At 68.3% G+C, this 54,740-nt stretch carries 60 protein-coding genes, 1 tRNA gene and 1 pseudogene (1 of these 62 running past the window's edge); 49 read left to right on the top strand and 13 right to left on the bottom strand.

All coding sequences use genetic code 11. The annotated features are described in order from the left end of the window. The 8 genes from hisH to AWC16_RS07835 all read left to right on the top strand — a co-directional run. Positions 1-126, top strand: the final stretch of a protein-coding gene (gene hisH, locus AWC16_RS07870) for an imidazole glycerol phosphate synthase subunit HisH (protein WP_085264191.1). The gene continues 498 nt to the left of window position 1, outside the view; 126 of the gene's 624 nt are visible here — the last part of the coding sequence; its start codon lies off the left edge, out of view; its stop codon occupies positions 124-126. A gap of 8 nt (positions 127-134) precedes the next feature. Then, positions 135-887: a bifunctional 1-(5-phosphoribosyl)-5-((5-phosphoribosylamino)methylideneamino)imidazole-4-carboxamide isomerase/phosphoribosylanthranilate isomerase PriA gene (gene priA / locus AWC16_RS07865; protein ID WP_085264190.1), complete on the top strand. Its 753-nt coding sequence runs from the start codon at positions 135-137 to the stop codon at positions 885-887. 6 nt (positions 888-893) lie between these two features. Further along, positions 894-1,709, top strand: coding sequence for an inositol monophosphatase family protein (locus AWC16_RS07860; RefSeq protein WP_085264189.1), 816 nt, complete (start codon positions 894-896; stop codon positions 1,707-1,709). A 115-nt stretch (positions 1,710-1,824) separates the two neighbouring features. After that, entirely contained in the window at positions 1,825-2,610 is a 786-nt protein-coding gene (gene hisF / locus AWC16_RS07855) for an imidazole glycerol phosphate synthase subunit HisF (RefSeq protein ID WP_085264188.1), read from the top strand. Between the two features lie 5 nt (positions 2,611-2,615). Next, positions 2,616-2,963 carry a phosphoribosyl-AMP cyclohydrolase gene (gene hisI, locus AWC16_RS07850; RefSeq protein ID WP_085264259.1) on the top strand — a complete coding sequence of 116 codons (348 nt, stop codon included), beginning with the start codon at positions 2,616-2,618 and terminating at the stop codon, positions 2,961-2,963. A 93-nt stretch (positions 2,964-3,056) separates the two neighbouring features. Next, on the top strand, positions 3,057-3,800 hold the full coding sequence (locus AWC16_RS07845; RefSeq protein WP_085264187.1) for an ATP synthase subunit B family protein: 744 nt from the start codon (positions 3,057-3,059) through the stop codon (positions 3,798-3,800). 144 nt (positions 3,801-3,944) lie between these two features. Further along, entirely contained in the window at positions 3,945-4,928 is a 984-nt protein-coding gene (locus AWC16_RS07840; RefSeq protein WP_085264186.1) for a coiled-coil domain-containing protein, read from the top strand. Between the two features lie 208 nt (positions 4,929-5,136). Further along, complete coding sequence (locus AWC16_RS07835; RefSeq protein WP_085264185.1) at positions 5,137-6,168, top strand: coiled-coil domain-containing protein; 1,032 nt, start codon at positions 5,137-5,139, stop codon at positions 6,166-6,168. Positions 6,169-6,170: 2 nt separating this feature from the next. Here the strand turns inward: AWC16_RS07835 and AWC16_RS07830 are convergent, their stop codons facing one another. Beyond that, complete coding sequence (locus AWC16_RS07830) at positions 6,171-6,635, bottom strand: peroxiredoxin (RefSeq protein ID WP_085264258.1); 465 nt, start codon at positions 6,633-6,635, stop codon at positions 6,171-6,173. 64 nt (positions 6,636-6,699) lie between these two features. Here AWC16_RS07830 and AWC16_RS07825 point away from each other — a divergent pair, with 64 nt between their 5' ends. From AWC16_RS07825 to AWC16_RS07785, 9 genes are all read left to right on the top strand, one after another. After that, complete coding sequence (locus AWC16_RS07825; protein WP_409370661.1) at positions 6,700-8,241, top strand: anthranilate synthase component I; 1,542 nt, start codon at positions 6,700-6,702, stop codon at positions 8,239-8,241. After that, the gene (locus AWC16_RS07820) at positions 8,234-8,905 is read left to right on the top strand and encodes a TIGR02234 family membrane protein (protein ID WP_085264184.1); all 672 of its coding nucleotides are present in this window, start codon (positions 8,234-8,236) and stop codon (positions 8,903-8,905) included. The genes AWC16_RS07825 and AWC16_RS07820 overlap by 8 nt, the downstream gene beginning before the upstream one ends. 93 nt (positions 8,906-8,998) lie before the next feature. Continuing rightward, positions 8,999-9,817 (top strand): indole-3-glycerol phosphate synthase TrpC, encoded by an 819-nt coding sequence (trpC, locus tag AWC16_RS07815; protein ID WP_085264256.1) that lies wholly within the window; start codon positions 8,999-9,001, stop codon positions 9,815-9,817. Further along, positions 9,818-11,083, top strand: coding sequence for a tryptophan synthase subunit beta (gene trpB / locus AWC16_RS07810; protein WP_085264183.1), 1,266 nt, complete (start codon positions 9,818-9,820; stop codon positions 11,081-11,083). Beyond that, positions 11,080-11,886 carry a tryptophan synthase subunit alpha gene (trpA, locus tag AWC16_RS07805; RefSeq protein WP_085264182.1) on the top strand — a complete coding sequence of 269 codons (807 nt, stop codon included), beginning with the start codon at positions 11,080-11,082 and terminating at the stop codon, positions 11,884-11,886. The genes trpB and trpA overlap by 4 nt, the downstream gene beginning before the upstream one ends. Further along, the gene (gene lgt / locus AWC16_RS07800) at positions 11,883-13,523 is read left to right on the top strand and encodes a prolipoprotein diacylglyceryl transferase (protein ID WP_085264181.1); all 1,641 of its coding nucleotides are present in this window, start codon (positions 11,883-11,885) and stop codon (positions 13,521-13,523) included. Before trpA ends, lgt begins: the two co-directional genes overlap by 4 nt. A gap of 55 nt (positions 13,524-13,578) precedes the next feature. After that, the gene (locus AWC16_RS07795) at positions 13,579-13,965 is read left to right on the top strand and encodes a TM2 domain-containing protein (RefSeq protein WP_085264180.1); all 387 of its coding nucleotides are present in this window, start codon (positions 13,579-13,581) and stop codon (positions 13,963-13,965) included. Between the two features lie 91 nt (positions 13,966-14,056). Continuing rightward, positions 14,057-15,475 carry a pyruvate kinase gene (pyk, locus tag AWC16_RS07790; protein ID WP_085264179.1) on the top strand — a complete coding sequence of 473 codons (1,419 nt, stop codon included), beginning with the start codon at positions 14,057-14,059 and terminating at the stop codon, positions 15,473-15,475. Then, positions 15,475-16,353, top strand: coding sequence for an acyl-CoA thioesterase II (locus AWC16_RS07785; RefSeq protein WP_085264178.1), 879 nt, complete (start codon positions 15,475-15,477; stop codon positions 16,351-16,353). The genes pyk and AWC16_RS07785 overlap by 1 nt, the downstream gene beginning before the upstream one ends. Here AWC16_RS07785 and AWC16_RS07780 read toward each other — a convergent pair. From AWC16_RS07780 to AWC16_RS07765, 4 genes are all read right to left on the bottom strand, one after another. After that, positions 16,350-16,913: a DUF4190 domain-containing protein gene (locus AWC16_RS07780; RefSeq protein WP_085264177.1), complete on the bottom strand. Its 564-nt coding sequence runs from the start codon at positions 16,911-16,913 to the stop codon at positions 16,350-16,352. The genes AWC16_RS07785 and AWC16_RS07780 overlap by 4 nt on opposite strands. Positions 16,914-17,014: 101 nt before the next feature. Further along, positions 17,015-17,608: an HdeD family acid-resistance protein gene (locus AWC16_RS07775; RefSeq protein ID WP_109561326.1), complete on the bottom strand. Its 594-nt coding sequence runs from the start codon at positions 17,606-17,608 to the stop codon at positions 17,015-17,017. 52 nt (positions 17,609-17,660) lie between these two features. After that, a complete protein-coding gene (locus AWC16_RS07770) occupies positions 17,661-18,914 on the bottom strand; it encodes an alpha/beta hydrolase (protein ID WP_085264176.1) in 1,254 nt (417 codons plus the stop codon). Positions 18,915-18,968: 54 nt separating this feature from the next. Next, positions 18,969-20,279, bottom strand: coding sequence for an adenylate/guanylate cyclase domain-containing protein (locus AWC16_RS07765; protein ID WP_207572276.1), 1,311 nt, complete (start codon positions 20,277-20,279; stop codon positions 18,969-18,971). A 76-nt stretch (positions 20,280-20,355) separates the two neighbouring features. On the opposite strand from AWC16_RS07765, the gene AWC16_RS07760 reads away from it, so the two are divergent. After that, a complete protein-coding gene (locus tag AWC16_RS07760) occupies positions 20,356-20,682 on the top strand; it encodes a YnfA family protein (RefSeq protein ID WP_085264174.1) in 327 nt (108 codons plus the stop codon). 12 nt (positions 20,683-20,694) lie between these two features. Here AWC16_RS07760 and AWC16_RS07755 read toward each other — a convergent pair. Then, positions 20,695-20,771: transfer RNA gene (locus tag AWC16_RS07755), tRNA-Leu, on the bottom strand. An 80-nt stretch (positions 20,772-20,851) separates the two neighbouring features. Between AWC16_RS07755 and AWC16_RS07750 the strand changes: the two genes are divergently transcribed. The 9 genes from AWC16_RS07750 (at position 20,852) to AWC16_RS07710 (ending at position 30,203) form a co-directional block, all read left to right on the top strand. Continuing rightward, positions 20,852-21,475: an ANTAR domain-containing response regulator gene (locus tag AWC16_RS07750; RefSeq protein ID WP_085264173.1), complete on the top strand. Its 624-nt coding sequence runs from the start codon at positions 20,852-20,854 to the stop codon at positions 21,473-21,475. Between the two features lie 61 nt (positions 21,476-21,536). Next, positions 21,537-22,895 (top strand): Pup--protein ligase, encoded by a 1,359-nt coding sequence (pafA, locus tag AWC16_RS07745; RefSeq protein WP_109561325.1) that lies wholly within the window; start codon positions 21,537-21,539, stop codon positions 22,893-22,895. A 19-nt stretch (positions 22,896-22,914) separates the two neighbouring features. Continuing rightward, complete coding sequence (locus tag AWC16_RS07740; protein WP_085264171.1) at positions 22,915-23,406, top strand: hypothetical protein; 492 nt, start codon at positions 22,915-22,917, stop codon at positions 23,404-23,406. Between the two features lie 37 nt (positions 23,407-23,443). Further along, entirely contained in the window at positions 23,444-24,439 is a 996-nt protein-coding gene (locus AWC16_RS07735; RefSeq protein ID WP_085264170.1) for a helix-turn-helix transcriptional regulator, read from the top strand. Next, complete coding sequence (locus AWC16_RS07730; RefSeq protein ID WP_085264169.1) at positions 24,436-25,383, top strand: helix-turn-helix transcriptional regulator; 948 nt, start codon at positions 24,436-24,438, stop codon at positions 25,381-25,383. The genes AWC16_RS07735 and AWC16_RS07730 overlap by 4 nt, the downstream gene beginning before the upstream one ends. A 64-nt stretch (positions 25,384-25,447) precedes the next feature. After that, positions 25,448-25,672, top strand: a complete 225-nt coding sequence (gene tatA / locus AWC16_RS07725) for a Sec-independent protein translocase subunit TatA (RefSeq protein WP_085264168.1) — start codon at positions 25,448-25,450, stop codon at positions 25,670-25,672. 39 nt (positions 25,673-25,711) lie between these two features. After that, on the top strand, positions 25,712-26,620 hold the full coding sequence (gene tatC / locus AWC16_RS07720; protein ID WP_085264167.1) for a twin-arginine translocase subunit TatC: 909 nt from the start codon (positions 25,712-25,714) through the stop codon (positions 26,618-26,620). A gap of 33 nt (positions 26,621-26,653) precedes the next feature. After that, entirely contained in the window at positions 26,654-29,410 is a 2,757-nt protein-coding gene (locus AWC16_RS07715; protein ID WP_085264166.1) for a DEAD/DEAH box helicase, read from the top strand. 73 nt (positions 29,411-29,483) lie between these two features. After that, positions 29,484-30,203 (top strand): DUF4333 domain-containing protein, encoded by a 720-nt coding sequence (locus AWC16_RS07710; protein ID WP_085264165.1) that lies wholly within the window; start codon positions 29,484-29,486, stop codon positions 30,201-30,203. A 15-nt stretch (positions 30,204-30,218) separates the two neighbouring features. Here AWC16_RS07710 and AWC16_RS07705 read toward each other — a convergent pair whose 3' ends face one another. Continuing rightward, the gene (locus AWC16_RS07705) at positions 30,219-31,172 is read right to left on the bottom strand and encodes a 5'-3' exonuclease (RefSeq protein ID WP_085264164.1); all 954 of its coding nucleotides are present in this window, start codon (positions 31,170-31,172) and stop codon (positions 30,219-30,221) included. Positions 31,173-31,204: 32 nt separating this feature from the next. Between AWC16_RS07705 and AWC16_RS07700 the strand changes: the two genes are divergently transcribed. After that, entirely contained in the window at positions 31,205-32,332 is a 1,128-nt protein-coding gene (locus tag AWC16_RS07700) for a M24 family metallopeptidase (RefSeq protein WP_109561324.1), read from the top strand. Here the strand turns inward: AWC16_RS07700 and AWC16_RS07695 are convergent. Continuing rightward, positions 32,329-32,742: a F420-dependent biliverdin reductase gene (locus AWC16_RS07695; protein ID WP_085264163.1), complete on the bottom strand. Its 414-nt coding sequence runs from the start codon at positions 32,740-32,742 to the stop codon at positions 32,329-32,331. The genes AWC16_RS07700 and AWC16_RS07695 overlap by 4 nt on opposite strands. A 35-nt stretch (positions 32,743-32,777) precedes the next feature. Here AWC16_RS07695 and AWC16_RS07690 point away from each other — a divergent pair, with 35 nt between their 5' ends. The 4 genes from AWC16_RS07690 to ric all read left to right on the top strand — a co-directional run bounded on the left by AWC16_RS07690 (position 32,778) and on the right by ric (position 35,181). Next, complete coding sequence (locus AWC16_RS07690) at positions 32,778-33,527, top strand: SDR family NAD(P)-dependent oxidoreductase (protein ID WP_085264162.1); 750 nt, start codon at positions 32,778-32,780, stop codon at positions 33,525-33,527. Positions 33,528-33,658: 131 nt separating this feature from the next. After that, the gene (locus AWC16_RS07685; RefSeq protein ID WP_085264161.1) at positions 33,659-33,976 is read left to right on the top strand and encodes a hypothetical protein; all 318 of its coding nucleotides are present in this window, start codon (positions 33,659-33,661) and stop codon (positions 33,974-33,976) included. Between the two features lie 27 nt (positions 33,977-34,003). After that, the gene (locus tag AWC16_RS07680; RefSeq protein WP_085264160.1) at positions 34,004-34,399 is read left to right on the top strand and encodes a PPOX class F420-dependent oxidoreductase; all 396 of its coding nucleotides are present in this window, start codon (positions 34,004-34,006) and stop codon (positions 34,397-34,399) included. Between the two features lie 83 nt (positions 34,400-34,482). After that, complete coding sequence (gene ric / locus AWC16_RS07675) at positions 34,483-35,181, top strand: iron-sulfur cluster repair di-iron protein (RefSeq protein ID WP_085264159.1); 699 nt, start codon at positions 34,483-34,485, stop codon at positions 35,179-35,181. 4 nt (positions 35,182-35,185) lie between these two features. Here ric and AWC16_RS07670 read toward each other — a convergent pair whose 3' ends face one another. Next, positions 35,186-35,887, bottom strand: a complete 702-nt coding sequence (locus tag AWC16_RS07670; protein ID WP_085264158.1) for a dienelactone hydrolase family protein — start codon at positions 35,885-35,887, stop codon at positions 35,186-35,188. Positions 35,888-35,941: 54 nt separating this feature from the next. Between AWC16_RS07670 and AWC16_RS07665 the strand changes: the two genes are divergently transcribed. The 4 genes from AWC16_RS07665 to AWC16_RS07650 all read left to right on the top strand — a co-directional run bounded on the left by AWC16_RS07665 (position 35,942) and on the right by AWC16_RS07650 (position 40,534). After that, positions 35,942-36,433 carry an FxsA family protein gene (locus AWC16_RS07665; RefSeq protein WP_085264157.1) on the top strand — a complete coding sequence of 164 codons (492 nt, stop codon included), beginning with the start codon at positions 35,942-35,944 and terminating at the stop codon, positions 36,431-36,433. 115 nt (positions 36,434-36,548) lie between these two features. Beyond that, the gene (locus tag AWC16_RS07660) at positions 36,549-38,081 is read left to right on the top strand and encodes an amidohydrolase (RefSeq protein ID WP_085264253.1); all 1,533 of its coding nucleotides are present in this window, start codon (positions 36,549-36,551) and stop codon (positions 38,079-38,081) included. Beyond that, positions 38,074-39,789 (top strand): apolipoprotein N-acyltransferase, encoded by a 1,716-nt coding sequence (lnt, locus tag AWC16_RS07655; RefSeq protein WP_085264156.1) that lies wholly within the window; start codon positions 38,074-38,076, stop codon positions 39,787-39,789. The genes AWC16_RS07660 and lnt overlap by 8 nt, the downstream gene beginning before the upstream one ends. Next, the gene (locus AWC16_RS07650) at positions 39,782-40,534 is read left to right on the top strand and encodes a polyprenol monophosphomannose synthase (RefSeq protein ID WP_085264155.1); all 753 of its coding nucleotides are present in this window, start codon (positions 39,782-39,784) and stop codon (positions 40,532-40,534) included. Before lnt ends, AWC16_RS07650 begins: the two co-directional genes overlap by 8 nt. Here the strand turns inward: AWC16_RS07650 and AWC16_RS07645 are convergent. Then, on the bottom strand, positions 40,531-40,866 hold the full coding sequence (locus tag AWC16_RS07645; protein WP_085264154.1) for an RNA polymerase-binding protein RbpA: 336 nt from the start codon (positions 40,864-40,866) through the stop codon (positions 40,531-40,533). The two genes, AWC16_RS07650 and AWC16_RS07645, sit on opposite strands and share 4 nt — an antisense overlap. Positions 40,867-41,008: 142 nt before the next feature. Between AWC16_RS07645 and AWC16_RS07640 the strand changes: the two genes are divergently transcribed. Beyond that, positions 41,009-41,347, top strand: coding sequence for a hypothetical protein (locus AWC16_RS07640; RefSeq protein WP_109561323.1), 339 nt, complete (start codon positions 41,009-41,011; stop codon positions 41,345-41,347). 2 nt (positions 41,348-41,349) lie between these two features. Here AWC16_RS07640 and AWC16_RS07635 read toward each other — a convergent pair whose 3' ends face one another. Then, positions 41,350-42,057 (bottom strand): hypothetical protein, encoded by a 708-nt coding sequence (locus AWC16_RS07635; RefSeq protein WP_085264152.1) that lies wholly within the window; start codon positions 42,055-42,057, stop codon positions 41,350-41,352. 17 nt (positions 42,058-42,074) lie between these two features. Between AWC16_RS07635 and AWC16_RS07630 the strand changes: the two genes are divergently transcribed. Beyond that, positions 42,075-43,583, top strand: a complete 1,509-nt coding sequence (locus AWC16_RS07630) for a carboxylesterase/lipase family protein (protein ID WP_085264151.1) — start codon at positions 42,075-42,077, stop codon at positions 43,581-43,583. Between the two features lie 21 nt (positions 43,584-43,604). On the opposite strand, the gene AWC16_RS07625 is transcribed toward AWC16_RS07630, so the two are convergent. Continuing rightward, positions 43,605-44,147, bottom strand: coding sequence for an RDD family protein (locus tag AWC16_RS07625; RefSeq protein WP_085264150.1), 543 nt, complete (start codon positions 44,145-44,147; stop codon positions 43,605-43,607). 84 nt (positions 44,148-44,231) lie between these two features. Here AWC16_RS07625 and AWC16_RS25030 point away from each other — a divergent pair. From AWC16_RS25030 to AWC16_RS07610, 4 genes and pseudogenes are all read left to right on the top strand, one after another. Further along, positions 44,232-44,546: pseudogene (locus AWC16_RS25030) on the top strand (DUF2784 domain-containing protein); the annotation flags it as partial. A gap of 54 nt (positions 44,547-44,600) precedes the next feature. Next, positions 44,601-45,170 (top strand): isochorismatase family protein, encoded by a 570-nt coding sequence (locus AWC16_RS25025; protein ID WP_165759189.1) that lies wholly within the window; start codon positions 44,601-44,603, stop codon positions 45,168-45,170. Continuing rightward, positions 45,170-45,970: a nuclear transport factor 2 family protein gene (locus AWC16_RS07615; RefSeq protein WP_085264148.1), complete on the top strand. Its 801-nt coding sequence runs from the start codon at positions 45,170-45,172 to the stop codon at positions 45,968-45,970. The genes AWC16_RS25025 and AWC16_RS07615 overlap by 1 nt, the downstream gene beginning before the upstream one ends. A gap of 31 nt (positions 45,971-46,001) precedes the next feature. Continuing rightward, a complete protein-coding gene (locus AWC16_RS07610) occupies positions 46,002-46,445 on the top strand; it encodes a TOBE domain-containing protein (RefSeq protein ID WP_085264147.1) in 444 nt (147 codons plus the stop codon). Position 46,446: 1 nt separating this feature from the next. On the opposite strand, the gene AWC16_RS07605 is transcribed toward AWC16_RS07610, so the two are convergent. Further along, positions 46,447-46,797: a DoxX family protein gene (locus AWC16_RS07605; protein WP_085264146.1), complete on the bottom strand. Its 351-nt coding sequence runs from the start codon at positions 46,795-46,797 to the stop codon at positions 46,447-46,449. A 72-nt stretch (positions 46,798-46,869) separates the two neighbouring features. Between AWC16_RS07605 and AWC16_RS07600 the strand changes: the two genes are divergently transcribed. The 7 genes from AWC16_RS07600 to AWC16_RS07570 all read left to right on the top strand — a co-directional run bounded on the left by AWC16_RS07600 (position 46,870) and on the right by AWC16_RS07570 (position 54,638). Then, entirely contained in the window at positions 46,870-47,766 is an 897-nt protein-coding gene (locus AWC16_RS07600; protein WP_085264145.1) for a sigma-70 family RNA polymerase sigma factor, read from the top strand. A gap of 114 nt (positions 47,767-47,880) precedes the next feature. Beyond that, on the top strand, positions 47,881-48,570 hold the full coding sequence (locus AWC16_RS07595; protein ID WP_085264252.1) for an ATP-binding cassette domain-containing protein: 690 nt from the start codon (positions 47,881-47,883) through the stop codon (positions 48,568-48,570). A gap of 2 nt (positions 48,571-48,572) precedes the next feature. Next, the gene (locus AWC16_RS07590; RefSeq protein WP_085264144.1) at positions 48,573-50,486 is read left to right on the top strand and encodes a YhgE/Pip domain-containing protein; all 1,914 of its coding nucleotides are present in this window, start codon (positions 48,573-48,575) and stop codon (positions 50,484-50,486) included. Positions 50,487-50,496: 10 nt separating this feature from the next. Then, positions 50,497-51,837 (top strand): ABC transporter substrate-binding protein, encoded by a 1,341-nt coding sequence (locus tag AWC16_RS07585; RefSeq protein ID WP_085264143.1) that lies wholly within the window; start codon positions 50,497-50,499, stop codon positions 51,835-51,837. Next, positions 51,834-52,718 carry a carbohydrate ABC transporter permease gene (locus AWC16_RS07580; protein ID WP_085264142.1) on the top strand — a complete coding sequence of 295 codons (885 nt, stop codon included), beginning with the start codon at positions 51,834-51,836 and terminating at the stop codon, positions 52,716-52,718. The genes AWC16_RS07585 and AWC16_RS07580 overlap by 4 nt, the downstream gene beginning before the upstream one ends. After that, positions 52,715-53,554: a carbohydrate ABC transporter permease gene (locus AWC16_RS07575; protein WP_085264141.1), complete on the top strand. Its 840-nt coding sequence runs from the start codon at positions 52,715-52,717 to the stop codon at positions 53,552-53,554. Before AWC16_RS07580 ends, AWC16_RS07575 begins: the two co-directional genes overlap by 4 nt. A 13-nt stretch (positions 53,555-53,567) precedes the next feature. Beyond that, positions 53,568-54,638 (top strand): ABC transporter ATP-binding protein, encoded by a 1,071-nt coding sequence (locus AWC16_RS07570; RefSeq protein ID WP_085264251.1) that lies wholly within the window; start codon positions 53,568-53,570, stop codon positions 54,636-54,638. Positions 54,639-54,740 lie beyond the last annotated feature (102 nt).

Below are 54,740 nucleotides of genomic sequence, written 5' to 3'. Positions count from 1 at the left end.
GCAACCCATCAGGTACCGTTCCTGGCGGCTGTCGAGGACGGGCCGTTGGCCGCCACCCAGTTTCACCCCGAAAAGAGTGGGGATGCCGGGGCGACACTGTTGAGCAACTGGGTGGAGGCACTGTGAGTACTTCTGTGAACAAGGCACTGGTTCTGTTGCCGGCCGTCGACGTGGTCGACGGACGCGCGGTGCGCCTGGTGCAGGGCAAGGCCGGCAGCGAGACCGAGTACGGCTCGGCGCTGGACGCCGCGTTGGGTTGGCAGCGTGACGGTGCGGAATGGATCCACCTGGTCGACCTGGACGCCGCTTTCGGACGCGGATCGAACCGTGAACTGCTCGCCGATGTGGTTGGGCGCCTGGATGTCAAGGTCGAACTGTCCGGCGGCATCCGCGACGACGAGTCGTTGGCAGCGGCGCTGGCCACCGGCTGCGCCCGGGTGAACCTGGGGACGGCCGCATTGGAGAACCCGCAGTGGTGCGCGCGAGCGATCGCCGAGCACGGCGACAAGGTCGCGGTCGGACTGGATGTCCAGATTGACCACAGCCACCCTGACGGCGCCCACCGGCTGCGGGGTCGCGGTTGGGAGACCGACGGCGGCGACCTCTGGCCGGTACTGGAACGTCTTGACCGCGAAGGGTGTTCACGATACGTCGTCACCGACGTGACCAAGGACGGCACGCTGGGCGGCCCCAACCTGGATCTGCTCGGTGAGGTCGCCGACCGCACCGATGCTCCGGTGATCGCGTCTGGGGGAGTGTCCAGCCTGGACGACCTGCGGGCGATCGCCACACTGGTCGGTCGCGGGGTGGAGGGCGCGATTGTCGGCAAGGCGCTCTACGCGGGCCGGTTCACCCTGCCCGAGGCATTGTCCACGGTGCAGGGGTAGGCCGAAATGGCGTTGGACACCGCGGATCTGGGTGCGCTGATCACAGCGGCGTCGGAGATCCTCGATGTCGCCGCCGAGCCGTTCGTCTCCGGCCACCGCGCTGATTCCGCGGTCCGCAAGGGCGGCAATGACTTTGCCACCGAGGTTGACCTGGCCCTGGAACGGCAGATCACCGACGCCCTGGTGGAGGCCACCGGAATCGGGGTGCACGGTGAGGAGTTCGGCGGGCCACCCATCGATTCACCGCTGGTGTGGGTGCTCGACCCCATCGACGGGACCTTCAATTACGCGGCGGGATCGCCGATGGCCGCCATCCTGCTGGGCCTGCTGCGCGACGGTGAGCCGGTCGCGGGACTGACCTGGCTGCCGTTCGCCGACCAGCGCTACACCGCGGTGGCCGGCGGCCCGCTGATCCGCAACGGGGTGGCGCAGCCGCAGCTGCAGCCCGCCGAACTGTCCGACTCGCTGGTGGGCATCGGCACGTTCAACGTCGAGTGGCGGGGCCGGTTTCCCGGCCGCTACCGGCTGGCGGTGCTGGAAGGCCTGAGCCGGGTGACCTCGCGGCCCCGGATGCACGGCGCCACCGGAATAGATCTGGCCTACGTCGCCGACGGAACCTTGGGCGGTGCAATCAGTTTCGGCCACCACGTCTGGGATCACGCCGCGGGTGTCGCCATGGTGCGTTCCGCTGGTGGCGTCGTCACCGATCTGTCCGGCGCGGACTGGACGGTCCGGTCTGACTCGGCGCTGGTCGCCGCTCCGGGGGTGCACGGTCAGATCCTGCAGATCCTCGAGCAAGTCGGCGCACCGGGAGACTACTGAGATGCATAAGCACAGCGGTTCAGCGAGGCTCGACGCAGGAGAGGCGAAGCTGGGACCGATGCATAAGCACAGCGGTTCAGCGAGGCTCGACGCAGGAGAGGCGAAGCTGGGACCGATGCATAAACACAGTGACGTGGCGGTACGGGTCATTCCGTGCCTGGACGTCGACGGCGGCCGCGTCGTCAAAGGGGTCAACTTCGCCAACCTGCGCGATGCCGGCGACCCGGTCGAACTGGCCGCCGCCTACGACGCTGAGGGCGCCGACGAGCTGACCTTCCTCGACGTCACGGCGTCGTCGTCGGGCCGGGCCACCATGCTCGACGTCGTCGCTCGCACCGCCGATCAGGTGTTCATTCCGCTGACCGTCGGCGGTGGGGTGCGCACCGTCGCCGACGTCGACGTGCTGCTGCGTGCCGGCGCCGACAAGGTGTCGGTCAACACCGCCGCCATCGCCCGCCCGGAGCTGCTGGCCGAGCTGGCTCGCCAGTTCGGCTCCCAGTGCATTGTGCTGTCGGTCGACGCCCGCACCGTGCCGGCCGGATCGGCCCCCACACCGTCGGGTTGGGAGGTCACCACCCACGGTGGGCGGCAGGGCACCGGTATCGACGCGATCGAATGGGCGGTCCGCGGTGTGGAACTCGGGGTCGGGGAGATCCTGCTGAACTCGATGGACGCTGATGGCACCAAGGCAGGATTCGATCTGCCGATGCTGCGTGCGGTGCGAGCGGCGGTGAGCGTGCCGGTGATCGCCAGCGGGGGAGCAGGTGCGGCAGAGCATTTCGCCCCGGCGGTCGGGGCAGGTGCGGACGCAGTGCTGGCGGCCAGCGTGTTTCACTTCGGGGAGCTGACCATCGGCCAGGTCAAAGCGGCGATGGCCGCTGAAGGGATCACAGTGAGATGAGTGCGATGATCCTCGATCCGGCGATCGCGGCCCGGCTCAAGCGCAATGCCGAGGGCCTGATCGCCGCGGTGGCACAGCAGCGGGGCAGCGGCGACGTGTTGATGGTCGCCTGGATGGATGACGCTGCGTTGGCGCGCACGTTGGCAACCCGTGAGGCAACGTACTTTTCGCGATCCCGAAACGAGCAGTGGGTCAAGGGCGCCACTTCCGGCCACACCCAGTACGTGCATTCGGTACGGCTGGACTGTGACGGTGACACGGTGCTGCTGGAGGTCGATCAGACCGGCGGCGCGTGTCATACCGGCGACCACAGCTGCTTCGACGCCGACGTGTTACTGCCTCCCGCAGATTGATTCGCCGGGTTCGTGCGGCGGTTCCAGCTTCACCTCTCCTTCGTCGAGCTTCGCTAAACCGCCGAAGGTGGCCGAGCGGTATGCTGGCCGACTGTGACTTCCGACGAAAAGGACGACTCGTACCCGTTGGACCACACGCACAGTTCGGCGAGCTACGAGGTGGAGCGGGTTTCTCTACAGATCGACGCCCACTACGCCAAGGGCACGGTCAGCGACATCGAGGCGCGTATGCCACGGGATGGTTCGCGGATCATCGCGCTGACAAACCAGTTGAGCGAATCGCAGGCGAACCTGGAGTCGGCGTCTGCGCGTTTCAATGAGTTGGCGTCCGCCATTCCTGGAGACATCGTCGATCTAAGTGAACGGCTGTCCGGAATTCTCAACGGCGCGGTAGCCGAGGCCGACGATATTCGCGCGGAGGCCCAGCGCTTCGCCGACGGTTTGCGCCGCGCTGCCGAGGACGAGGCCGCCGCGATTCTTGACGATGCCGAGGCGCAACGCCGAGAGGCGGCTGAGCTGCGGGCCGAGTTGGAAACCCAGCACAAACAGCTGCGGGCACAGGCCGCGCACCTGCGGCGACAGGCTGTCATGAGCGCCGCCGAGATCATGCGGGAAGCGGAGAGTCACGCCTCGGCGATCCTGACCGAAATGAACCAGGCGATCAATGCCCACGTGGTGGAGGCGCAGCGGCGCTTGACCGAACTGATGGATGTGCGGGCGAAAATTGTCGACCAGATAGAGCGTTCGACGACTCAAGTTAATCGCCCGACTCAAGTTAGTCGCCAATCTCTTCCACCGACCAGAGAGCCCTGGTTTCGCGAGAACCGCCCGCGCTGACTCCATTGTCTGGCCCCCGGAATTCGCCGTGAATTCGTCGGTGACAGGGCCACGAGGGTCTGCTACGCTACGTCGCACGGCGGCTCGATCGCGCTGACCGAGATGCCCTCATTCACAATTTAACTCGGTCGAGGAGTTCAGCTGGTGGTGCTACGAATTCCGGAATTCGAAACGCAGATGCGGGGTTTCGATCGAATTGCGGTATCTGATTATATTGCGCGCCTGCATCATGAGATCGAAATTCTTCAGGAACACGCCAAATCGCTCGATGCGGTGAAGGCTCAGGCACGTTTTGAGCGCGACCGACTGACCGCTGAGGTGGCGCGGCTGCAGAACGATCTCGTGCGGATGACCGCCGATGCCGATTCCCAACGCCAGGAGCTCACCGCTGAACTGATGCGGCTGCGATCCCAGTTCGAGCAGGTCTCCGGTCCGGTGGACTCGGCGGAGGGCATGTCGGATCGCGTCGCGCGGATGATGCGGATCGCCTCCGAGGAGGCCAAGCGCACCAAGGAATTGGCCCGCCAGGAGGCCGAGGCCCTGACCGGCGATCTGCGGGAGCAGCTGGAGGCGGCCAGGCACGACCGGGTTGCCGCCGGTGAAGTGCTGGCCGAGTTGCAGGCCTCCGCCAACGCGCGTCGCGCGAAGATCCTCGACGTCGCGACCGCGGAAGCCGACGAGATCCTGCGGTCCGCGCACGAAGAGCGCAGCCGGATCGCCCGGCAGATCGAAGACGCCGAATGTAGCCGCCGCGAGGTTTACCAGCGTCTGGCCGAGGAGCACGAGCGCAACCGCCGGGAGGCGCAGGAAGCTCTGGACGAGCAGATCAAGCTGGCCTGGGACGAAGACGAGCGCAACCGCCGGGAGGCGCAACGGCGGCTGGACCGGCAGATGAAAGAGGCATGGGAGCAGGCCGAGGCCAACATCGCCACACTCGACACCGAAGCGCGCCTGGAGGCGTCAACCCTGATCGCGACCGCCCAGCGTGAGGCGAGCGCACTCAGCGAACGCGCTCAGTCCACGGTGGACCTGCTGGCACGGGAGCGTGCCGGAATTCTCACGCACCTCAATGCGATCAGGAATTGGATCGACACCGCCGTCGGCAACATCCCGTCCGCCGGAAAATGAGTCCTGGTTTCGCGAAAACTGTCCAGGCGCAGGCGGACATTCGCCCACCATGGGAACGGTGACATGCGCTCGTCAGGTCTGGTACGCTCCGTCGCACGGTAGCTTGAGTGATCATGCCCATTTGGCTTCGCGCACAAGCCAACTCGGTTGAACACTGATTGCCTGCCGAACCGAACACCGAACCTGTCGGGCACTTAGGAGTAAGCCGGTGGCGCTAGAGATTCCGGAATTCGAAACGCAGATGCGGGGTTTCGATCGCAATGAGGTCTCCGACTACATCGCTCGCCTCCATCGCGAAATAAGCACCCTGCAGGAACACAACAAATCCCTCGAAGCGGCCAAGTCGCAAACTCGATTCGACCGCGAACAACTCACCGCTGAGGTCACCCGCCTGCAGAACGACGTGGTGCGGATGACTGCCGAAGCCGAGTCCGAGCGGCAACGTCTCACTGCAGAACTGGCCCAACTCCAATCCCAGTTCGAGCAGGTCACCGGTCCGGTCGATTCGGTGGAAGGCATGTCGGATCGCATCGCGCGGATGATGCGGATCGCCTCCGAGGAAGCACGGCGCACCAAGGAGCTGGCCCGCCAGGACGCCGAGGCGCTGACCAGCGAACTGAGCGAGCAGCTGGAGGCCGCCAGGCACGACCGGGCCGCCGCCAGTGAGGCGCTGGCCGAGTTCCAGGCATCCACCAACGCGCGCCGGGCCAAGATCCTCGACGCCGCGACTCAAGAGGCCGAGGAGATCCTGCGGGTCGCGCACGAAGAGCGCAGCCGGATCGCGCAGGAGATCGAAGACGCCGAGCGCAGCCGTCGTGAGGTCTACCAGCGTTTGGCCGAGGAGGACGAGCGCAACCGCCGGGCGGCGCAGGAAGCTCTGGACGAGCAGATCAAGCTGGCCTGGGACGAAGACGAGCGCAACCGCCGGGAGGCGCAGCACCGGCTGGACCAGAAGATGAAGGCGGCATGGGAGCAGGCCGAGGCCAACATCGCCAAACTCGACAAGGAAGCCCGGTTGGAGGCCTCCGCGCTGATCTCCAGCACCAAACGCGAAGCCAAGGTGCTCACCGAGCGCACTCAGGCCGAAGTGGAGCTGCTGAAGCGGGAACGCACCGGGATCGTCACCCACCTCAGCGAGATCAGGAACTGGATCGATACCGCGGTGGGCGAGTACCGGTCGCCCGACCTGTCCGATGACGCTCCACCGGAAACCGACCGGGACGACGCCGACGACGCCTGAAACTAGGCCGGCCGGCGAGCCTTCAGCACCTCCAGTGCCTTGTCGGCGTGGGCGTCCATGGAGAATTCGCTGGCGATGACATCCAGCACGGTGCGGTCGGTGTCTATGACGAACGTGGTCCGCTTCACCGGCATCAGCTTGCCCAGCAGGCCGCGCTTCACGCCGAACTGGGTGGCCACCGTGCCGTCGGTGTCGGACAGCAGCGGGTAGTCGAAACCCTGTTGGTCGGCGAACTTGGCCTGCTTGGCCACCGCGTCGGCGCTGATACCCACCCGGTTGGCCCCGACCGCGGCGAACTCGCCGGCCAGGTCTCGGAAGTGGCAGGCTTCCTTGGTGCATCCGGGCGTCATGGCCGCCGGATAGAAGAACAACACCACCGGCCCGTCGGCCAGCAGTTCGCTGAGTTTGCGCGGCGCCCCGGTCTGGTCGGGGAGCTCGAAGTCGGCCACGGTGTCACCGGTTTTCATGCCGGCCACGCTACTCCGGGTGCGCGACCCGCTGCCCTCAAGTCTGGTCTGGGAAGATGGGCGCGTGCACACCGCTAGCTTTTCCCAGGCCGGCACCGCATCGCGGGAGGACTTTCGCGCGCTGGCGGCCGAACACCGCGTGGTCCCGGTGACCCGCAAGGTGCTGGCCGACGCCGAGACCCCGCTGTCGGCGTACCGCAAGCTGGCCGCCAACCGTCCCGGCACCTTCCTGTTGGAGTCGGCCGAAAACGGTCGGTCCTGGTCGCGATGGTCGTTCATCGGCGCGAGCACGACCTCGGCGCTGACGGTGCGCGACGGCGAAGCGGTGTGGCTGGGCGCCGCGCCGCAGGGCGCACCCACCGGCGGGGACCCGCTGCAGGCCCTGCGCGAAACGCTGGCGCTGTTGGAGACGGCCGCCATTCCCGGGCTGCCGCCGCTGTCCAGCGGGCTGGTGGGATTCTTCGCCTACGACATGGTGCGCCGTCTGGAGCGCCTGCCCGAGTTGGCCGTCGACGACTTGCAGCTGCCCGACATGCTGCTGTTATTGGCCACCGACATGGCCGCCGTCGACCACCACGAGGGCACCATCACCTTGATCGCCAACGCGGTCAACTGGAATGGCACCGACGAGCGCGTCGACGAGGCCTACGACGATGCGATCGCCCGGCTCGACGTGATGACCGCGGCGCTGAGTCAACCGCTGGAATCCAGCGTCGCCACCTTCGACCGTCCCGAGCCGGTGTATCGGCGCCAGCGCACCCCCGAAGAGTACGGGGTGATCGTCGAGCGACTGGTCGGGGAGATCGAAGCCGGTGAGGCGTTCCAGGTCGTTCCGTCCCAGCGGTTTGAGATGGACACCGACGTGGACCCCATCGACGTCTACCGGATGCTGCGGGTGTCCAATCCGAGCCCGTATATGTATCTGCTTCAGGTGCCCGATAGTGCTGGGGGACTGGCGTTTTCGATCGTGGGTTCCAGCCCCGAGGCGCTGGTGACGGTCCAGGACGGCCGCGCGACCACCCACCCGATCGCCGGAACGCGGTGGCGCGGTGCGACCGAGGAGGAAGACCAGCTGCTGGAGAAGGACCTGCTGCATGACGACAAGGAACGCGCCGAGCATCTGATGCTGGTCGACCTCGGCCGCAACGACTTGGGCCGGGTCTGTGTTCCGGGCACCGTGCGGGTCTCCGACTACAGCCACATCGAGCGCTACAGCCACGTCATGCATCTGGTGTCCACGGTCAGCGGAGAACTCGCCGAGGACCGGACGGCGCTGGACGCGGTGACCGCGTGTTTCCCCGCGGGCACGCTGTCCGGGGCGCCCAAAGTGCGCGCGATGGAACTGATCGAAGAGGTCGAGAAGACCCGGCGCGGCCTCTACGGCGGCGTCGTCGGCTACCTGGACTTCGCCGGCAACGCAGACTTCGCGATCGCGATCCGCACCGCCCTGCTGCGCAATGGCACCGCCTACGTACAGGCCGGTGGGGGCGTGGTGGCCGACTCCAACGGCCCCTACGAATACACCGAAGCCTCGAACAAGGCCCGGGCCGTGCTGGCCGCGATCGCAGCCGCCGCAACGCTGTCGGCGCCCGGGGCCGATGGCTGACAGCCGCGACCGCGGCGGCGCCCGCGCGCTGCGGGCGGCGCAACTGCTGCTGGTGGTAGCCGCAGCCGGGCTGTGGGGAGCATCGCGGCTGCCGTGGGTTCTCGTCCGGTCGTTCGACGGGCTGGGCCAGCCCAAACAGGTCATCGTCACCGGCGCGTCCTGGTCGACGGCGCTGCTGCCACTGGCATTGCTGTGTCTGGCTGCCGCGGTCGCGGCGATGGCGGTGCACGGCTGGCAGCTTCGGGTGCTGGCGGTGGTGCTGGCTGCGGTGAGCCTGGCCGGCGGCTATCTCGCCATCAGCATGTGGGTGGCCCGCGACGTCGCGGTCCGGGCGCTGGACATCGCCGAGATTCCGCTGACCTCCCAATTCGCTACCGATCGCCGATACACCGGCGCGACCCTGAGCCTGGTTGCCGCGGTGTGTGTCCTGGCCGCGGCGGTGCTGTTGATGCGCGCCGCCGCACACAACGCCGGCAGCGTCACCAAATACGCGGCCCCCGCGGTGCGCCGCTCGGCGGCCCGCGACAGCGAGACCGCGGTGGGCACAGGTCCGGATGCCCCGGAGATGTCGGAACGAATGATGTGGGATGCGCTCGACGAGGGTCGTGACCCCACCGGTGATCCGGGCGATGAGGCCTCCGGCCCGGACGGCAGGGGTTCTTGACGGGCCGGTGACACCGAGGATGGCGCGGGTCGTTACCCTTCGATGAAGGTTTTCGACGAAGGTCCACTGGACGCGGGAGAGGAAGCGGCAGGCATGAGTTCGGCATCCGTTCTCGACTCCATCATCGAGGGAGTCTGCGCCGACCTTGCCGCCCGAGAGGCCGTCGTCCCGCTGGCGGAAGTCAAGGCGGCAGCCGAGGCCATGCCCCCGCCGCGAGACGTCATGGCGGCGCTGCGCGAGCCCGGCATCGCGGTCATCGCAGAGGTCAAGCGCGCCAGCCCCTCGAAGGGACAACTGGCCCCCATCGCCGACCCGGCGGAGCTGGCCAGCTCCTACGCCGACGGCGGGGCCCGCGCCATCAGCGTGCTGACCGAACAGCGCCGGTTCAACGGCTCGCTGGCCGACTTGGATGAAGTTCGGGCCGCGGTGTCCATCCCGGTGCTGCGCAAGGATTTCATCGTGCGGCCGTACCAGATTCACGAAGCCCGCGCCCACGGCGCGGACATGCTGTTGCTGATCGTCGCGGCGCTCGAACAGCAGGCCCTGGTCTCCATGCTGGACCGCACCGAGTCACTCGGGATGACCGCCCTGGTCGAGGTGCACACCGAGGAAGAGGCTGACCGGGCCCTGACGGCCGGCGCGAAGGTGATCGGGGTCAACGCGCGCGACCTGACCACGCTGGAGGTCGACCGCGACTGCTTCGCGCGGATCGCGCCGGGGCTGCCGACCGAGGTGGTCAAGATCGCCGAATCCGGGGTTCGCGGCACTGCGGACCTGCTGGCCTACGCCGGCGCCGGTGCGGACGCCGTCCTGGTGGGCGAGGGGTTGGTCACCAGTGGGGACCCGCGGGCGGCCGTTGCCGATTTGGTCAGTGCGGGTAAGCATCCGTCCTGCCCGAAGTCGGCTCGCTAAATGTCAGACACCCCGCACCTGAATCTTCCGCGCGCCAGCGCCGGAGTGTCCGAACCGACCCGTCACGACCCCGACGCCCGTGGGCATTTCGGCGCTTACGGGGGCCGCTACGTCGCCGAGGCGCTGATGGCGGTCATCGAAGAGGTCACCGCCGCCTATGACAAGGTGCGCAACGACCGGGAGTTCCTGGACACCCTCGACGATCTGCAGACCCACTACACCGGCCGGCCGTCACCGCTGTATGAGGCCGAGCGACTGTCGGCGCACGCCGGCGGGGCACGCATCTTCCTGAAGCGGGAGGATCTCAACCACACCGGCTCGCACAAGATCAACAATGTGCTCGGCCAGGCCCTGCTGGCCCGTCACATGGGCAAGACCCGGGTGATCGCCGAGACCGGCGCCGGCCAGCACGGGGTTGCCACCGCGACGGCCTGCGCCCTGCTGGGCCTGGAGTGCGTGATCTACATGGGTGCCGTCGACACCCGGCGCCAGGCGCTCAATGTGGCCCGGATGCGGCTGCTGGGCGCCGAGGTGGTCTCGGTCGAGTCGGGTTCGCAGACCCTCAAGGACGCCATCAACGAGGCGTTCCGGGACTGGGTCACCAACGCCGACCGCACCTACTACTGCTTCGGCACCGCGGCCGGGCCCCACCCGTTCCCGACCATGGTGCGGGACTTCCAGCGGATCGTCGGGTTGGAGACCCGGGTTCAGATTCAGCAGATGGCCGGCCGACTGCCCGACGCCGTGGTGGCGTGCGTGGGCGGCGGGTCGAATGCGATCGGAATCTTCCACGCGTTTCTCGACGATCCCGCGGTCCGGTTGGTCGGCTTCGAAGCCGCCGGCGACGGCGTGGACACCGGCCGGCATGCCGCGACGTTCGCCGGCGGGTCGCCGGGTGCGTTCCAGGGGTCGTTCTCCTACCTGCTGCAGGACGACGACGGCCAGACCATCGAATCGCACTCGATCTCGGCCGGGCTGGATTATCCGGGCGTGGGTCCCGAGCACGCCTGGCTGCGGGAGACCGGCCGAGCCGAATACCGGCCGATCACCGACACCGAGGCGATGGATGCGTTCGGAATCCTCTGCCGCACTGAGGGAATCATTCCGGCGATCGAATCGGCGCACGCGGTGGCGGGAGCACTCAAGCTGGCCGGCGAGTTGGGGCCGGGCAAGGTGATCGTGGTCAACGTGTCCGGTCGGGGCGACAAGGACGTCGAGACCGCGGCCAAGTGGTTCGGTCTGCTCGACGAGGGCGGTCCGGCATGAGCGACCACGCCGGCGACCGGCTGGCCCCGATGTTCACCGCGTGCCGGGCCGAAGACCGCGCCGCGCTGATCGGCTACCTGCCGACCGGATACCCGGATGTGCCGGGGTCCATCGCCGCGATGACCGCCCTGGTCGAATCCGGTTGTGACCTCATCGAAGTCGGTGTCCCGTATTCCGATCCGGGAATGGACGGCCCGACCATCGCACGCGCCACCGAGACCGCCCTGCAGGGCGGTGTGCGGGTTCGCGACACTCTGACCGCCGTCGAGGCGATCGCCGGCGCCGGCGGCCGGGCGGTGGTGATGACCTACTGGAATCCGGTGCTGCGCTACGGCGTCGACGCGTTCGCCCGCGACCTGGCGGCGGCCGGCGGACTCGGGCTGATCACCCCGGACCTGATCGTCGACGAAGCCGACGACTGGATGGCAGCGTCCGAACAGCATGCGCTGGACCGGATCTTCCTGGTCGCACCGTCATCGACGCCGCAGCGACTGGCCGAGACCGTGAAAGCCACCCGCGGATTCGTCTACGCCGCGTCCACGATGGGGGTCACCGGCGCCCGCAACACGGTGTCGAACGCGGCACCGCAACTGGTGCGCAGGGTGCGCGAGGTCTCCGACATTCCCGTCGGCGTCGGTCTGGGGGTGCGGTCGGGCGCGCAGGCCGCCGAGATCGGCGCCTACACCGACGGTGTCATCGTCGGCTCGGCACTGGTCACCGCCCTCACCGATGGCCTGACCGGGCTGCGGTCCTTGACCGAAGAACTTGTTTCCGGTGTCCGTCAAAGGATTTCACAGCGATGACTTTGAATTGGCTCACGTACTTTCCCAGCCCGGCGCGTGGTGTCTGGCATCTGGGACTGGTCCCGATCCGGGCCTACGCGCTGTGCATCATCATCGGGATCGTCGTCGCCCTGCTGATCGGCGATCGCCGGTGGCGCGCCCGCGGCGGTGAACCGGGTGTCATCTACGACATCGCGCTATGGGCGGTGCCGTTCGGTCTGATCGGTGGGCGGCTGTATCACCTGATGACGGACTGGCGGACCTACTTCGGCGAGGGCGGCGTCGGGTGGGAGGCGACTCCGCGGATCTGGGACGGCGGTCTGGGGATCTGGGGTGCGGTGGCACTCGGTGGGGTCGGTGCGTGGATCGGCTGCCGTCGCCGGGGGATCTCGTTGCCCGCCTTCGGTGACGCCGTGGCGCCCGGCATCGTGTTGGCGCAGGCGATCGGGCGGATCGGAAACTACTTCAACCAGGAGCTCTACGGCCGGGAGACGACGCTGCCGTGGGGTCTGGAGATCTTCTGGCGCGAAGACGCCGCCGGGGTGCGCGATCCGCACCTGCTCGACGGCGTGTCGACCGGCGAGCTGTACAAGATCGTCCAGCCGACGTTCTTGTACGAACTGCTGTGGAACCTGGTGGTATTCGTCGTCTTGATCTACGCCGACCGCCGGTTCCGCATGGGGCATGGCCGGCTGTTCGCGCTCTATGTCGCCGGCTATTGCATCGGCCGTTTCGGCATCGAACTGCTCCGCGACGACGCGGCCACTCATATCGCCGGAATCCGGGTCAACTCGTTCACCTCCACGTTCGTGTTCATCGGCGCGGTCGTTTACATCCTGCTCGCGACCAAGGGCCGCGAGGATCCAGAAGCCATCCGTCGCGCCTGGCAACCCGACGAATCAGACGAGCAGGAGGCTGCAGCGGAAGCGGAGCTGGAGCCCGGAGAAGAGCTGGAAGCGCAGGACGAGAAGGAGTTGGTGGCCGCCGGTGTCGCCAACGGTGTCGGCTCGGTGGTTCGGGTGCCGAAAAGGCTTAGCGGCGAGGATGAGTCAGACGACTCGGACGGGTCGGACGAGTCGGACGAGTCGGAAGAAGAGGCTGAGGCTACCGACAGCGCCGAGGAAGCCCCGGAGGCCGAGGAATCCGAGGCGACCGAACCGGAGTCCGGAGAATCCGGGGAAGCCGACGAGACCGAACCGGAGTCTGAGCTCGAGGAGGTTGTCGAGGCCGTCGACGACACGGTCGAAGCCGACGAGGCCGTCGAGGGCGACCAGGCCGATAAGGACACAGACGAGGCCGAAGAGCCCGAGTCGGAGTCTGATGAGCAGGCCGAGGGCATTGAGGACCAAGAGACGGCAGAAGAGCCCGCCGCGGTAGAAGAGCTCGAGAAGGTCGAAGAGCCCGAACCGGAAGCTGAGGCCGACGAGGCGGAAACCGCCGAAGATGCTGAGCTCGAGCCGGCCGGCGAGGACAGCACGGAGCCAGAAGCGGAGCCGGAAGAGGACGCCGACTCGGACTCCGACGACACCACAGAACCCGCGGAGCCCGCCGAGCCCGAGGAGCCCGAAGGAGTCGAAGACTCCGAAGACGACCCCGAGGAGACCGACGGGCGCCGACGATGGCTCCGACCCCGATTCGGACGAAACCGACGACCCTGACCTGCGCGAATAGCAGCCCCGACGGCGCCGGCGACATTTCTGGCATGCTGCAGGCATGACCGATCCGCAGTGGCCTCCGGCAGGGCAGCAGGGCAACTGGGGGCCCTACGAGCAACCGTCGGGCTATCCGCCCCCTTACCCGGACATGTCGGCGCCTCACGGCCGCCATCCGGCTACCGGGCAGCCCTACTCGGAGAAGTCGAAAGTCATCGCAGCTCTGCTGCAGCTGCTCGGCCTGTTCGGGTTCCTCGGGTTCGGCCGCATCTACCTCGGCCAATTTCGGTTGGGGATCACGCAGTTGCTGTTCGGCCTGTTCATCACCGCCGTGACATGGGGGATCGGCGTCGCCGTACCGGTCATCTGGGGAGTCATCGATGCGATTCTGCTGCTGGGCGGACGGGTGCACGACACGCAGGGCCGACCACTGCGCGACGGCATCTGATCGTCCCGTTTCGGCTGCGTGCCACTCGGTTTCCGTTGGCGCCAACCGTTCCTGAGGAGGACGGCTCAGGCGGCCCGACTATGCTTGCGCCGTGAATAGACGCGGCAAGATCGTCTGTACTCTCGGCCCGGCAAGCCACTCCGCGGAGATGGTCCGGGCGTTGGTCGAAGCGGGCATGGACGTGGCCCGCCTGAACTTCAGCCACGGTGACCACAAGGACCACCAGGCCTCCTACGAATGGGTGCGCGCCGCCTCGGACGAGACCGGCCGGGCGGTCGGGGTGCTCGCCGATCTGCAGGGGCCCAAGATCCGGTTGGGACGTTTCGCCGACGGCCCCACGTACTGGGCGAACGGTGAGACGGTGCGGATCACCGTGGAGGACTGCGCCGGCAGCCACGACCGGGTGTCCACCACCTACAAGCAGCTCGCCGCCGACGCGGCGCCGGGCGACCGTGTGCTGATCGACGACGGCAAGGTCGGGCTGGTGGTGGAACACATCGACGGTGACGACGTGGTGTGCGAGGTCACCGAGGGTGGGCCGGTCAGCAACAACAAGGGCATGTCGCTGCCGGGCATGAAGGTCTCCGCTCCGGCATTGTCGGAAAAGGACATCGAAGACCTCGAGTTCGCCCTGAAGCTCGGTGTGGACATGGTGGCGCTGTCGTTCGTGCGCTCGCCGTCGGATGTCGAGCTGGTGCACGAGGTGATGGATCGGGTCGGCCGCCGGGTTCCGGTGATCGCCAAGCTTGAGAAGCCGGAGGCCATCGAGAACCTCGAAGCCGTGGTGCTGGCCTTCGACGCGGTGATGGTGGCCCGCGGCGACCTGGGCGTGGAGCTGGCCCTCGAAGAGGTGCCCCTGGTGCAGAAGCGCGCCATCCAGGTCGCGCGGGAGAACGCCCGTCCGGTGATCGTCGCGACTCAGATGTTGGAGTCGATGATCGACAACTTCCGGCCCACCCGGGCGGAGGCGTCCGACGTCGCCAACGCGGTGCTCGACGGCACCGACGCGGTGATGCTGTCGGGGGAGACCGCGGTCGGCAAGTACGCCTTGGAGGCGGTGCGGACCATGAGCCGGATCATCTGCGCCGTCGAGCAGAACTCCACTGCGGCACCGCCGTTGACGCACGTGCCGCGCACCAAGCGGGGAGTGATCTCGTTCGCGGCACGTGAGATCGGTGAACGCCTCGACGCCAAGGCGTTGGTGGCCTTCACCCAGTCCGGTGACACCGTGCGTCGGCTGGCCCGGCTGCACACTCCGCTGCCATTGCTGGCCTTCACCGCGCTGCCCAAGATCCGCAGCCAGTTGGCGATGACCTGGGGTACCGAGACATTCATCGTCCCGCAGGAGAACTCGACCGACGGAATGATCCGCCAGGTGGACAAGGCGATGCTCGGGCTGGGTCGCTACCAGCGCGGTGATCTGGTGGTCATCGTCGCGGGCGCCCCGCCGGGAACCGAGGGCTCGACCAACATGATCCACGTGCATCGGATCGGTGAGGACGACGTCTAGTGCCGGTCGAGCCGAATACGGATCTCGAGGAGCTGCTGGCCGTACTGGACCTCAAGGTCACTGACGACGACGTATTCGTCGGATCGCACCCCAGTAAGACGCCGTTGCGCACCTTCGGGGGACAGCTGATGGCACAGTCGCTGGTTGCGGCGAGCCGGACGGTGGCCGAGCACCTTCCGCCCGGTGCGCTGTCGGTCCACTTCATCAACGGTGGCGACCCTGCCCGCGACATCGAATTCCGGGTGCACCGGTTGCGCGACGAACGCCGGTTCGCCAACCGCCGGGTCGACGCGTTTCAGGGCGACACCCTGATCGCCACCGCGATGGTCTCCTACCTGTTGGGTGGCAGCGGCATCGAGCACAGCGTCGAAGCGCCCACCGTCGCCGAACCGGAGACATTGCCCGGGCTGCGGGAACGTCTCAACGGCTACGAGGACGTCGTCCCCGGCTTCGTCAAGGCGCCGCACCCGATCGAGTGGCGCTACACCAACGACCCCGCCTGGATCATGCGCGACAAGGGCGGAAGCCTGGACCACAACCGGGTCTGGCTCAAGGCCGACGGGGCGTTGCCCGAGGACCCGGTGCTGCATACCGCGATGATGGTCTATTCGTCGGACACCACTGTGCTGGATTCCATCATCACCAAGCATGGGCTGTCGTGGGGATTCGACCGGATCTTCGCGGCCAGCGCCAACCACACGTTGTGGTTTCACCGGCCGGTACGGTTCGACGACTGGGTGCTGTATGCAACGTCGTCACCGGTGGCTGCGGACTCCCGCGGGTTGGGCACCGGACACTTCTTCGACCGATCCGGCCAGGTGATCGCCACCGTCACGCAGGAAGGCGTGCTGAAGTACTTCCCGAGCGTCAAGCGCTAGGCCGGCATCAGCGCCGAGTCCGATTCCTCCTGCACCATGGGGGCGTCGGCGCCACTGCCGAAGGTGTTCTCGAAGTGCTCACGGAACCGGTCGGTGCACTGCTGCTGCGCACCGGCGTCCGAACCCGCCTTGGTCATGCATTCCACATAGTCACCGGCGCCTGCCGTCCGCCAGATACCGACGTAGACGAAGATGCAGCCGATTCCGGCGACCACCGCCAGGGCACCCAGAACAATGCCGGCGAGCGCGACGCTGCCGTTGTCGGCTTCACCGCGTTTGGCCCGGCCGCGTCCGATCAACCCGAGCACCACCGCGGCGAGACCCAGTCCCACCCCGCCGATCACCGACAGCGCGGTCACGATGCCGGCGATGGCAACCACCAGGGCTGCGATGCCGGCACCGTTGCGGGGTGCGTTGGTCAGGCCGGCCGGCGGGTAACCGGGGTACTGCCCGGGCGCCGGATACGGGTACGGGTAGGCCGGTGGGGGACAACTACCGCCAGGTGGCGGCCAGGATGGTTGAGACTCGGGCGACAGCGAGGGCGTGCCGGACTCGGGCATTGCGGCGGACTCCACATCAGGGCATCAGGAGGTGTCAAACGGGGGCAGAACTCAGGGTACCCGCGTTGGCACGGGCCGCACCCCGAGCCGAGGTACGCCGCCTATCCGCCCGACAGCGCCGTCGCGACCTTGCCGGACTCACGCCGGACGTTGAACGCCGTGACGATCTCGACAACGCCGATGACAATGAGCCACCACCCGACGACCAGCGCCAGCGTCAACAGCGAGGTGAACGGCCACGCCAGCGTCACCAGCCCGGCCAGCAGGCTGACCACACCCATGAAGATCTGCCAGCCGCGGCCCGGCAGCGCGGGGTCGCTGATGGCCGCGACGGTGGCGGACACACCGCGGAAGATGAAGCCGACCGCAATCCAGATGGCCAGCAGCAGGACCGCGATGGCTTCCTCGTCGGAGTTGAAATGCCGGAAACAGAGCACGGCCAGAATCACCGATGCGGTGCCGCTGAGGAACAGCATCACCCGCCCGCCGGCGGACATCAAGGGCAGGCCGAAGGCGGAGATCAGTTGCGCGACGCCGGTTACCGCCAGGTAGACACCGAAGAGCACAGCGGCTACCAGGATCGTCTTACCGGGCCAATACAGGATCGCCGCGCCGAGTACCACGGCCAAGACACCGGAGACCAGTGTCGACTTCCACAGACTGGACAGCAGAGCCGAAGAAGAGGTTGTTTCCATGGCCGCAGTCTGGCACAGATGCCGCGTTCCAGGGCGTGGAATCAGGGCCGAATTAGTGTCGTGCCGTCCTTCTGGAGTAGACCTCGGCGAGAAACTGCTCGACGGCCACCGCCGTGTGCCCTGCCCGGGGTGAGCCGAAGATGTCGAAGGCGTGCTGAGCCAACGGCAACTCGGCATAGGCGACGGGGCTGGTGCTCACGTCACGCAACCGGGCGGTGAACGCACGGGCCTGCTCGACCGGCACCAACGTGTCGTTGGTGCCGTGCAGGACGAAAAAGGGTGGGGCGTCGGCAGATACGTACGTCATCGGTGACGCATCACGATAGGTGTCGGGGAATCGGCGCCGACTCTGCTTGAACACGTAGGCCCCCAACGTCGCAGGCAGCATCGGGTGCAGATCGATGTCGCCCGTCATGTCATAGATGCCGTAGAAGGGGACGGCCGCCTGCACGCTGGTGTCGGCGTCGGCGAAACCCGGCTGAAATCGCGGATCGTTGGGTGTCAGCGCGGTCAGCGCGCACAGGTGGCCGCCGGCCGAGCCGCCGGTCACCGCGACCCAGTCCGGGTCGCCGCCGTAGTCGGCGATGTGCGCTTTGATCCAGGCCAGGGCCCGCTTGACGTCGACGATGTGGTCGGGCCAGGTGGAACGCGGACTGAGCCGGTAGTTGATCGACACACACACCCAGCCCCGTTCGACCAGGTGGGCCATCAGCGGATGTGCTTGGCCGCGTTTGCTTCCCACCATCCAGGCGCCACCGGGAATCTGGAGCAGGACCGGAGCGCGGCCGTCTCGGGGGAGGTCGCGGTGACGCCACACGTCGAGGGTGTTGCGGCCGCCGTACTCGCCGTAGGGGATGTCGGAGTCGGTGGCGTAGTCGCGGTAGACCCGCATCATGCGCACGACACCGGGCGCCTTCGCGATCTCGCCTGCCGGACCCGGCGACTGCCAGAGGTCACGGCCGTCGGTGCGGCGCCTCGAACCGAGTCCGGCGTCCAACGCCGCGGTGAGCGGCCGATTCGCGGTGCGCCCGGCATGGTTCAGCCCGAGCAGGCCCAGCCAGGACAGCGCCGACACCAGCCAGCCGAACCGTCGTGCCTGCGGCGACAACCATCGCGACACCGCTGCCAACACCGCCGACTGACCGGCGATGAGCTGCAGCGGCAACTCCGAGGCGAACAGGCCGAAGCCGAACACATACAGCGACGGGTAGCCGCGCTTGGTCAGCGGGCGGTAACCGTTGACGGTGTTAGCCAGTCCGGTCAGCGAGCCGAGCACGGCCAAAAGCCTGGTCATTGCGCTCCTCAGCGTTGTGGGACAACCCTTTCCGGCACCCTACCGAAGCGGGTTGAGTCACTGGCGTCAGTGTGCCGGGGTGACCGACAGGGATCGGGCCGCCGGACCGTGCGAGGCGGTGGGACGAGCATCAACCAGAAACCAGGTGTGCAGGACGCCCTTGCCCTTGACGTCGACGTCGCCGCGTTCCTCGAACACGAAGTCGCCGCTCAGCCGCTCTTGGACCTCCTGCGGCACCTGGATGCGGTTCGCCACGCCGGTGGACTCCATCCGGGAGGCGAGGTTCACCGCGTCGCCCCACACGTCGTAGAAGAACCGGCGGTTGCCGACCACGCCGGCGACCACCGGCCCGGTGGCCAGCCCGATCCGCAACGACACCGGGCGCCCCAGTGGATCGCGCAGTTCGGCGATGGTGGCGGCGATGTCGAGTGCCAGCCGCGCCAGCGCGTGCAGGTGATCCGGTCTGGGGTCGGGAACCCCGCTGACCACCATGTAAGAGTCGCCGCTGGTCTTGATCTTCTCCAGGCCGTGCTGCTCGACGAGCCGGTCCAGGTCGCTGTAGAGCTCGTTGAGGAACTCGACAAGCTGGCCGGGGTCCGTCTGGCTCGCCCGCCGGGTGAAGTCGGCGATGTCGGCGAACAGCACCGATGCGTCGGTATAGCTGTCGGCGATCACATCCACCGCCGGGTTCTTCAGCCGGTCGGCCACGGCCGTGGGCAGGATGTTGGCCAGCAGCGCTTCGGAACGTTCGTACTCGGCTTCCATCGCCGCTTCGGCGCGGGAGATCTCACGCAGCGCGTACCAGACGGTGGCAACCACCATGAAGCACGCCGAGACGACCACCAGCACGAACGACAGGTCGCGCAGCCAGGCCGGCTGATCGAGTTTTTCGGCTGGGACCATGAACTGGAGGACTATCGTCAGCGCCGCGCCGACCCCGGCCACCACAGCGGCCAGTTTGATCCGATCCACCCCCAGGATGAGCACGCTGATCGATGCCGAGGCCAGGAAGTAGAACTGGATGCCCGACCCGGTTCCCACCACCCAGCAGACGACGAAGGTCGTCAGGTAGGCGATACCGGTAAACGCCAACGGCGCGATGACCTCGCCGTAGCGGTAGAGCATCGGGGTGAGGGCCAACCCGCAGGCAGCGACCAGATTGAGCGCACCGATCCACCAGTAGGTGGGGTCCGCCCACATCTCGAACGTCCCGAAGCCGGCGCTGATGGTCGCGGCTATCCCGGCGGACACCTTGAGGATGCGCACCCGCTGCGGCAGCCGCGCCGCGTAATGCCGGGTGCGGGCCGGAATGCAGTGCGAGCGCCGGTAGGGGGTCTGGGCCTCGGCCGGCACCGCGAGGAACCGCTTAACGGTCACAAGGGACAGCCTAATGCGGTGAACTGGGCGGTTGGTGGTTTCACCGGGGGACCGCGGCCGTCTAGGGTCACCGGGCATGGTGATGCGTTCCGTCGCGCTGTTCGTGCTGGCCGCCGTCGCGGAGATCGGCGGGGCCTGGCTGGTGTGGCAGGGGGTGCGTGAACATCGCGGCCTGCTGTGGGCCGGAGCCGGGGTGATCGCCCTGGGGTTGTACGGCTTCGTTGCCACCCTGCAGCCCGACGCGCAGTTCGGCCGGATCCTGGCCGCCTACGGCGGGGTGTTCGTCGCGGGCTCACTGGCCTGGGGGATGGTGTTCGACGGATTCCGGCCCGACCGCGCCGACATCCTCGGCGCGCTGATCTGTCTGATCGGGGTGGGCGTGATCATGTATTCGCCGCGCTGAGCGGTGTTTTCCTGGTGCCCTCGGTGAGATTCGAACTCACACTGTACGGGTTTTGAATCCGTTTCCTCTGCCAGTTGGGATACGAGGGCCCGGCGCTGACGCGCGGGTTCCCACCTTAGACGATGCCCCTCACTGTTGCCCCAGCCGGCAGCCGCGACAGAATGGGGGGATGACCGAGCCCACAGCCGACAGCAGCACCCGCCCGGCCCGGCGGGTCCTGATCGCCGAGGATGAGGCGCTGATCCGGCTGGATCTCGCCGAGATGCTGCGTGAAGAGGGCTACGAGGTGGTCGGCGAGGCCGGCGACGGCCAGGAAGCGGTCGAGTTGGCCGAGCTGTTGCGGCCGGACCTGGTGATCCTCGACGTGAAGATGCCGCGCCGCGACGGCATCGACGCGGCCTCCGAGATCGCCGCCAAGCGCATCGCACCCATCGTCATCCTCACCGCGTTCAGCCAACGCGACCTGGTGGAACGAGCCCGCGATGCCGGGGCGATGGCCTACCTGGTCAAACCGTTCTCCGCCGGTGATCTGGTCCCGGCCATCGAGCTGGCGGTCAGCCGGTCTGATGAGATCAAGGCCCTGGAGCGCGAGGTCAGCACCCTGGCGGAGCAACTGGAAACCCGCAAGCTCGTCGAGCGGGCGAAGGGCGTGCTGCAGTCCACCCAGGGTCTCAGCGAACCCGAGGCGTTCAAGTGGATCCAGCGAGCGGCGATGGACAAGCGGACCACCATGCGCCAGGTGGCCGAAGTCGTGCTGGAGAACCTCGACCCCGCGCCCAACCCGCCGGCCTGACCAACCGCGCCGGTGCGAGCCTGACCACCCTTGCGGTGGTTCAACCAGTACGCTCAATGACGTGCAGCGCAGAATCATGGGCATCGAGACCGAGTTCGGTGTCACCTGCACCTTCCACGGTCATCGGAGGCTGTCGCCCGACGAGGTGGCGCGGTATCTGTTCCGCCGGGTGGTGTCATGGGGCCGAAGCTCGAATGTGTTCCTGCGCAACGGGGCTCGGTTGTACCTCGATGTGGGCAGCCATCCGGAGTACGCCACCGCCGAATGCGACAACCTGATTCAGCTGGTCACCCACGACCGGGCCGGCGAACGGGTGCTCGAGGACCTGCTGATCGACGCCGAGCAGCGGCTGGCCGACGAGGGCATCGGCGGCGACATCTATCTGTTCAAGAACAACACCGACTCGGCCGGCAACTCCTACGGCTGCCACGAGAACTACCTGATCGTGCGGGCCGGGGAGTTCTCCCGGATCTCCGATGTGCTGCTGCCGTTCCTGGTGACCCGCCAGCTGATCTGCGGGGCCGGCAAGGTGCTGCAGACCCCCAAGGCGGCCACCTTCTGCTTGTCGCAGCGCGCCGAGCACATCTGGGAGGGTGTCTCCAGCGCAACGACCCGATCACGCCCCATTATCAATACCCGCGACGAGCCGCACGCCGACGCCGAGAAGTACCGGCGCCTGCACGTCATCGTCGGAGACTCCAACATGTCGGAGACCTCCACCCTGCTCAAGGTCGGCAGCGCGGCACTGGTGCTGGAGATGATCGAGGCCGGGGTGTCTTTCCGGGACTTCTCACTGGACAACCCGATCCGGGCGATCCGCGAGGTCAGTCACGACGTCACCGGCCGGCGGCCGGTGCGCCTGGCCGGCGGACGTCAGGCCGGTGCCCTGGACATCCAGCGCGAGTACTACGGGCGAGCCGTGGACTACGTGCAGACCCGGGCCAGCAACCCGCAGCTCGAGCAGGTCATCGACCTGTGGGGCCGCCAGCTCGACGCCGTCGAGACCCAGGACTTCGCCAAGGTGGACACCGAGATCGACTGGGTGATCAAGCGAAAGCTGTTCCAGCGCTACCAGGATCGCTACAACATGGAGCTGTCTGATCCGAAGATCGCCCAGTTGGACCTGGCCTATCACGACATCAAGCGGGGCCGCGGGGTGTTCGATCTGCTGCAGCGCAAGGGTCTGGCCACCCGGATCACCACCGACGAAGACGTCGACGAAGCCGTCGACACCCCGCCGCAGACCACGCGCGCCAAGCTGCGCGGCGAGTTCATCAGTGCCGCCCAGGCCGCGGGCCGCGACTTCACCGTCGACTGGGTGCACCTCAAGCTCAACGACCAGGCCCAGCGCACCGTGCTGTGCAAGGACCCGTTCCGGTCGGTCGATGAGCGGGTCAAGCGCCTGATCGCGAGCATGTAGGCGCCGGGGTACCCCAGCGATGTTTCGGATCAGCGGCCTCGCCGCGCTCATCATGCTGAGTGCCACGCCGGCAGTCGCACCGGCCGCGCATGCGGACGGTTTCGTCGAGTGCCAGTTCAGCGTCGCCAAGCCGTTCGTCTATTCGGTCGAGGGTGTCGACTACATGGGCAGCAGGGTTGACGTCAGCGATTGCCGGACCGATCTGCCCAGCGCGCCGCTGGACTTTCAGATGCATCTGACCTCTTCGGGGTCTCCGATCGAAGTGGCCGGTCCGGAGCACACCATGAGCTACTCCGAGACCCGCGAGGTGCACAACGGCGACAACTTCTCGGTGTCATTCCCCAACGATGATCGGTTGATGCCGCTGTATCCGGGCGTCTACGGCGCCAAAGTGACGGTGCGCAGCGATCTTCCGTGGTATTTGAGCGACCAGGATCCCCAGTTCGCTGATTATCAGTGCAGCACCTGGGACTTCCATGGGATGACATGCTCGCCGGCTGGCCGTATCTGAGCTGTCGGGCGACCGGCAACGCATATCCTCTCTTGTCATGGCTACCGCCAAAGTCGAACGACTACTGAATCTCGTCATCGCGCTGCTGTCCACTCGCAGCTACCTCACCGCGGACAAGATCCGCGCCAGCGTGAAGGGCTACGACGACAGCCCCAGCGACGCCGCGTTCTCCCGGATGTTCGAGCGCGACAAGAACGAGCTGCGTGATCTGGGCATTCCCTTGGAGACCGGCAGGACCTCGGTGTTCGACACGGTGGACGGGTACCGCATCAACCCCGACGCTTACGCGCTGCCGGCCATCGAGCTCAGCAGCGAGGAGGCCGCCGCGGTCGCGGTGGCGGTTGAGTTGTGGCAGTCGCCGGAGTTGCGGGCCAATGCCGAAGGCGCGGTGGCCAAACTGCACGCCGCCGGCGTCGAAGTGGACCCGGATCGAGCCGACGTGCTGGTGGCGGCACCCGCGGCGCTCCCGGGGATCCATCAGGCCGAGCCGGCACTGGGTGCCCTGATGGACGCCGTGCAGGCGGGACAGGCGGTGCAGTTCGATCACCGCCCGTCACCGGTGGAGCCCTACGTCACCCGCACGGTCGAGCCGTGGGGAGTGGTCACCCACGGCGGTCGCTGGTACCTGGTCGGTCATGACCGCGACCGCGATGCGGTGCGCACCTTCCGGATGTCGCGGATCGCGCCCGAGGTGCGGTCGATCGGACCAACCGGCGCCGTCACCCGCCCCGAGACCGCTGATCTGCGCCAGATCGTCGCCGACGCCGTCGGCGACAAGCCCAGTGGTCTGCAGGCGCGCATCTGGGTTGCCGACGGGCGTGCGGTGGCGCTGCGCCGGGCCGGCACGGTACTGGCACGCCAGAACCTGGCGGGCCGCGACGGTGACGTCGTCGGCGTGGACATCGGCACCTACGACCGGCTGGCTCGGGAGATCGCCGGGTACGGGGCCGACGCCGTCGTGCTGGAGCCGTCCTCGCTGCGCGACGACGTCATGGCCCGGCTGAGCGCCCGGGTCGGGGAGGTGTCCGCGTGAGCCAACTGTCGAAACGCCTGGTGCGGATGCTGAACATGGTGCCATATCTGCAGGCTCGTCCCGGGATCAGCAAGAAGCAGGCCGCCGCGGAGCTCGGCGTGAGCCTGCCCCAGCTGCAGACGGATCTGGGGCATTTGGTGATGTGCGGGTTGCCCGGATATGGGCCTGGCGATCTGATCGACGTGACGTTCTACGAGGACCGCCTGGATGTGTACGAGTCCGCGGGGGTGGATCGGCCGCTGCGACTGACGTCACGGGAGGCGGCGGCCATGCTGATGGCGCTGCGGGCCCTGGTCGAGATGCCCGGCATCGTCGACCCGCGCGCCGCGCGCAGCGCGATCGCCAAGATCGAAGAAGCCGCCGGCGCTGCGGCGCCTTCGGCACCCGCGTCCGTCGGGCACGACGAGTCCGCGGCCGATGTGGTCCGTGAGGGTGTGCACCGCGGTCGTGCGCTGGGCATCGACTACTACGCCGCGTCCCGCGACAGCATGTCGCATCGGGTCGTCGATCCGATCCGGGTGGCGCTGATCGGCGTGCACAGCTACCTGGAGGCCTGGTGCCGCCAGTCCGAGGGGGTGCGGTTGTTCCGATTCGACCGCATCGACGACGCGCAGCTGCTCGACGAGCCGTCGGCACCGCCGGAACCGGCGCGGCAGGCCGAAACCGACACCTCGCTGTTCGACGCCGACCCGTCGCTGCCGGTCGCCACCGTGCGGGTGGCACCCTCGGCGGCCTGGATGTTCGAGTACTACCCGATGCAGGTGGTCCGCGAGTTGCCCGACGGTTGGTGCGAGGCGGAGATGACCTATGCCTCCGATGAATGGCTGACGCGGCTGTTGCTGGGAATGGGCGACGAGGTGCAGGTGCTGGCGCCGGAGTCGCTGGTCGCCGGGGTGCGCGAGGCCGCGGTGGCAGCGGTGGCGGCCTACACCGCGGCCACCTAGCCGCGTTGCGCGTCCGCCTTCCTGAGCTGCGGTAGCATCGTGGCGACGTCTGGAGGTAACCAAAGTGAACGCTTTAGGACCGTCGCACCTGGCGATCCTCGCCGTCGCCGTGATCATCTTGTTCGGCGCCAAGCGACTGCCCGACGCTGCGCGCTCGCTCGGTAAGTCGCTGCGCATCTTCAAGTCCGAGGTTCGCGAGCTGCAGAACGACGGCAAGCCGGATTCGACCGCTACCACCGTCCAGTCCGAGCGGATCGATCCGCCGGCGGCCGGCGGCCAGTCGGCGTAGCCCGGTCCCGCCGTCGCGGCGACCGCGTCCCATTCGACTGTGCGCACGCTCGGAGCTCTGCGGCGGCTGGATCCGCGTCTGCGGCGCAGCCGCACCAACCCCGACGGGACGATGTCCCTCGTCGATCACCTGCGTGAGCTGCGGACCCGGCTGCTGATCTCGCTGGCCGCGATCGTGCTCACCACGATCATCGGGTTCATCTGGTACACCCGGCCGTTCTTCGGGCTGGAGAGCCTCGGCGAGTGGCTGCGCCACCCGTACTGCGAGCTGCCGGCCTCATCGCGCGCGGCGATCGGCCCCGACGGGCAGTGCAGGTTGCTGGCCACCGCACCGTTCGACCAGTTCATGTTGCGGCTCAAGGTGGGTTTGGCCGCCGGAATCGTGCTGGCCTGTCCGGTCTGGTTCTACCAACTGTGGGCGTTCATCACGCCGGGGCTGTACCGCAAGGAGCGCCGCTTTGCGGTGGCGTTCGTGGTGTCGGCAGCCGTTCTGTTCGTCACCGGCGCGATCCTGGCCTACCTGGTGCTGTCCAAGGCGCTGGGATTTCTGCTGACGGTCGGCAGCGACGTCCAGGTGACCGCCCTGTCCGGTGACCGCTATTTCGGGTTCCTGCTGAATCTGTTGGTGGTGTTCGGGATCAGCTTCGAGTTCCCACTGCTGATCGTCATGCTCAATATGGTCGGTGTGCTCAGCTACGAGCGGCTCAAGGAGTGGCGTCGCGGGCTGATCTTCGCGATGTTCGTGTTCGCGGCGTTCTTCACCCCCGGATCGGACCCGTTCTCGATGATCGTGCTCGGCTGCACGCTGACTCTGCTGCAGGAGTTCGCCATCCAGATCGCCCGGCTGCACGACAAGCGCAAGGCCAAGCGCGCGGCCGCCACACAGCTTCGTGACGACGAAGCCTCGCCGATCGAGGCGCCCGAACCCGTCACGGCACCGCATGAGTAACCCCTGGCCCGTGCGCGGGGACAACGTGCCGGCATGACCGAGCTGAACCGGTTCGCCGCGGAACTGCCTTTCGGTCTGGACGACTTCCAGCGCCGGGCATGCCAGGCCCTGCAGGACGGCCGGGGCGTGCTGGTGTGCGCGCCCACCGGTGCGGGCAAGACCGTCGTGGGCGAGTTCGCGGTGCACCTGGCCCTGGCCGGCGGCGGAAAGTGCTTCTACACCACGCCGATCAAGGCGCTGAGCAACCAGAAGCACACCGACCTGGTCGCCCGCTACGGCAAGGGCCGGGTCGGCCTTTTGACCGGCGACCTGTCGATCAACGCCGGCGCACCCGTGGTGGTGATGACCACCGAGGTGCTGCGCAATATGCTCTACGCGGATTCGCCTGCACTGCAAGGGCTTTCCCATGTGGTGATGGACGAGGTGCACTTCCTGGCCGACCGGATGCGCGGCGCGGTCTGGGAGGAGGTCATCCTGCACCTGCCCGACGAGGTGCGGCTGGTCAGCCTGTCGGCAACGGTGAGCAATGCCGAGGAGTTCGGCGGCTGGATCCAGACGGTGCGTGGTGACACCACCGTGGTGGTCGACGAACACCGTCCGGTTCCGCTGTGGCAGCACATGATGGTGGGCAAGCGGCTCTTCGACCTGTTCGAGACCCGACCCGACTCGCAGGCTCCCGACGCCAAGGGCCGGCCGCGGGTCAACCCACAGTTGTTGCGCCATATCGCCCATCGCCGGGAGGCCGACCGGCTCACCGACTGGGGCAGCTCCCGGCGGCGTGGCACGGACCGTGCCGGCCGGCTGAGCTACCGGCCGCCGATGCGCCCGGACGTGATCGCGGCGCTGAACTCGGCCGGTCTGCTGCCCGCGATCACCTTCGTGTTCTCCCGAGCGGGCTGCGACGCCGCGGTCAAACAGTGCCTGCGCTCACCGCTGCGGTTGACCACCGAAGACGAGCGGGCGCGGATCGCCGAGGTCATCGACCATCGTTGCGGCGACCTCGCCGACGAAGACCTGGAGGTCCTGGGTTACTACGAATGGCGGGAGGGGCTGCTGCGCGGGCTGGCAGGCCATCACGCCGGCCTGTTGCCGGTGTTTCGCCACACCGTCGAGGAGCTGTTCGCCGCGGGTCTGGTCAAAGCCGTATTCGCCACCGAGACTTTGGCGTTGGGTATCAACATGCCCGCTCGCACCGTGGTTCTCGAACGGTTGGTGAAGTTCAACGGCGAACAGCACGCGGCGCTGACGCCGGGGGAGTACACGCAGTTGACCGGGCGGGCCGGGCGGCGCGGCATCGACGTCGAAGGCCATGCGGTGGTGCTCTGGCACCCCGGGGAGAGCACCGCCGACCCCGACCAGGTGGCCGGGTTGGCGTCCACCCGTACCTTCCCGCTACGCAGTTCCTTCGCGCCGTCCTACAACATGACGATCAACCTGGTGCAGCATATGGGTCCCGAGCAGGCCCACCGGCTGCTGGAGCAGTCGTTCGCCCAGTACCAGGCCGACCGGTCCGTCGTGGGCCTGGTACGCAGTGCCGAGCGTGGCGAGCGCACGCTCGACGAGATCGCCGCCGAGTTCGGCGGCCGCGACTCGGGGGTGCTCGACTACGCCCGGCTGCGCGCGCAGATCTCCGAACGCGAACGCGCCCAGGCGCGTGCCTCGCGATTGCAGCGTCGACGGGCTGCCGGTGACGCCCTGGCAGCGCTACGGCGCGGGGACATCATCAACATCAGCCACGGCCGCCGCGGCGGGCTGGCGGTGGTGCTGCAGGCCGACCGGGATTCGGATGAACCGCGGCCGCTGGTGCTCACCGAACACCGCTGGGCGGGCCGGATCTCCTCGGCGGACTACTCCGGCGCCACACCGCCGATCGGCACCATGAGCCTGCCCAAGCGGGTGGAGCACCGTCAGCCGCGGGTCCGCCGCGACCTGGCCTCGGCACTGCGATCGGCGGCGGCCGGCCTGGCGGTACCCGCGCAGCGCGGCCGGCGCGGCGGCGACCCGCCGGACGCACCGGTGGATCCGGAGCTGGCGGCCCTGCGGCAGCGCATGCGCGACCATCCCGTTCACGCGGCGGGCGATCGCGAGGCTCAGGTGCGTATCGCCGAGCGGTACCTGCGTGTGGAGGGCGACAACGCGCAGTTGCGCAGGAAGGTCGAAGCGGCCACCAACTCGCTGGCGCGCACCTTCGACCGGATCGTCGGGCTGCTGTCCGAACGCGGCTTCATCACCAACACCGGAGGCAGCGACCCGAAGGTGACCGACGACGGCCGGATGCTGGCCCGAATCTACAGCGAGAGTGACCTTTTGGTCGCCGAATGCCTGCGCACCGGGGCGTGGGACGGCCTCAAACCCCCGGAGCTGGCCGCAGTGGTCTCCGCGGTGCTCTACGAGACACGCGGGGCGGACGGTCCCGGCGGGCCACCGGCCCTGCAAGCGCCCACCGAACCGGTGCGCCGGGCCCTGCAGCAGACCCGCAAGCTCTCCGCGGCCCTGCGCACCGATGAACGCCGCCATGGAATCACCCCGACCCGCGAACCCGACGACGGGTTTGTCGCCGCGGTGTACCGCTGGGCCCGCACCGGCGATCTGGCCTCGGCGTTGGCTGCTTCGGACGCGGCGGGAGGTGCGACGCTGCTGTCGGCGGGTGACTTCGTGCGTTGGTGCCGCCAGGTGCTCGACCTGCTGGATCAGTTGCGCAATGCCGCGCCCGACCCGGATCTGCGGTCGACGGCGAAACAGGCGATCGACACGGTTTTGCGCGGTGTCGTGGCCGTTGACGCCGGGTAGGCTGGTCCGGGCGCTACGGTGGAGAGCCGGCGGTGATCAGCACCCGCTACGTGAGAGGACTTGAGGAACAACGATGAGCGGACCGCAGGGATACGACCCGACGCAGCCGTGGCAGCCTCAGCAGCCCGGCCAGCCCGAGGAGCAGCCGGGCACCGGACAGGGTCCCGCAGCAGGTGCTGAACAACAGTGGCAGCCTCCGGCCTACACACCACAGCAATACCCCCAGTACCCCCAGCAGGGCTCGTACCCGTCGGCGCCGCAGCAGTATCCGGGCTATCCCCAGGCTGAACAGTACGGTCAGCCGGCGCAGTACGGCCAACCCGGCCAGTACGGGCAGCCCGCCCCCTACGGCCAGCCCGGTCAGTACGGCCAGCCGGGCCAATACGGACAGCCCGGCCAGTACGGTCAGTACCCGCAACAGCCGGGCCAGTACTCCCAGCCCGGCACCGCGACCAAGCGCCCGACCGCGCTTGTCGGCACCGTGCTCGCCGCCTGCCTGGGCGTCGCCGCCCTGGTGGTGCTGGTGCTGGGGTTCTGGAAGCCCGGCTTCTTCGTGACCACCAAGCTCGACATCGACAAGGCACAGGAAGGCGTGCAGCAGATCCTGGCCGACCAGACCAACGGCTACGGCGCCAAGAACGTCAAGGACGTCCGGTGCAACAACGGTCAGAGTCCGGTGGTCAAACAGGGCGACACGTTCAACTGCGAGGTCAGCATCGACGGCACCAAACGCCAGGTGACCGTCACCTTCCAGGACAACTCGGGCACCTACGAGGTCGGCCGGCCCAAGTAGTCCCTCACTCGGCGCCTAGTCCGGCAGTGTGTCCAGCGCCCGCTGGAGCCGGGCGATCGAGGATCCGACCCCCAGAGTCGCCGCCAGCTCGGCGACCCGGACCGGGTCGACGGCCGCCCGTGGCAGGATGTCCGACGGTGTGGACAGCGTGACGGGGGCATCGGTGGCCACCCGCACCACCGGCCCGGCCGCGTCGATATAGTCCTGCGCCGCCAGTAATTTGCCCCGCACACCCTTGGCCATTGAGGACTGCGGGTCTGCGGCGGCGGCCAGCACCGTCGCCAGCGAGCCGTATTGGGTCAGCAGCCCGGCCGCCGTCTTCTCGCCGATTCCGGGTACCCCGGGTAACCCATCGGAGGGGTCACCGCGCAGCAAGGCCATCTCGGCGTAGGCGGCACCGGCCCGCTCGGCCGGCAGGCCGTATCGCTGTGCCACCTCCGCCGGACCGAACAGGGTCGCCCGTGCCAGTCCCTGCCCCAGGTAGAGCACCGACACCGCGACGGGCTGGTCGGTGACCACCTGCAGCAGGTCCCGGTCACCGCTGACGACGATCACCGGATCCCGCCGTTCGACTGCGGCCAGCGTGCCCAGCACATCGTCGGCTTCGAAGTCGGGTGCTCCGGCCGTGGTGATGCCGAACGCGTCGAGAAGCTCGGCGATCATGTCCACCTGCGGGCTCAGGTCGTCGGGCACCTCTTCGATATCGGAATCTTCCGGCACCTCCTCGGCCACCCGGTGCGCCTTGTAGGAGGGGATCAGGTCCACTCGCCACTGCGGTCGCCAGTCCAGATCCAGGCAGACCACCAGCCGGTCGGGACGCTGGCGGGTGATCAGGGTGGCCACCGAGTCGAAGAAGCCGCGCACCGCGTTCACCGGGCGGCCATCGGGCGCGGTGATCGAGGACGGCACCCCGAAGTAGGACCGGAACCACATACTGGCACCGTCGAGCAGCAAGACCGGAGCAGGCATGGCTGTCACCCTATTTGCCGCCGGTTAGCCTGGTGGGCGTGACTTCCCGGTTCGACAGCAGCGTCTACGCCCACCGCCTGGCCGCCGCGGCCGCCGCCACCGCGGAAGCCGGCCTGGCCGGCATGGTGATCACGCCCGGCTATGACCTGCGCTACCTGATCGGGTCGCGGGCTCAGACCTTCGAGCGGCTCACCGCGTTGGTGCTGCCGGCTTCGGGCCGGCCCACCATGGTGGTGCCGCGGCTGGAGTTGGCGGCGCTGCGCGAATCGGCCGTGGCGGACCTGGGTGTGGCAGTGCGGGACTGGGTCGACGGCGAGGATCCCTACAGCTTGGTCGGCGAGGCACTGGGCGGAGCACCGGCGGCCGTAGCGGTCACTGATTCGATGGCGGCCCTGCATCTGCTGCCACTGGCCGCCGTGCTCGGCGCCACGCCGGTACTGGCCACCGCGGTGCTACGAGACCTGCGAATGATCAAGGACGCAGCCGAGGTCGACGCACTGCGCAAAGCCGGCGCGGCGATCGACCGGGTGCACGCCCGGGTCCCGGAGTTCCTGGTTCCGGGGCGCACCGAAGCCGACGTGGCCGCCGACATCGCCGAGGCCATCGTGTCCGAAGGCCATTCGGAGGTGGCCTTCATCATCGTGGGATCGGGTCCGAACGGCGCCGACCCGCATCACGAGTGCTCGGACCGCGAACTCGCACGCGGCGACATCGTCGTCGTCGACATCGGCGGCCCGTTCGAGCCCGGATACCATTCCGACTCGACCCGGACCTACAGCCTGGGAGAGCCCAATGCCGAGGTGGCGCAACGGTATTCAGCGCTGCAGCATGCACAGCGCGCCGCGGTGGCCAGTGTTCGCCCGGGAATGACGGCCGAGCAGGTCGACGCGGCGGCCCGCGACGTGCTGGCAGCGGCCGGTCTGGCGGAGTACTTCGTGCACCGCACCGGACACGGTATCGGCCTGTCGGTGCACGAGGAGCCCTACATCGTTGCCGGCAACGACGTGGTGCTGAGCGCCGGGATGGCGTTCTCGGTTGAGCCCGGAATCTATTTCCCCGGCCAGTGGGGCGCCCGGATCGAGGACATCGTGCTCGTCACCGCTGATGGGGTGGAGTCATTGAACAACCGGCCGCACGATCTGGTCGTGGTTCCGGTCTAGCGGTTGCCGCGGTCGAGCAGATCGGCGGAACCCAGCACCCGCTCCACCTGTACTTCGATCACGACACGCTGCGGATTGACCCGCGGCGTCCGGTACCGCTGGGCATAGCGCAGCTCCGCGTCGCGGACCGCGGCCGGTGCGTTGTTGACACTGGCGCTGCCCTCCAGGGAGAGCCAGCGCGCCCCGTCGACCTGGCTGAGCACGGCCACCCCGGCGCGTTCGGCGTTGACCGCCTTCTGCGAACCTCCGGTGGTGATCACCCGGGCGATGTGAGTCTTCGGGTCGAAGGTGAAGCCGACCGCGACGACGTGGGGGGAGTTGTCAGCTCGCAGGGTGGTCAACATCGCCAGGTGGCGTTCGGTGAGAAACGCCAGTGCGTCACTGGTGAGCCGGGTAGTCGCGTTCGCCATCAGGGTTCACGCTAGCGCAGGCGATAATCACAGCCGTGAACGACACGGTTGCGGGGCCAGTGGTGATTTTCGGCGGACGCAGCGAGATCGGTGTGGAGCTCGCGCGCCGGCTGGCTCCGGGGGCGACGGTGGTGCTGGCCGCCCGGGCCGCCGATCGGCTCGACGCCGAGGTCGCCGCGGTGCGCGATGCGGGCGCAGCCGCTGTGCACACGACAGAGTTCGATGCCGACGACGTGGCCGGCCACGGCCCCCTGGTCGCTTCGCTCGTCGCCGAGCACGGCCCGATCGGTACCGCCGTGCTGGCCTTCGGCGTTCTGGGTGATCAGGCTCGCGCGGAATCCGATGCTGCCCATGCGGTGGCCGTGGTCCACACCGACTACGTCGCCCAGGTCAGCCTGCTCACCCACCTGGCGGTGGCGATGCGTGCCGCCGGTCGGGGGCGATTGGTGGTGTTCTCCTCCATCGCCGGGGTGCGGGTGCGCCGGGCCAACTACGTCTACGGCTCGGCCAAAGCCGGTCTGGACGGGTTCGCCAACGGGCTGGCCGATGCGCTGCACGGCAGCGGTGTGCGGTTGCTGATCGTGCGGCCCGGGTTCGTCGTGGGGCGGATGACGGCCGGCATGAAGCCGGCTCCGCCGGCCAGTACGCCGGCCCAGGTGGCGACCGCGACCGCTCGCGCACTCGCCCGGGGCCGGCGCACCGTAGCGGTGCCCTGGGCGCTGCGACCGATGTTCACCGTGATGAAGCTGGTGCCGCAGGCCGTCTGGCGTCGAATGCCGCGTTAGGGCGTGAAACCAGCCGGCGGCCGGTACCAAGACGCGCCCAAGATTGACGATTCACATTTTGTAGGAAAATGAAAAGAAGTTCGGTATGGTTTGCTAGCTCCACCTCCCGGACAGGACTAGAGTGTAAAACCATGGACGATCGTCAGAAGGACCCGTCGGTCGTGCTGCCTTACCTGGTTGGTAGGCCGCTCCCGGCGACCGAAGTCTACGAAGCCTTCGGCTACCGCAAGTCTGCCTACTACAAGGCCGCACACGAAGGCCGACTGATCACCGCGGACAACCTGATCCGGGTTGCCAAGCATTTCGGCTTGAATGCCGTCGACCTGCTGGTCCGCTACGGGCTGATCACGCTCGAGGCCGTCCAGTCCTACATGGAGTCCGAAGAGCCCAAGTCCACGCTTCCGAAGCTCGCCGACCTGCACCCCATCGCCAGCCGGCCACCGCTGTAGCCGCTCGGGGCGGGTAGGTTCGCGACCATGGCCCCGACATTCGCTGAAATCGCCAAGTCCGACTATTTGCTGCTGACCACCTTCACCAAGGACGGTCGGCCCAAGCCCACCCCGGTGTGGGCCGCCCCCGACGGGGACCGCCTGCTGGTGATCACCCAGGAGTCGTCCTGGAAGGTCAAACGAATCCGCAACACCCCGCGCGTCACCTTGGCGGTGTGTGACATGCGGGGCCGGCCCAAGGGCGAGGCGATCGAGGCGGTCGCCACGGTGTTGGACAAGACGCACAACGGCGCCGTCTACGACGCGATCGGCAGGCGGTATCCCATCGTCGGCCGGGTGTTCAATCTCTTCAGCAAGCTGCGCGGCGGCATGCGCACCAACGTCGGATTGGCACTGTCCCCGGCCGACGCGGCCGCCGGCTGAGCGGGCTCCGCCATCACATATAGTGGATTGTGCTCATTCAAATTGGCATTGTTGGATCGGAGCACTCGACACTAGGAGCCAGCATGGCCGCCTTCACCGCCGATGAGATCCTCGGTGACATCGTCACCGCCGACCCGTCGACCACCCGCATTCTCAGCCGGTTCGGCATCGACTTCTGCTGCCACGGTCAGCGCACTCTGGGGCAGGCGTGCGCCGCCGACGGGGTCGACGCCGACGCAGTGCTGGCCGAGCTCAACGCCACCGAGCCCGGCCGGCCCGCGGACTGGGCCGAGTTCGACGACACCTCGCTGATCGCCCACATCGTCAGCACCCACCACCGGTTCCTGTGGGACGAGTTTCCCCGGTTGGCGGAGCTGGTCGACAAGGTGGCGCGGGTGCACGGCCCCAAGCACCGCGAGTTGGCACAGGTCCGAGAGGTTTTCCACCAGCTGCGCGCCGGTATGGAGCCGCACCTGCGCACCGAGGAGACCCTGCTGTTTCCCGAGATCAGCCTGCACGCCGGCCGGCCGGGCCGGCCACTGCCCGACGAGGTGCGCACCGAGCTGGCGGAGAACCAGCGGGAACATGACAACGCCGGACACCTGCTGGCCGAGCTGCGTGAGCTCACCGACGGCTACGCCGTGCCCGCGGACGCCTGCGCCAGCTACACCGCGATGCTGGCCGGACTGGCGGACCTGGAGTCCGACATCCATCTGCACGTCCACAAGGAGAACAACGTGCTGTTCCCGCGGGTGCTCGCAGCGGCCGGCGGTCCGGCCTGACCGATCAACCGCCGGCGTGCAGGTGCTCACCGAAGAACGCGAACACCCGTTCCCAGGCATCGGCGGTCGCGGCCTCGTCGTAGCCGAATCCGGCGACGCGAAGAAGCGGCTGGGCCGGCAGCCGGTTGGCGAAGCTGTGCCCGACCCGGGGATAGGTCTTGATGTCGTGCGAAATGCCCTTGTCCTCGACCACCCGGCGTAGCCGGTCGGCGGCGCCGATACCCACCGGATCTTTTCCACCGAAGCTGGCGACTATCGGGCACGCACCGTCAAGGGTCTGCTCGAGGTGCCGGGGGAGCGGGACGCCGTAGTACGGGGCGGAAGCACCGAATCCCCTGGGCGACAACACCAATGCGAACTGGCCGCCCATACAGAACCCGGCGATCCCGACCGCGCCGGAGCACTCCGGCATGCCCAACAGGTGCTCGCGGGCGGCCATGATGTCGTCCAGGGCACGCCCGCGCTGGCTCATCAGCTCGCGGAACACCCTGGTGATGCAACGTGCCCGCCCACCCCGCGAGTACAGGTTGGGAGACAACGCGAGATAGCCGGCGCTTGCGACGCGCTCGGAGATGGCCTGCATGTCGGTGGCGTAGCCGATCGCGTCGTGGATCACCACCACACCGGGCCACGGCCCGGGTCCGGCTGGAACATCCAGCAGCGCGTCGATGGGGCCGGCGGGCGTGGCGAGTTCGATGGTCGTCATCGCATCAGTATTACGCGGCTGGAACCGGATCGGCGGCCGCGACGTTGAGAGGACATGGCAAGCGCTGTGCTTCGGATCTTCGGTCTCTACGTCCTGGTGGAGCTGGCGGCTGTCGCCGCGCTGATCTGGGCAATCGGATTCGGCTGGACGACGCTGCTACTCCTGGGTGGCTTCCTGGCCGGCCTGATGCTCTCAGCCGGGCAGATCAGGCGCCAGTTCCGCAGGCTGCGTACGGGCGCCGACCGGGTTGTCCTCGCCGACGGCGGGCTGGTGGCGGCGGGCACCATGCTGGTGCTCGTTCCCGGGCCGTTGACCACACTGGCCGGCCTGCTGTTGCTGGCGCCACCGACCCGGACCGCCGCCCGCCCGCTGCTGGGAGCGGTTGCGGTCACCGCGCTCGGCCGGCACACACCGCTGGTGACGGCGGCAGCGGTCGGTCGGCGCTGGTACACCACCCGGCGCGCTACCCGGCCCGGCGCCGGCTACATCGACGCCGAATTCGTCGATGTGACCGACGCCCAACCGCGCGCCCTGTCGGTCGGCTGACCCGCCGCCACCGCCAACCCGTACTTTCTACGTCGTGACCGTTGCGACCGGCAGTTCCACATCCGTGCTGCTCGGCGGGCGAATCCACAGTCCGACTCATCCGGACGCCACCGCGATGGCGGTCCGGGACGGAGTGGTCGCCTGGCTGGGCAGCGACGCCGTCGGCCGCGAACAGTTCCCACAGGCCGAGCTGATCGACCTCGACGGGGCGCTGGTGACACCGGCGTTCGTGGACAGCCACATTCACGTCACCGAGACGGGACTGTGCCGCACCGGTCTGGACCTGCGGCCGGCCACCTCGGCGCGGCACTGCCTGGAACTGATCGCCGACCATGCGGCCGCCCATCCCGGCCAGCCGATCTGGGGCCACGGTTGGGATGAATCCGGCTGGCCGGATGGCGCGGCCCCGGACACGGCGGCGCTGGACGCGGTGGTGGGTGACCGGCCGGCCTACCTGTCCCGGACCGACGTCCACTCGGCGCTGGCCTCGACCGCGCTTCGTAACCGAGTGCCGGGGCTGCCGCAGGGGCCCGACGCCGCGGCACCGTTGTCCGGTGACGCCCACCACCTGGTCCGCGCGGCGGCCCGAGGTCTGCTCACGGCCGGGCAGCGGGCCGAGGCACGCACCGCTGCGCTGGCCGCCGCCGCCGCGGCCGGCATCGTCGCAGTACACGAGTGCGCAGGCCCGGACATCGCGGGACTGGACGACTGGCTGGAACTACGAGCGCTGAGCGAGCACCGCCCGGGTGTCGAGGTCATCGGCTACTGGGGCGAGCAGGTCGGCAGCGGCGCCCAGGCACGCGAGCTGATCGCCGAGACCGGGGCCCGCGGGCTTGGCGGCGATCTGTTCGTCGACGGCTCCCTGGGCTCGCACACCGCCTGGCTGCACGATCCCTACGCCGACGCCGCCGGATGCACCGGGATGTGCCATCTGGACGCCGACGCCGTCACCGCCCATCTGTGGGCCTGCACCGAGGCAGGGGTGACCGCCGGATTCCACGTCATCGGCGACGCCGCGGTGTCGTCGGTGATCGCCGCGCTGGAACGGGTGGTGGAGCACTTCGGTGTTCCCGCCGTGGCACGCTGCGTGCACCGGCTGGAACACCTGGAGATGGTCAGCGCCGAGCAGGCCGCCAAGCTGGGCGCCTGGGGCGTGATCGCCAGTATGCAGCCCGTTTTCGACGCGCTGTGGGGTGGTGACGACGGCATGTACGCCCAGCGGCTCGGTGCTGCGCGAGCCGCCGGGCTGAACCCCTTCGCGCTGTTAGCATCCCAAGGCGTGCCCCTCGCCTTCGGTTCCGACAGCCCGGTGACCGCACTGGATCCGTGGGCCACGGTGCGCGCGGCCGCACACCATCGCACGGCGGGCAGCGCGGTGTCGATGCGGGCGGCATTCGCCGCGGCGACGCGGGGAGGCTGGCGAGCCGCCGGTGTCAACGACGGCATCACCGGGACGCTGGTACCCGGCGCTCCCGCGTCCTACGCAGTCTGGGAGGCGGGGCGACTGGCCGTCGAGGCGCCCCTCGACACCGTCCAGCGCTGGTCCACCGATCCGCGTTCACGGGTGCCCGTACTGCCGGTACTCGATTCCGGTGACACCCCGCGGTGTCGTCGCACCGTGCATCGGGGAGTGATCCTGCATGGCTGAGGCACCGGAGCAGCCGGCTGCTGAGATCCCCGACCGCGCAACCCGAACCGGACCGAACCGGCTGGAACGACTGGGCGCCGCCGCCGCGGATCGCTGGGCGCAGCTGGCGGCGTCGGTGGCCGCCGGCATGCTGTTGCGGGCCAGCTTCGCCCCGCTCAACTGGTGGTGGGCGGCGATCCTGGCCTTCGCTCTGCTGGGCTGGGTGCTTGTCCACCGGGAGACCACCATCGCCGGCGGCTTCGGGTACGGCCTGTTGTTCGGCCTCACCTTCTATCTGCCGCTGCTGCCGTGGGTGGGTGTACTGGTGGGTCCGCTGCCCTGGCTGATGCTGACGCTGATGTGTGCGCTGTTTCCCGCGGTGTTCGGGTCGGCGGCGGTGGCGGTGCGCACGCTAGCCGGCTGGCCGGTCTGGTTCGCGTTGTTGTGGGCGGCCCAGGAATGGGCGAAATCGGTCGTCCCGTTCGGCGGATTCCCTTGGGGTGTCGTGGCATACGGCCAGACTGCGGGGCCGCTGCTGCCGTTGGTCGCCCTCGGCGGGGTTCCGCTGCTGTCGACGGGCGTGGTACTGATCGGCTGCGCCGGAACGGCCCTGGCGGTCGAGATCGTGCGGTGGCTGCGAACCGACTCCGCCCCCGGGCCGGTCAGCCGCCCGCCGGCGGTGCTGCTGCCCGGCCTGTGCATCTGCCTGGTGCTGCTGGCCGCGGTCGTGGTGTGGCCCGGGGTGCGCCGTTCCGGGGCGGGCGCGGGCGATGACCCGTCGATCGCGGTGGCCGCTGTGCAGGGCAACGTGCCCCGCCTCGGGCTCGAGTTCAACGCCCAGCGCCGGGAGGTGCTGGATTACCACGTCCGCGAAACCCTGCGGCTGGCCGAGGACGTCGCGGACGGACGGGCTCCGCAGCCGCTGTTCGTGATCTGGCCGGAGAACGCCTCGGATATCGATCCGCTGATGAACGCCGATGCGGCGCAACAGATCACCACAGCCGCCCAGGCGATCGACGCCCCGATCCTGGTGGGCACCGTGCGGGCCGCGCACGGCTGGACCCGGGAGAATCCGGTGGCGTCGAATTCGGTGCTGGTGTGGGATCCGCGTACCGGGCCGGGGGACAGCCACGACAAGCGGATCGTGCAGCCGTTCGGCGAATACCTGCCGTGGCGCGGGTTCTTCCGTCACCTGTCGAGCTACGCAGACCGCGCGGGGTACTTCGTGGCGGGCCACGGTGACGGGGTGGTGCATGTGGCCGGCGTCCCGGTCGGGGTGGCCACCTGCTGGGAGGTCATCTTCGATCGCGCGCCGCGCCAGTCAGTGCTGGCCGGCGCCCAGATGCTGGCCGTACCGACCAACAACGCCACCTTCGACGAGACGATGAGCGAACAGCAGCTGGCGTTCGCCAAGGTGCGTGCGGTCGAGCACGACCGCTACGTCGTGGTCGCCGGAACCACCGGCATCAGCGCGGTGATCGCACCCGACGGCCGCGAGCTGGCCCGCACCGCCTTCTTCGAACCCGCCTACCTGGACAACCACCTGCGGCTCAAGACCTCGTTGACGATGGCCACCCGGTGGGGGCCGGTGCTGCAATGGGTGCTGCTCGGCGCGGCCGTTGCGGTTCTATTGGCCGCCATACGGCAAAATGGAAGCTTCATGCGTGATCGATTCAAGCGTCGTACCGGCGCCGATCCGGAGAACGGGAGGAACGGCGCCGATGAGTGAGCGTCCCAGCCTGCACACGCTCGTAGTGGTACCCACCTACAACGAGTTGGAGAATCTGCCGATCATCCTCGACCGGCTGGGGCAGGCCCGCCCCGACGTGCACGTCCTCGTTGTCGACGACGGCAGCCCCGACGGCACCGGGAAGCTGGCCGACGAGCGGGCGGCCGCCGATCCCGAGCGCATCCACGTCATGCACCGGACCTCCAAGGCGGGGCTGGGCGCGGCCTACCTGGCCGGTTTCGCCTGGGGCCTGGCCCGCCCCTACGAGGTGATCGTCGAGATGGACGCCGACGGCAGCCACGCGCCCGAACAGCTGTATCGCCTGTTGGATGCCATCGATGCGGGCGCCGACGTGGCGATCGGTTCGCGCTATGTGGACGGTGGGACGGTACGCAACTGGCCGTTGCGCCGCCTGGTGCTGTCCAAGACAGCCAACACCTATGCCCGGCTGTTGCTGGGGGTCGGGATCCACGACATCACCGCCGGCTACCGCGCTTACCGTCGCGGGGTGCTGGAGAAGATCGGCCTGGACGCGGTGGACTCCAAGGGGTACTGCTTCCAGGTCGACCTCACCTGGCGGGCCGTCAACAACGGCTTCACCATCACCGAGGTGCCGATCACGTTCACCGAACGCGAGCTGGGCGTCTCGAAGATGAGCGGCTCGAACATCCGCGAAGCGATGGTCAAGGTCGCGCGGTGGGGGATCGGCGGCCGGGTGAACCGGCTCCGGGGCGGACGCGCTTAGCCGCGCCGCTTCGTCTTGATCAGTTCCAGACGCTCCTTGAGCAGTTCCTCGAGGTCTTCGATCGAGCGACGCTCCAGCAGCATGTCCCAGTGGGTGCGCGGCGGCTTGACCTTCTTGGGCTCGGGCAGGTCGCCCTCGAGCAGCGTGCCCTCCAGGCCGTTGCGGCACATCCAGGTGCCGGGAATCTCCGCGTCGTCGGCGAAGGGAACCTCGAACTCTTCGCCGTTGTCGGTGCGGTACCGCGCCATGCGGCGCGGCGCCAGGTCATGGTTGCGGTCGGTCTCGTAGCTCACGGCTCCCAGCCGACTGCCCCGCAGAACACGATCAGCCATCGACCCACTCTCCTTAAACCTGTTTGTCTCTCAAATACAACCCGCGTTAGACAACGCGAACGGGGCCTGTGCAGTTCCCGCACGCGGCACAACCCCCAATGATACCGGGATCATCGGGGCCTGCGGACTAAGGTCTTCAGGCGTGGCTCGCAGTCCTCGCACCCAACCGTGCCGATGGTGCGGTCGCGACGTGGGCGATGCCGGGATCGGGCGGCGGCGACAGTACTGCCGGCAATCCTGCCGCCAGCGGGCTTACGAGCAGCGGGCCCTGATCAGCAGCGGTAAGACGGCCGCGCTGGCGCCCGATGCCGTGGTGCTCTCCGCGGATGAGGCGACCGCGCTGTCCGACCGGGTGTATCAGGTGCGGTGCGCGGCGGAGGACATCGCCACCGCGCTGAGCGAGGACGCTCCACGGGATGAGCTGCGGAAACTGTGTGACACACTGCTGCACGCCGTCGAATCCGCCGACCGCTGGCGCTGACCTCAGCTCGCGCAGCTGAACAGCTTGCCGGCATCGGCCGGCGGCGGCACCGCGTGCAGGCAGCCGAACGTCTCGATGCCTTCGGGACTGAACCGCACCGCCGAACGGTGCGCGTAGTTCACGCAGAACAGCCCGGCTCGATCCGCCCGACAGCGATAGTCACCGAACGACAGCGCCGCTCCGTCGGGCAGTTCGGCCCCGTCACCGTGCAGAAATCGGCCGGGATCACCATGCGCGGACCCGACACGCAGGCTGTTGCCGCCGTAGTCGACCCAGCCGCCCTTCCACTGCCCGTAGACGACGTCGGGCGGCGACGGCGGGTTCCCCAGGTCGACCACGCAGGCCAACGCGCTGTCGGCGGAGGCGGAATCGGTCATGCAGATGGTGTTGCGGCGGGGCGCGGCAGGCACCGTGAAGGCGACCTCATCGATGAGGTCGGTGGTCTCGCCGTCCCGGGTGGCCTTGTGGTAGCCGGCGGCGTCGGCGGGGCGGCCTGCCTCGATCCAGGCGATGACATCGGCGATGGGGGCGCCCTGCGACGGGGGAGCCGGGGACGCCGACGGCTTCGACGGCGATGGAGTCGCGGGAGTCGACGAGGACGGCACGCTGGAGGCCGCGGGCCCGGTCGAGCTCGGTGCCGGCTCCTCAACCGTGGCGCCCGAACATCCGGCGACCAACAGCAACACGGCGATCAGCCCGGTCAGACGCATGCCATTAGGCTAATCGCATGCATAGCCATCCCGTGCAGGCCAGCATCGCCACCGGTGTCGTGGAGGGTTTCGTGCGCGACGGGGTGCGCAGATGGCGGTCCATCCCCTATGCCCGTCCGCCGGTCGGGCCGTTACGGTTCCGCGCACCGCAGCCGGCCGAGCCGTGGTCGGGGGTGCGCCACTGTCACGGTTTCACCAACTGCGCGCCGCAGGACCGGATGTACACCATGCTGGGTCCAGGCCGGTTCCAGCCGACCGGTGAAGACTGCCTCACGCTGAACGTGGTGGCGCCCGAAGATGGCGCCACCACCCCGCTGCCCGTCATGGTGTTCATCCACGGCGGCGGCTACATCCTGGGCAGCTCGGCCACCCCGATCTACGACGGGGCGGCGCTGGCCCGTCGTGGCTGCGTGTACGTGTCGGTCAACTACCGGCTCGGCGCGCTCGGGTGCCTGGACCTGTCGTCGCTGTCGACCTCCGAGGTCACCATCGACAGCAACCTGTACCTGCGGGACCTGGTGATGGCGCTGCGCTGGGTTCGGGAGAACATCGGGGCGTTCGGCGGGGACCCCGACAACGTCACCATCTTCGGGGAGAGCGCCGGTGCGCACGCCGTCGCGACCCTGCTGGGCGTTCCCGCCGCGGAGGGCCTGTTCTCCCGGGCCATCGCCGAAAGCCCGGCCGCGGGACTGGTGCGTGGCACCGACATCGCGGCCGAATTCGCCGACCGGTTTGCCGCGCTTCTCGGGGTACGCCCTGCCGACGCCGCCCAGGCGCTGCTGCGGGTGTCGCCGGACGAGCTGGTGGCGGCCCAGAACCGGTTGATCGACGTGGGCAACCGAGAGATGCTGGGCGCTTTCCCGATCGGGCCGGTCTCCGGCGACGACGTGTTGCCGCTGGATCCGCTTGAGGCGATGCGGCGGGGGTCGGCCAACCGGGTGCCGCTGATCGTCGGCAGCAACGCCCAGGAGGGACGGCTGTTCACCCGGTTCTTGAAGATGTTGCCGACCAACGAACCGATGGTGGAGGCGGTGCTGGCCGGCGCCGACGCCGGGGTGCGCGATCGCATCATCGCCGCCTATCCGGACTATCCGGCTCGGAAGGCCTGCATCCGGCTCGGCGGTGATTTCGCATTCAACGCGGCGGTGTGGGACATCGCCGAAGCGCACGGTGCGCACGCACCCACCTACGTCTACCGCTATGACTTCGCGCCGCGGGTGCTGCGCTGGTCGGGGATGGGGGCCACCCATGCCACCGAACTGTTCGCGGTGTTCGACGTCTACCGTAGCGGCGGGCTGGGCCGGCTGCTCACCGCCGGCGCCGACCGGCGCTCGGCCCTGCGGGTCAGCGGGCAGGTCCAGCGCCGCTGGGGGGCGTTCAGCCGGGCGGGCGCACCGGGCGACGACTGGCCGGCCTACAACCCCGACGACCGCGCGGTGATGGTGTTCGACCACGAGACCCGGCTGGAGTTCGACCCGAGCTCGGAGCGCCGGAAGGCCTGGCGGGGGTTCTCTCTGGCCCGCTGACTTCCCTGCTCGCCAGTCGGATCAGGCCCGGATCACCCGGGTGCCGCCGGCCAACTCGTCGTGCTTGCCCTGCTTGGTGGGGCTGCCGCTGATGGTCACCGCGATCACGACGTAGGCCACGAAGGCCAGCAGCGGGCCGATGTAGGGAACCACCGCGAGCACGGTGAAGGCATTGCGGATGGCCGACTGCGCCGGGGCCGGCTTGGAGACACCGTCGGGCCCGCGCACCGCCAGACCGAGCAGCCGCTTGGCCGGGGTGGCCCCTTGGGTGACCTCGAACAACACGAAGTAGCCGTAGGTCAGCACACCGGAGAACAGGCCGGTGACCAGGAACGGGTAATCGTCGGAGAACAAGAACACCGACAAGAAGAACGCCACGATGCTGACCAGCACGCCGTCGAGCAGCCGGGCCCAAAAGCGCCTGCCCAGCCCACCGGGGTGCTGGGCCGGTTGCTGGCCCCACGGGGGCTGTTGCCCCCAGCCCGGAGCCGGTGGATAGCCGCCGGGCTGTCCGTAACCGGGGCCGTAACCAGGGCCGTTGGGGCCGAAATCACCGGTTGTCATCAGCTTTGCTCCTGACCACGTTGGATGTCCGCCAATGTACCGTGACGGTCGGGGACTGGACCGGATTCTGCGGACGGCGAAACGATGTACGAGACCGCGGTGGTGCTCATCGTCGTATCGCACCTTGCCTTCGTCGGTTACGTGGTGGCCGGCGGCTTCCTGGCGCTGCGGTGGCCGCGCTCCATCTGGCTGCACGCTGCGGCGGTGATCTGGGCGATTCTGATCGTGGTCGCAGATCTGGACTGCCCGCTGACCTGGCTGGAGCGCCGTGCGCGGACGGCCGCCGGACTGGCCCCGCTGCCACCGGAGGGGTTCATCGCCCACTATCTGACCGGTGTCGTCTACCCGGCCTCCTGGGCCACGGCGGTCAGTGTCGCGGCGCTGGCAGCGGTCGCGGTGTCCTGGGTGCTGTACGGCCGGGAGTCGTTGCGGCGCCGGCGATACTGTGGACGCATGCGGGCGCTGATCATCGTCGACGTGCAGAACGACTTCTGCGAGGGGGGCGCACTCCCGGTCACCGGCGCTGTGGCCGTCGCGCACGACATCAGCCGCTACGTGGCCGGCGCGGCCGGCCGGGCCCGCTACGACCACGTGGTGGCGACCCAGGACTGGCACATCGATCCGGGCACGCACTTCTCCGAGCACCCGGACCACCAGAGGTCGTGGCCGCCGCACTGCGTCGCTGGAAGTCCCGGTGCGGATTTCCATCCCGCGTTGAGCACCGATCGGATCGAAGCGGTCTTCAAGAAGGGTGCCTACAGCGCGGGATACAGCGGGTTCGACGGCGTCGATGAGGACGGCACCGCGCTCGCCGACTGGCTGCACGAGCGCGGCGTCGGCAGTGTGGATGTGGTCGGTGTCGCCACCGACCACTGCGTGCGCGCCACCGCCGAAGACGCGGTTCGCGCGGGGTTCTCCACCGCGGTGCTGCCGCACCTGACCGCCGGAGTGTCCGCCGACTCGACGGCCGCCGCGCTGGCGGAGATGCGTTCCGCCGGCATCGCTCTGGTGGAGGCCGCCTGATGGCGGGCGCGACAGCGGCCGAGCTGCTGGCGGCGGTCGAGCAGTCCCCGGCCGCGGCGGCCGCCCACGACCGGGCCGGCTGGGTGGGCCTGTTCGGCCCGGACGGCCGGGTGGAGGACCCGGTGGGCTCACGCCCGCACGTCGGCACCGAGCAGATCGGCCGGTTCTACGACACGTTCATCGGGCCGCGCGACATCACGTTCCACCGTGACCTGGACATCGTCCGCGGGAACACCGTCATCCGGGACCTGCAGCTCGAGGTCGCGATGGGCCCGTCGGTGACCATGCACATTCCGGCGGTCATCCGCTACGACCTGCAGAACTCCGCCGGCCGCTGGGAGCTGCAGCGATTGCGCGCCTACTGGGAACTGCCGGCGATGATGCGCCAGTTCCTCGGCAACGGCATCGCGGCGATGCCCGCCGGGATGCAGCTGACGCGGTCACTGCTGGGCAATCAGCGACTCGCGGGCACCGCCGGATTCGCCGCCGGCTTCCGCCGACCGGCCAGCCGCGGCAAGAAGCCGGTGCAGGCGTTCCTGGCAGCGATCGCCTCGGGCAGCACGGCCGCCGCCAGGAGCCTGCTATCACCCAGTGCCACAGTCACTTACGGCGATGACACCGCGGCGGACCTGGCCGATCTCGGCGCGCAGCTCGACGGTTCGAGCCCGGCCAAGCTGTTGGCGTCCGGCAGCACCGTCGCGGTGTCGACCCGATCGGAGCGTCAACGCGCCGTGCTTTTCTTCGACCTGGCCGGTCGGGGCGGGCCGATCACGTCGATACGGTATTTCCCAGGAGACTGAGCAGCCGCGACGACGGCGATAAGCTCGGTGGGTGTCAAGCTTTCGAATTGCCGAAGTCGCCGAATTGCTCGGGGTCAGTGACGACACCGTACGGCGGTGGATCGACTCCGGTCGCCTGTCGGTGACGGCGGGCAGCGGGCCCCGCATGGTCGACGGGGCCGAGCTGGCACGGTTCGCCCAGGAGCGCGCCTCCGTCGAACCGGTGTCCCGTAATCCCGTGGTGGGCCAGTCCGCCCGCAACCGGATGGTCGGGCTGGTCACCGAGGTGACCCGCGACACGGTGATGGCGCAGGTGGAGATTCAAGCCGGCCCGTTCCGGCTGGTGTCGCTGGTCAGCCGGGAGGCCGCCGACGAGCTGCAGCTACAACCCGGCAGCCTAGTCGTCGCATCGGTCAAGGCCACCAACGTCGTCGTCGAACTCCCGCGGCGGGCCGGTTCCGCCGGCCACGCCGATCCGGCCTCCGAATTCGCGTAGGTCAGGCCAGCATCACCAGCGATGCCGTCGCCAACAGCAGGTACAGCCCCGGAAAGGCGATGTTGGACAGCACCCCGGCCCGCACGTGGGTCACGACGGCACCGACGAAGTACACCACCAGCCCGGCCGCACCGGCGACGCCGACCAGCGGTACGCCTGCCAGCCCGATCAGCAGGCCGAGGCCCCCAGCCAGTTTCAGCCCGCCCAACAGCGGTAACCACGACCGCGGCACTCCTACCCGGGCGGAATTGGCCAGAACGAATTGCGCCGGAACGAAGTCGGGGACCGCGATGGCGATGGTGATGACCGCGGTGACAGCGACCGTCACCAGGTAGAGAGTCGGTAGGCTCATGATGTTGCTCTTCCTGTCGTCGGTGGATGTGGCTATATCCCTGTGACGACTCCCGATTGGGAAAGGTGACCCATGGGCAACGCGGACATGCTGGCCCGGCAGTTCGAGGACAACCGTCGCCGCCTGCATGCGGTGGCGTTTCATCTGCTCGGCTCCGCCGCCGACGCCGACGACGCCGTCCAAACGGCCTGGCTGAAGGCAAGCCGGGCCGACTTCGCCGCGGTGGACAATCTGCCCGGTTGGCTCACCACCATCACCGCCCGCACCGCCGTGGACCAGCTGCGGACGCGTTCGCGCCGGGGCGAGCAATCACTGACGGATTCACCCGATCTGGAGAGCGCCCCGACCCTGACCGCGCCGGCCGCCGACGAAGAGGTGCTGCGCACCGAAGCGATCAGCCGAGCACTGCTGGTGGTGCTGGACCGGTTGTCGCCGGACCAGCGGGTTGCTTTCGTGCTGCACGACGTGTTCGACGTGCCGTTCGACCAGATCGGTGGCCTGCTCGACCGCTCACCGGACGCCGCCAAGAAGCTGGCCAGCCGGGCCCGGGCACGACTGGCCGCCGGGCCGGCCGAGCAACCGCGGCGCCGCGCCGAACACCTCGAGATCGTGACCGCGTTCCTGGCGGCCTCCCGCGGCGGAGACATTCCCGCGCTGCTGGCGCTGTTGGCGCCCGACGTGGTGCGACGGGTCGACCCGGTGCTGATACCGGCCGACGTGCCCACCCAGGTGCGCGGCGCCACCGATGTCGCGACGGAGACCCGGCGCTTCACCCAGCGCGCCCGCGCCGGTGTCGTGCTGCTCATTGACGGCGCACCCGGCATCGCGATCGCCCCGGGAGGTCACCTGCTGGCCATCCTGCGAATCGGAATCGACGACGGTGGGCGCATCCACACCGTCGACATCGCCGGCGATCCCGATCGACTGCGCGCCGCGACGCTGCAGCTCCCGCAACCGTATCGGCGGTAAGAACGGGTGACGGCCGGTCATGGCCGGCGGGTTCTGCTTTGATGGGTCACGCGAATCGATGTGTGAGGGGGAGATCCCGTGTCAGAGGAAACAGCGGTCGCTGAGCCGGCACCGATGGCGGTGACCGCACGCGGCATCTCGATGACCGGGCCGTGGGGCCAGGCCTTCGGGCCGCTTGATCTCGACATCCCTGCCGGCGGTCTCACCGTCCTGCTCGGCCCACCCGGCTCGGGACGCACCGCCTTGCTGATGACCGTGGCGGGCCGGATGAAGCCGTCCGCGGGGACGCTCACGGTATTGGGGCGCCGCAAAGCACGCGACATCTTCGGAGTCGCCGCTCTGGCCGGCGTCGAACAGCTCGACGCGATCTTCGAGTCGGTGACGGTACAAGACCTGATCACCGAACAGATCCGCTGGGACTCGCCCTGGTATCAGCTGGTGCGCCGCGCCGGCAAAGCCGAGCGCGATGCCGTCTGCCGGCCGGTCTTCGGCGAGCTCCCCATGCCGCAACTGAACGACTACGTCGAACAACTCGACGAGTTGACCGGACTGCTGCTGCGTATCGCGCTGGCCAACACGGCGCGTCCGCCACTGCTGGTGGTCGGCAGCATCGATGAGGTCACCAACTACCGCGACCGCGCCGCTCTGATCCGCAGGCTGGTCGCGCTGGGGGAGAAGCAGACCGTGATCACCGCCTCGGCCAACGAACTTCCCGTGGCATCCGGGGTCACCGCGCAGTTCTCGGTCAGTCAGCTGGGGCTCGCCGGGCTCACCCACGGCAGACACGAGAAGGAGAACGCCTGACCATGCTCGCCGGAATGTCGCTGGGCACCGACCTCAAACGCTATTCGCGCGGCACCATGCCGCGACTGGCCCTGATCACCATCATCGTGCTGCCGCTGCTGTACGGCGCCATGTACCTGTGGGCGTTCTGGAATCCGTTCGCCGCCATCGACAAGATCCCGGTCGCCCTGGTCAACGAGGACACCGGTGCCAGCGTCTCCGGCAACCAGGTGCGCGCCGGCGACGAAGTCGCCCACGCATTGGTCGACTCCGGCCAGCTCGATCTGCATCAGGTATCGGAAAGCGAAGCCGTCAAAGGGGTTTCCGACGGCACCTACTATTTCTCGATCACGCTGCCGGCCGACTTCAGCGAGGCGGTGGTGTCCCCGGCGGGCCCGAATCCGCAGAAGGCGCAGATCCAGTTCCGGTTCAACGACGCCAACAACTATCTGGCTTCGGTCATGGGCCAGAACGCTGCCCGCGAGGTGCTCAACGAGGTGAGCTCCAAGGTCGGCCAGCAGGTGATCGGCACCGCGCTGAACCAGGTGACCGACGAGGTCAAGAAGGCCGCCGACGGTGCAAGCCAGCTCTCCGACGGCTCAAAGACATTGGCTGACAACCTCGGAACGGCCCGCGATGGGTCAGCCGCGCTCGCCGACGGAATCCGTCAGCTGTCGTCGGGTGTGCTACAGGCCACCGACCCGCTGATGAAGGTGACCGACGACCTCGCCGCCGTGGACTTCGATCCGAACGCCGCCGGCGCGGCCGCGGCCAGTCTGAGCGGCAACCTCAAAACGGTGACCGACCGGCTCGCGTCGCTCAACGTCAACTACCAGCAGGCCGCCGGAATCGTCGACCAGGTTGTAGAAGCGTTGCGCGCCAACGCCGATCCCGCGGTGCGAGGGCTCGGCGACACCCTCGCCGGAGCCCAGCAACTCCTCAACGTCGAGGGGATGGATCCGGCCACCGATGAGGGACTGACCCAACTGCGCACCAACACCCAACAGCTGGAGAATGATCTGGCTGATCCCAACAGCGGGCTGCGCACGTTCATGACCCACGCCCTCGACGGCGGGCTCAAGAACGATCTGGTCGGGCTGCGCGACGGAGCCACCGCGCTGGCAGCCGGCGCCCACCAGCTCAGCGATGGCCTGGTCCAGTTGACCGACGGCAGCAATCAACTCAAGGACGGCGCCGCCCAGTTGGCGTCGGGCCTGGGCCAGGCGGATCAGCGCGCTTCGACGATCACCGACCAACAGCGCGTCCAAGTGGCCCAGATCCTGGCCGGCCCGGTCGGCGTCGATATGGACTTCACCCATCACGCCGCCACCTTCGGCACCGGGTTCGCCCCGTTCTTTCTGCCGCTGGCATTGTTCATCGGTGCGTTGATCGTGTGGATGTTGTTGACCCCGCTACAGACTCGCGCCATTGTCAACGGCCTTGGTGCGCTGCGGGTGGTGCTGGCCTCATACTGGCCGGCCCTGCTGCTGGGGATCTGTCAGGTGGTGCTGATGTATGCGGTGGTGCACTTCGGTGTCGGGTTGCAGGCGCGCTACGCGGTGGGCACGGTGCTGTTCCTGGGACTGATCGCCGCGTCGTTCCTGGCGCTGATCCAGGCGTTCAACGCGGTGCTGGGTGTCGCGGTCGGCCGGGTGTTCACCCTGGCCTTCCTGATGTTCCAGCTGGTGTCGTCCGGCGGGGTGTATCCGGTGGAGACCACGGCCAAACCGTTCCAGATCCTGCATCCGTATGATCCGATGACCTACGCCGTCAACGGGTTACGGCAGTTGACGGTCGGAGGGATCGACTCCAGGATGTGGACGTCGGTGGCGGTGCTGGCCGGGATTCTCGTGGCGTCGCTGGCCGCGAGCTCCTGGGCCGCCCGGCGAGATCGCCAGTACACCCTGGAACGCCTCCACCCGCCGATCGAAGTGTGACGGTTCGCGGGTGCGGGCCTCCGGTGCACAATCGCTCACGCGACGCAGCGTGCTGCGCGGCGCCGGGGCGATCGGGGCGGCCGCGCTGTTGCCCTGGACGTCGGCCTGCGGCCGCGACGACGACGCACTGACCTTCTTCTTCGCGGCCAACCCGGAAGAGGCCGACGCCCGGCTGCGCATCGTGAACGCATTCCAGCGCGAGCACCCCGACATCCGGGTCCGCACCGTGCTGGCCGGGGGAGACCCCACCCAGCAGATGTCGACGTTCTGCGCCGGCGGCAAATGCCCGGATGTGCTGATGGCGTGGGAGTTCAACTACGCCGGACTGGCCGAGCGCGGCGTGCTGGCGGACCTGAACACCCTGCTGGACCGGGACCGGGAGTTCGCGGCCAGGTTGCGCGCCGACAGCATCCCCGCCCTGTACGAGACGTTCGGTTTCAACGGAGGCCAGTACGCGTTCCCGGAGCAGTGGTCGGGGGCATTCCTGTTCTACAACACCAGAATCTTCGCCGAGGCCGGGGTGCGCCCGCCGCCGGGCCGATGGGACAAGCCCTGGACATTCGGTGAATTCCTGGACACCGCAACCGCACTCGCCCGACGGTCCGCCAACGGCCGAATCACCCAGTGGGGCTTCGTCGACACCTGGTCGCCACCGTATTCCGCGGCGCTGTTCGGCATGAACAACGGCACGCCGTGGGCCGTGCCACGAGTCAACCCGACCCACCTGAACTTCGACGACGACGACTTTCTCGCCGGCCTGCAGTTCTACGCCGACCTGGCCAACGTTCACCGGGTGGCTCCCGCGGCCGCCGACACCCAGTCGATGTCCACCATGGGACTGTTCTCCGCGGGAAAGGCGGCGATGGCGCTCGGCGGGCACTGGCGCTACCAGACCTTCGCGCAGGCCGACGATCTCGACTTCGACGTGGCGATCCTGCCGACCGGGCCGGCTGCGGCCGCCAAGGGCATGGCCGCCCGGTCCGCCATCGGCAGCACCGGCCTGGCGATCGCCGCCGACAGCCGCCATCGGGATCAGGCCTGGGAGTTCGTCAAATTCGCCGCGGGACCCGTGGGGCAGGCACTGATCGGGGAGTCCGGACTCTTTGTGCCGGTGCTGCGCTCGGCGATCGCCGCACCCGGATTCACCGCCGCCCACACCGGAATCAGCAATCGGGCGGTGCTCACCGGGGGGCCCGCGCACTCCGAGGGACTGCCGATCTCCCCGGAGTGGCAGAAGGTCCACGCCCTGATGGACCGCGCCATCGGACCGGTGCTGCGCGGAAAGCGGCCCGCTACCAGTTTGAAGACCGGGCTCGCGCCACAGATCGATGAAGTGTTGGCTTCGGCATGAACCCCACACGCAGACGGGCACGAGCCGGGCGCTGGTTCATCGCGCCGAACCTCGCGGCGGTCGCGGTGTTCATGGCGTTCCCGCTGGCCTTTTCGCTCTACATGAGCTTTCAGCGATGGGACCTGTTCACGGCGCCGACGTTCGTCGGCGTGACGAACTTCCGAGACCTGTTCGCACATGACCCGCTGTTCGGTATCGCGGTGCGCAACACCACGGTGTTCACCGTCGGCACCGTGGTACCGACGGTGTTGATCAGTCTGGCGGTGGCCGGATTTTTGAACCGGAAGATCAAGGGCATCGGGCTGTTTCGGGCAATCGCGTTTATTCCGCTGGCAGTGTCATCGGTGGTGATCGCGGTGGTGTGGCAGTTCGTGTTCAACACCGACAGCGGGTTGCTCAACATCATGCTCGGCTGGTTCGGAATCTCCCCGGTGCCGTGGCTCACCGAGCCGCACTGGGCGATGGCGTCCTTGTGTCTGGTCAGCGTCTGGAAGAGCGTGCCGTTCGCGACGGTCATTCTGCTGGCGGCCATGCAGGGTGTGCCCGACTCTCTGCATGAGGCGGCGCGCATCGACGGCGCCGGGGAGGTTCGGCGCTTCGTGTCCATCACGGTCCCGATGATCCGCGGCGCGCTGTGGTTCGTGGTGGTGATCTCGGTGATCAACGCGTTCCAGGCATTCGACCTGGTCTACGTCCTCACCGGAAGCAGCGGCGGGCCGGAGACCGGGACCTACGTGTTGGCCATCATGTTGTTCCAACACGCATTCGCCTTCCTGGACTTCGGCTACGCATCCGCGCTGGCCTGGGTGATGTTCGCCGTGCTGTTGGTGCTGACCGTCATCCAGCTGCGGCTGTCTCGCCGAAATGCGGTGGACCAATGACGGCCCGGCCGGTGCGGCACCGCATCGCAGGGTTGCTGGGCGTGTACGCCGGGTTGGCCGGCGTGGCCGCGTGTGCGCTGTTCCCGATCCTGTGGGCGCTGTCGGGATCACTCAAGCGCCAATCCGAGGTCAGCCAGCCGATGCTGCTGCCGGCTCATCCGCAGTGGTCGAACTACCTCGACGTGTTCACCCGAATGCCGTTCTGGCGGATGCTGTTCAACACCGTTCTCTACGCCGGCTGTGTGACGGCCGGACAGGTCTTCTTCTGCTCACTGGCGGGCTATGCCTTCGCCCGGCTGCCGTTCACCGGACGCGACACGCTCTTCGTGTTGTACCTGGCAACACTGATGGTGCCGTTGACGGTCACGGTGATTCCGCAGTTCATCCTGATGCGAGTGTTCGGGTGGACCGACACCATGTGGGCGATGATCGTCCCCGGGTTGTTCGGCAGCGCATTCGGCACCTATCTGATGCGGCAGTTCTTCGCGACGCTGCCCATCGATCTGGAGGAGGCGGCCATTCTGGACGGGTGCTCGCCGTGGACGGTCTACTGGCGGATCCTGTTGCCGCACGCCAAACCGGCGGTGATGGTGCTGGCCGTACTGACCTGGATCAACGTCTGGAACGACTTCCTGTGGCCGCTGTTGATGATCCAGACCAAGGACATTGCCACCCTTACCCTCGGATTGGTGTGGATGCAGGGGGAGTACGTCGCCGAGTGGCCGGTGCTGATGGCGGCGTCCATGCTGATGCTGGCGCCGCTGGTCGTGGTCTACACCCTCGCCCAACGTGCCTTCGTCAGCGGGATCGCGGCGACCGGGTTCGGTGGACGGTAGTCAGGAGATTGCAGTGGCCTCAGTGACGTTCGACTCCGTGACTCGGCGCTACCCGGGTGCCGACCGCCCGGCATTGGATGCGTTGGACCTGGCGGTCCCCGACGGCGAGTTCATGGTGCTGGTCGGGCCGTCGGGTTGCGGCAAGACGACGACGCTGCGGATGCTGGCCGGCTTGGAACCCGTTGACGCGGGCCATATCTACATCGGCGAGCATGACGTCACCGCGACCGACCCCGGCCGTCGCGACATCGCGATGGTGTTCCAGAACTATGCGCTGTACCCGCATATGACGGTGGCGCAGAACATGGGTTTCGCACTCAAGGTCGCCAAGGTTCCGAAGGCCGAGATCCGCGCCAGGGTGTCCGAGGCCGCCCAACTGCTGGGTCTTGAGGCACACCTGCAGCGCAAACCCAAGGACCTCTCCGGCGGGGAACGCCAGCGGGTCGCGATGGGCCGGGCCATCGTGCGCCGCCCGCAGGTCTTTCTGATGGATGAGCCGCTGTCGAACCTGGATGCCATGCTGCGGGTGCAGACCCGCAACCAGGTGGCCGAACTGCAGCGGCGGCTGGGGATCACCACCGTCTACGTCACCCATGACCAGGTCGAGGCCATGACGATGGGGGATCGGGTCGCGGTGCTGCGCGACGGGGTGCTGCAGCAGTGCGCCCCGCCGCGCGAGCTCTACCGCAGCCCGGCCAACGTGTTCGTCGCCGGATTCATCGGGTCGCCGGCGATGAATCTGTTCACCGTGCCGGTTGTCGACGGGACGGTGTCGCTGGGGGACTGCGTCATTCCGGTCAGCCGCGAGATCGCCGCGGCAGCAGGCGAAGTGGTGGTCGGTGTCCGGCCCGAACATTTCGAGTCAAGTGATTCCGGTGTCGACATCGACGTGGACTTGGTCGAGGAACTGGGCGCCGACACCTACCTGTACGGGCGAATCACTTCTTCCGACGGCGCGGCTCCATGGTCGGTAACCGCCCGGGTGTCCGGCGAGACGTCCGTGCGCCGAGGCGATCGCGTGCGGTTGCGTCCCGATCCGGACCACGTGCACTTCTTCAGCGCGGCAGGGGTGCGGCTCGGTTAGGAGCGAGCTTCTGTCATAAGGTCGCTGTCTTGAGTCAAGAAGTTGGCAGGTTTGTTTGGGTGATCGGGTTCAGGTAGGCCTGCTGCGGGGTGCGGTCTTGGA

Source organism: Mycolicibacter longobardus (genome assembly GCF_002102265.1).
Classification (GTDB): Bacteria; Actinomycetota; Actinomycetes; order Mycobacteriales; family Mycobacteriaceae; genus Mycobacterium; species Mycobacterium longobardum.
The sequence above is the reverse complement of the archived record's forward strand: the minus strand, read 5'-3'. Positions and strand labels throughout refer to the sequence as shown.

Bases quoted from the DNA above. Each gene is read 5' to 3' on its own strand.
- AWC16_RS07860 (WP_085264189.1), top strand. From the start codon at position 894: ATGGCGTTGGACACCGCGGATCTGGGTGCGCTGATCACAGCGGCGTCG.
- hisF (WP_085264188.1), top strand. From the start codon at position 1,825: ATGCATAAACACAGTGACGTGGCGGTACGGGTCATTCCGTGCCTGGAC.
- hisI (WP_085264259.1), top strand. From the start codon at position 2,616: ATGATCCTCGATCCGGCGATCGCGGCCCGGCTCAAGCGCAATGCCGAG.
- AWC16_RS07830 (WP_085264258.1), bottom strand. From the start codon at position 6,635: ATGAAAACCGGTGACACCGTGGCCGACTTCGAGCTCCCCGACCAGACC.
- AWC16_RS07820 (WP_085264184.1), top strand. From the start codon at position 8,234: ATGGCTGACAGCCGCGACCGCGGCGGCGCCCGCGCGCTGCGGGCGGCG.
- trpC (WP_085264256.1), top strand. From the start codon at position 8,999: ATGAGTTCGGCATCCGTTCTCGACTCCATCATCGAGGGAGTCTGCGCC.
- trpB (WP_085264183.1), top strand. From the start codon at position 9,818: ATGTCAGACACCCCGCACCTGAATCTTCCGCGCGCCAGCGCCGGAGTG.
- trpA (WP_085264182.1), top strand. From the start codon at position 11,080: ATGAGCGACCACGCCGGCGACCGGCTGGCCCCGATGTTCACCGCGTGC.
- lgt (WP_085264181.1), top strand. From the start codon at position 11,883: ATGACTTTGAATTGGCTCACGTACTTTCCCAGCCCGGCGCGTGGTGTC.
- AWC16_RS07795 (WP_085264180.1), top strand. From the start codon at position 13,579: ATGACCGATCCGCAGTGGCCTCCGGCAGGGCAGCAGGGCAACTGGGGG.
- AWC16_RS07780 (WP_085264177.1), bottom strand. From the start codon at position 16,913: ATGCCCGAGTCCGGCACGCCCTCGCTGTCGCCCGAGTCTCAACCATCC.
- AWC16_RS07775 (WP_109561326.1), bottom strand. From the start codon at position 17,608: ATGGAAACAACCTCTTCTTCGGCTCTGCTGTCCAGTCTGTGGAAGTCG.
- AWC16_RS07760 (WP_085264174.1), top strand. From the start codon at position 20,356: ATGGTGATGCGTTCCGTCGCGCTGTTCGTGCTGGCCGCCGTCGCGGAG.
- AWC16_RS07750 (WP_085264173.1), top strand. From the start codon at position 20,852: ATGACCGAGCCCACAGCCGACAGCAGCACCCGCCCGGCCCGGCGGGTC.
- AWC16_RS07740 (WP_085264171.1), top strand. From the start codon at position 22,915: ATGTTTCGGATCAGCGGCCTCGCCGCGCTCATCATGCTGAGTGCCACG.
- AWC16_RS07735 (WP_085264170.1), top strand. From the start codon at position 23,444: ATGGCTACCGCCAAAGTCGAACGACTACTGAATCTCGTCATCGCGCTG.
- AWC16_RS07715 (WP_085264166.1), top strand. From the start codon at position 26,654: ATGACCGAGCTGAACCGGTTCGCCGCGGAACTGCCTTTCGGTCTGGAC.
- AWC16_RS07710 (WP_085264165.1), top strand. From the start codon at position 29,484: ATGAGCGGACCGCAGGGATACGACCCGACGCAGCCGTGGCAGCCTCAG.
- AWC16_RS07705 (WP_085264164.1), bottom strand. From the start codon at position 31,172: ATGCCTGCTCCGGTCTTGCTGCTCGACGGTGCCAGTATGTGGTTCCGG.
- AWC16_RS07695 (WP_085264163.1), bottom strand. From the start codon at position 32,742: ATGGCGAACGCGACTACCCGGCTCACCAGTGACGCACTGGCGTTTCTC.
- AWC16_RS07685 (WP_085264161.1), top strand. From the start codon at position 33,659: ATGGACGATCGTCAGAAGGACCCGTCGGTCGTGCTGCCTTACCTGGTT.
- AWC16_RS07680 (WP_085264160.1), top strand. From the start codon at position 34,004: ATGGCCCCGACATTCGCTGAAATCGCCAAGTCCGACTATTTGCTGCTG.
- ric (WP_085264159.1), top strand. From the start codon at position 34,483: ATGGCCGCCTTCACCGCCGATGAGATCCTCGGTGACATCGTCACCGCC.
- AWC16_RS07670 (WP_085264158.1), bottom strand. From the start codon at position 35,887: ATGACGACCATCGAACTCGCCACGCCCGCCGGCCCCATCGACGCGCTG.
- AWC16_RS07665 (WP_085264157.1), top strand. From the start codon at position 35,942: ATGGCAAGCGCTGTGCTTCGGATCTTCGGTCTCTACGTCCTGGTGGAG.
- AWC16_RS07660 (WP_085264253.1), top strand. From the start codon at position 36,549: ATGGCGGTCCGGGACGGAGTGGTCGCCTGGCTGGGCAGCGACGCCGTC.
- lnt (WP_085264156.1), top strand. From the start codon at position 38,074: ATGGCTGAGGCACCGGAGCAGCCGGCTGCTGAGATCCCCGACCGCGCA.
- AWC16_RS07650 (WP_085264155.1), top strand. From the start codon at position 39,782: ATGAGTGAGCGTCCCAGCCTGCACACGCTCGTAGTGGTACCCACCTAC.
- AWC16_RS07645 (WP_085264154.1), bottom strand. From the start codon at position 40,866: ATGGCTGATCGTGTTCTGCGGGGCAGTCGGCTGGGAGCCGTGAGCTAC.
- AWC16_RS07635 (WP_085264152.1), bottom strand. From the start codon at position 42,057: ATGCGTCTGACCGGGCTGATCGCCGTGTTGCTGTTGGTCGCCGGATGT.
- AWC16_RS07630 (WP_085264151.1), top strand. From the start codon at position 42,075: ATGCATAGCCATCCCGTGCAGGCCAGCATCGCCACCGGTGTCGTGGAG.
- AWC16_RS07625 (WP_085264150.1), bottom strand. From the start codon at position 44,147: ATGACAACCGGTGATTTCGGCCCCAACGGCCCTGGTTACGGCCCCGGT.
- AWC16_RS25025 (WP_165759189.1), top strand. From the start codon at position 44,601: ATGCGGGCGCTGATCATCGTCGACGTGCAGAACGACTTCTGCGAGGGG.
- AWC16_RS07615 (WP_085264148.1), top strand. From the start codon at position 45,170: ATGGCGGGCGCGACAGCGGCCGAGCTGCTGGCGGCGGTCGAGCAGTCC.
- AWC16_RS07605 (WP_085264146.1), bottom strand. From the start codon at position 46,797: ATGAGCCTACCGACTCTCTACCTGGTGACGGTCGCTGTCACCGCGGTC.
- AWC16_RS07600 (WP_085264145.1), top strand. From the start codon at position 46,870: ATGGGCAACGCGGACATGCTGGCCCGGCAGTTCGAGGACAACCGTCGC.
- AWC16_RS07595 (WP_085264252.1), top strand. From the start codon at position 47,881: ATGGCGGTGACCGCACGCGGCATCTCGATGACCGGGCCGTGGGGCCAG.
- AWC16_RS07590 (WP_085264144.1), top strand. From the start codon at position 48,573: ATGCTCGCCGGAATGTCGCTGGGCACCGACCTCAAACGCTATTCGCGC.
- AWC16_RS07580 (WP_085264142.1), top strand. From the start codon at position 51,834: ATGAACCCCACACGCAGACGGGCACGAGCCGGGCGCTGGTTCATCGCG.
- AWC16_RS07575 (WP_085264141.1), top strand. From the start codon at position 52,715: ATGACGGCCCGGCCGGTGCGGCACCGCATCGCAGGGTTGCTGGGCGTG.